The organism is Candidatus Binatia bacterium (assembly GCA_029248525.1).
GTDB lineage: Bacteria > Desulfobacterota > Binatia > UBA12015 > UBA12015 > UBA12015.
Map to the genome: position 1 here is coordinate 57672 of JAQWJE010000014.1, position 57671 is coordinate 115342.

47 protein-coding genes (2 of these 47 cut by a window edge) are annotated in these 57671 nt (G+C 60.1%); 32 read left to right on the forward strand and 15 right to left on the reverse strand.

Translation table 11 applies throughout. The annotated features are described in order from the left end of the window. On the reverse strand, nt 1–306 hold the start of the coding sequence (locus P8K07_03555; protein MDG1957596.1) for an FAD-binding oxidoreductase. Its footprint begins 867 nt before the window's first position; only the first 306 of its 1173 coding nucleotides appear in the window; the start codon lies at nt 304–306; the stop codon falls past the left edge of the window. A gap of 255 nt (nt 307–561) precedes the next feature. Here P8K07_03555 and P8K07_03560 point away from each other — a divergent pair, with 255 nt between their 5' ends. The 4 genes from P8K07_03560 (at nt 562) to rlmD (ending at nt 3605) form a co-directional block, all read left to right on the forward strand. Next, a complete protein-coding gene (locus tag P8K07_03560) occupies nt 562–1455 on the forward strand; it encodes a fructose bisphosphate aldolase (GenBank protein MDG1957597.1) in 894 nt (297 codons plus the stop codon). After that, entirely contained in the window at nt 1456–1593 is a 138-nt protein-coding gene (locus P8K07_03565) for a hypothetical protein (GenBank protein MDG1957598.1), read from the forward strand. It begins immediately after the preceding gene. A gap of 87 nt (nt 1594–1680) precedes the next feature. After that, nucleotides 1681–2475 carry a hypothetical protein gene (locus P8K07_03570; GenBank protein ID MDG1957599.1) on the forward strand — a complete coding sequence of 265 codons (795 nt, stop codon included), beginning with the start codon at nt 1681–1683 and terminating at the stop codon, nt 2473–2475. Beyond that, on the forward strand, nt 2448–3605 hold the full coding sequence (gene rlmD, locus P8K07_03575; protein ID MDG1957600.1) for a 23S rRNA (uracil(1939)-C(5))-methyltransferase RlmD: 1158 nt from the start codon (nt 2448–2450) through the stop codon (nt 3603–3605). The genes P8K07_03570 and rlmD overlap by 28 nt, the downstream gene beginning before the upstream one ends. Here the strand turns inward: rlmD and P8K07_03580 are convergent. Continuing rightward, on the reverse strand, nt 3602–5923 hold the full coding sequence (locus P8K07_03580) for a DNA topoisomerase IV subunit A (protein ID MDG1957601.1): 2322 nt from the start codon (nt 5921–5923) through the stop codon (nt 3602–3604). The two genes, rlmD and P8K07_03580, sit on opposite strands and share 4 nt — an antisense overlap. 185 nt (nt 5924–6108) lie before the next feature. Here P8K07_03580 and typA point away from each other — a divergent pair, with 185 nt between their 5' ends. Further along, entirely contained in the window at nt 6109–7962 is a 1854-nt protein-coding gene (gene typA / locus P8K07_03585; GenBank protein MDG1957602.1) for a translational GTPase TypA, read from the forward strand. Here the strand turns inward: typA and P8K07_03590 are convergent. Further along, entirely contained in the window at nt 7959–9404 is a 1446-nt protein-coding gene (locus P8K07_03590; GenBank protein ID MDG1957603.1) for a sigma 54-interacting transcriptional regulator, read from the reverse strand. The genes typA and P8K07_03590 overlap by 4 nt on opposite strands. 96 nt (nt 9405–9500) lie before the next feature. Here P8K07_03590 and P8K07_03595 point away from each other — a divergent pair, with 96 nt between their 5' ends. After that, nucleotides 9501–10106 (forward strand): peptidylprolyl isomerase, encoded by a 606-nt coding sequence (locus P8K07_03595; GenBank protein MDG1957604.1) that lies wholly within the window; start codon nt 9501–9503, stop codon nt 10104–10106. A 42-nt stretch (nt 10107–10148) separates the two neighbouring features. On the opposite strand, the gene P8K07_03600 is transcribed toward P8K07_03595, so the two are convergent. Then, entirely contained in the window at nt 10149–10676 is a 528-nt protein-coding gene (locus P8K07_03600; protein MDG1957605.1) for a gamma carbonic anhydrase family protein, read from the reverse strand. 191 nt (nt 10677–10867) lie between these two features. Between P8K07_03600 and guaB the strand changes: the two genes are divergently transcribed. The 5 genes from guaB to pgsA are packed head-to-tail and all read left to right on the forward strand — an operon-like array spanning nt 10868 to nt 19324. Then, a complete protein-coding gene (gene guaB, locus P8K07_03605; GenBank protein MDG1957606.1) occupies nt 10868–12325 on the forward strand; it encodes an IMP dehydrogenase in 1458 nt (485 codons plus the stop codon). 51 nt (nt 12326–12376) lie between these two features. After that, complete coding sequence (guaA, locus tag P8K07_03610; protein MDG1957607.1) at nt 12377–13966, forward strand: glutamine-hydrolyzing GMP synthase; 1590 nt, start codon at nt 12377–12379, stop codon at nt 13964–13966. Between the two features lie 12 nt (nt 13967–13978). Further along, a complete protein-coding gene (gene dnaE, locus P8K07_03615) occupies nt 13979–17443 on the forward strand; it encodes a DNA polymerase III subunit alpha (protein MDG1957608.1) in 3465 nt (1154 codons plus the stop codon). Nucleotides 17444–17450: 7 nt separating this feature from the next. Continuing rightward, complete coding sequence (gene hflX, locus P8K07_03620) at nt 17451–18782, forward strand: GTPase HflX (protein MDG1957609.1); 1332 nt, start codon at nt 17451–17453, stop codon at nt 18780–18782. Beyond that, a complete protein-coding gene (pgsA, locus tag P8K07_03625) occupies nt 18776–19324 on the forward strand; it encodes a CDP-diacylglycerol--glycerol-3-phosphate 3-phosphatidyltransferase (protein MDG1957610.1) in 549 nt (182 codons plus the stop codon). Before hflX ends, pgsA begins: the two co-directional genes overlap by 7 nt. On the opposite strand, the gene P8K07_03630 is transcribed toward pgsA, so the two are convergent. Next, nucleotides 19321–20067, reverse strand: a complete 747-nt coding sequence (locus P8K07_03630; GenBank protein MDG1957611.1) for an NRDE family protein — start codon at nt 20065–20067, stop codon at nt 19321–19323. The two genes, pgsA and P8K07_03630, sit on opposite strands and share 4 nt — an antisense overlap. A gap of 107 nt (nt 20068–20174) precedes the next feature. Here P8K07_03630 and P8K07_03635 point away from each other — a divergent pair, with 107 nt between their 5' ends. The 4 genes from P8K07_03635 to P8K07_03650 all read left to right on the forward strand — a co-directional run bounded on the left by P8K07_03635 (nt 20175) and on the right by P8K07_03650 (nt 23942). Then, on the forward strand, nt 20175–21149 hold the full coding sequence (locus tag P8K07_03635) for a MoxR family ATPase (protein ID MDG1957612.1): 975 nt from the start codon (nt 20175–20177) through the stop codon (nt 21147–21149). A gap of 6 nt (nt 21150–21155) precedes the next feature. Continuing rightward, complete coding sequence (locus P8K07_03640) at nt 21156–22574, forward strand: VWA domain-containing protein (GenBank protein MDG1957613.1); 1419 nt, start codon at nt 21156–21158, stop codon at nt 22572–22574. Nucleotides 22575–22659: 85 nt separating this feature from the next. Next, nucleotides 22660–23178: a bifunctional nuclease family protein gene (locus P8K07_03645; GenBank protein MDG1957614.1), complete on the forward strand. Its 519-nt coding sequence runs from the start codon at nt 22660–22662 to the stop codon at nt 23176–23178. Nucleotides 23179–23210: 32 nt separating this feature from the next. Continuing rightward, nucleotides 23211–23942, forward strand: coding sequence for a tetratricopeptide repeat protein (locus P8K07_03650; protein ID MDG1957615.1), 732 nt, complete (start codon nt 23211–23213; stop codon nt 23940–23942). 342 nt (nt 23943–24284) lie between these two features. Here the strand turns inward: P8K07_03650 and P8K07_03655 are convergent, their stop codons facing one another. Both P8K07_03655 and P8K07_03660 read right to left on the reverse strand, forming a co-directional pair. Next, nucleotides 24285–24902 (reverse strand): tetratricopeptide repeat protein, encoded by a 618-nt coding sequence (locus P8K07_03655; protein MDG1957616.1) that lies wholly within the window; start codon nt 24900–24902, stop codon nt 24285–24287. Continuing rightward, on the reverse strand, nt 24899–26050 hold the full coding sequence (locus tag P8K07_03660; GenBank protein MDG1957617.1) for a deoxyguanosinetriphosphate triphosphohydrolase: 1152 nt from the start codon (nt 26048–26050) through the stop codon (nt 24899–24901). The genes P8K07_03655 and P8K07_03660 overlap by 4 nt, the downstream gene beginning before the upstream one ends. Nucleotides 26051–26361: 311 nt before the next feature. Here P8K07_03660 and P8K07_03665 point away from each other — a divergent pair, with 311 nt between their 5' ends. The 3 genes from P8K07_03665 to P8K07_03675 all read left to right on the forward strand — a co-directional run bounded on the left by P8K07_03665 (nt 26362) and on the right by P8K07_03675 (nt 30262). Next, nucleotides 26362–27501, forward strand: coding sequence for an AI-2E family transporter (locus tag P8K07_03665; GenBank protein MDG1957618.1), 1140 nt, complete (start codon nt 26362–26364; stop codon nt 27499–27501). Nucleotides 27502–27711: 210 nt separating this feature from the next. Next, complete coding sequence (locus P8K07_03670; GenBank protein MDG1957619.1) at nt 27712–28992, forward strand: acyl-CoA dehydrogenase family protein; 1281 nt, start codon at nt 27712–27714, stop codon at nt 28990–28992. Between the two features lie 106 nt (nt 28993–29098). Further along, nucleotides 29099–30262, forward strand: coding sequence for an amidohydrolase family protein (locus P8K07_03675; protein ID MDG1957620.1), 1164 nt, complete (start codon nt 29099–29101; stop codon nt 30260–30262). 88 nt (nt 30263–30350) lie between these two features. Here P8K07_03675 and P8K07_03680 read toward each other — a convergent pair whose 3' ends face one another. The 3 genes from P8K07_03680 to P8K07_03690 form a co-directional block, all read right to left on the reverse strand. Next, nucleotides 30351–31181, reverse strand: coding sequence for an SDR family NAD(P)-dependent oxidoreductase (locus P8K07_03680; protein ID MDG1957621.1), 831 nt, complete (start codon nt 31179–31181; stop codon nt 30351–30353). An 86-nt stretch (nt 31182–31267) separates the two neighbouring features. After that, entirely contained in the window at nt 31268–32410 is a 1143-nt protein-coding gene (locus P8K07_03685) for a CaiB/BaiF CoA-transferase family protein (protein MDG1957622.1), read from the reverse strand. Between the two features lie 172 nt (nt 32411–32582). Next, nucleotides 32583–33035, reverse strand: a complete 453-nt coding sequence (locus tag P8K07_03690; protein MDG1957623.1) for a nuclear transport factor 2 family protein — start codon at nt 33033–33035, stop codon at nt 32583–32585. A gap of 149 nt (nt 33036–33184) precedes the next feature. Between P8K07_03690 and P8K07_03695 the strand changes: the two genes are divergently transcribed. From P8K07_03695 to P8K07_03740, 10 genes are all read left to right on the forward strand, one after another. Then, nucleotides 33185–35650: a tetratricopeptide repeat protein gene (locus P8K07_03695; protein ID MDG1957624.1), complete on the forward strand. Its 2466-nt coding sequence runs from the start codon at nt 33185–33187 to the stop codon at nt 35648–35650. Nucleotides 35651–35734: 84 nt separating this feature from the next. Further along, the gene (locus tag P8K07_03700; protein MDG1957625.1) at nt 35735–36862 is read left to right on the forward strand and encodes a right-handed parallel beta-helix repeat-containing protein; all 1128 of its coding nucleotides are present in this window, start codon (nt 35735–35737) and stop codon (nt 36860–36862) included. A 362-nt stretch (nt 36863–37224) separates the two neighbouring features. Further along, nucleotides 37225–38316 carry a serine hydrolase gene (locus P8K07_03705; protein ID MDG1957626.1) on the forward strand — a complete coding sequence of 364 codons (1092 nt, stop codon included), beginning with the start codon at nt 37225–37227 and terminating at the stop codon, nt 38314–38316. Between the two features lie 151 nt (nt 38317–38467). After that, complete coding sequence (gene nei, locus P8K07_03710) at nt 38468–39334, forward strand: endonuclease VIII (GenBank protein MDG1957627.1); 867 nt, start codon at nt 38468–38470, stop codon at nt 39332–39334. Continuing rightward, the gene (locus P8K07_03715; GenBank protein ID MDG1957628.1) at nt 39331–40863 is read left to right on the forward strand and encodes a cryptochrome/photolyase family protein; all 1533 of its coding nucleotides are present in this window, start codon (nt 39331–39333) and stop codon (nt 40861–40863) included. Before nei ends, P8K07_03715 begins: the two co-directional genes overlap by 4 nt. A gap of 232 nt (nt 40864–41095) precedes the next feature. Beyond that, nucleotides 41096–41989, forward strand: a complete 894-nt coding sequence (locus P8K07_03720) for a fasciclin domain-containing protein (GenBank protein MDG1957629.1) — start codon at nt 41096–41098, stop codon at nt 41987–41989. Nucleotides 41990–42176: 187 nt separating this feature from the next. Continuing rightward, nucleotides 42177–42485: a hypothetical protein gene (locus P8K07_03725; GenBank protein MDG1957630.1), complete on the forward strand. Its 309-nt coding sequence runs from the start codon at nt 42177–42179 to the stop codon at nt 42483–42485. A gap of 206 nt (nt 42486–42691) precedes the next feature. Further along, on the forward strand, nt 42692–43729 hold the full coding sequence (pyrC, locus tag P8K07_03730; GenBank protein ID MDG1957631.1) for a dihydroorotase: 1038 nt from the start codon (nt 42692–42694) through the stop codon (nt 43727–43729). A gap of 277 nt (nt 43730–44006) precedes the next feature. Beyond that, nucleotides 44007–44705: a GNAT family protein gene (locus tag P8K07_03735; protein ID MDG1957632.1), complete on the forward strand. Its 699-nt coding sequence runs from the start codon at nt 44007–44009 to the stop codon at nt 44703–44705. 68 nt (nt 44706–44773) lie between these two features. Then, nucleotides 44774–46429: a DUF3556 domain-containing protein gene (locus tag P8K07_03740; GenBank protein ID MDG1957633.1), complete on the forward strand. Its 1656-nt coding sequence runs from the start codon at nt 44774–44776 to the stop codon at nt 46427–46429. A gap of 34 nt (nt 46430–46463) precedes the next feature. On the opposite strand, the gene P8K07_03745 is transcribed toward P8K07_03740, so the two are convergent. Then, complete coding sequence (locus P8K07_03745) at nt 46464–47960, reverse strand: cellulase family glycosylhydrolase (protein MDG1957634.1); 1497 nt, start codon at nt 47958–47960, stop codon at nt 46464–46466. Between the two features lie 156 nt (nt 47961–48116). Further along, the gene (locus P8K07_03750; GenBank protein MDG1957635.1) at nt 48117–49400 is read right to left on the reverse strand and encodes a serine hydrolase; all 1284 of its coding nucleotides are present in this window, start codon (nt 49398–49400) and stop codon (nt 48117–48119) included. A 219-nt stretch (nt 49401–49619) separates the two neighbouring features. On the opposite strand from P8K07_03750, the gene P8K07_03755 reads away from it, so the two are divergent. Beyond that, on the forward strand, nt 49620–50420 hold the full coding sequence (locus P8K07_03755) for a ZIP family metal transporter (protein ID MDG1957636.1): 801 nt from the start codon (nt 49620–49622) through the stop codon (nt 50418–50420). A 40-nt stretch (nt 50421–50460) separates the two neighbouring features. On the opposite strand, the gene P8K07_03760 is transcribed toward P8K07_03755, so the two are convergent. Next, entirely contained in the window at nt 50461–51666 is a 1206-nt protein-coding gene (locus tag P8K07_03760; GenBank protein MDG1957637.1) for a CoA transferase, read from the reverse strand. A 248-nt stretch (nt 51667–51914) separates the two neighbouring features. Here P8K07_03760 and P8K07_03765 point away from each other — a divergent pair, with 248 nt between their 5' ends. Both P8K07_03765 and P8K07_03770 read left to right on the forward strand, forming a co-directional pair. Beyond that, entirely contained in the window at nt 51915–53141 is a 1227-nt protein-coding gene (locus P8K07_03765; GenBank protein ID MDG1957638.1) for an MFS transporter, read from the forward strand. A gap of 197 nt (nt 53142–53338) precedes the next feature. Further along, a complete protein-coding gene (locus tag P8K07_03770) occupies nt 53339–54787 on the forward strand; it encodes a hypothetical protein (protein MDG1957639.1) in 1449 nt (482 codons plus the stop codon). A gap of 102 nt (nt 54788–54889) precedes the next feature. Here the strand turns inward: P8K07_03770 and P8K07_03775 are convergent, their stop codons facing one another. Then, nucleotides 54890–56335 carry an amidase gene (locus P8K07_03775; GenBank protein ID MDG1957640.1) on the reverse strand — a complete coding sequence of 482 codons (1446 nt, stop codon included), beginning with the start codon at nt 56333–56335 and terminating at the stop codon, nt 54890–54892. A 94-nt stretch (nt 56336–56429) separates the two neighbouring features. Next, nucleotides 56430–56873 (reverse strand): YtoQ family protein, encoded by a 444-nt coding sequence (locus tag P8K07_03780; protein MDG1957641.1) that lies wholly within the window; start codon nt 56871–56873, stop codon nt 56430–56432. A 429-nt stretch (nt 56874–57302) separates the two neighbouring features. Between P8K07_03780 and P8K07_03785 the strand changes: the two genes are divergently transcribed. Then, nucleotides 57303–57671, forward strand: the 5' portion of a protein-coding gene (locus tag P8K07_03785; protein MDG1957642.1) for a hypothetical protein. Its footprint extends 399 nt past the window's final position; the window shows 369 of its 768 coding nt (coding positions 1–369); its start codon is at nt 57303–57305; its stop codon lies off the right edge, out of view.

Sequence of the window (57671 nt, forward strand, 5' to 3'; positions counted from 1 at the left end):
CTCGAACCCCGCGACGTCGAAAAGGGACAGAACACCTACGGACGTAAGCGGCGGGTGATCCGCGAAATCCTCGGGGGGCCGGCGCCAAAATCGCGAACCGAGGATTTTGAGGTCCAAAACGACATCATTCTCGTCATATTCACTGATGGAGGCCGCACTTCGACCGGTGGAATGGGCCGCCAACTGATTCTCGCGCTCGAGGATCAGAACCTTGCCGATACCCGCCTGCCCGAGAAAATAAGCCAGGGAGGCTCCAGCGATCCCTCCGCCGACGATGATCACGTCAAATTGTTGCCGTTTGGCCATAGCCAACTGTTACCATAAGGCGTTCGCCAGCTTCTGACCAGATTGCCATCTGAATTTCTCCCATCGAAGTAAATTCGATGATTGAGCCCGGGAGGGGAATGCTGCTAGCCTGCGCTTGGGCGTCGAAGAGCCTCCGACCCCCAAACGGATTCGGACCAAATCCGATCCCACTCGCGCCGGCTGATGATTTTAGCTTTAGTTGAAGCGAGTGCCTTCCGACCAAGAGGCCGAAAAACCAGGAAGTTCAGGCAGACTATGAGTATTCACGACGATCAGCTTAAGAAAGTTCAATCCGAGAACGGTTTCCTTGCAGCACTCGACCAGAGCGGTGGGAGTACGCCCAAGGCTCTCAAGCTCTACGGCGTCGAGGAGTCCGAGTACGCGAACGAAGGCGAAATGTTCGATCTCATTCACGCCATGCGCTCCCGGATCATGACAAGTCCATCCTTTGGGGGGGACCGCGTCCTTGGCGCCATTCTCTTCGAGATGACCATGGACCGCGAAGTGGAGGGGGTACCCTCGGCTCGTTATCTCTGGCAGGAAAAAAACGTGGTGCCGTTCCTCAAAGTCGACAAAGGACTTGCCGACGAGGCCGACGGCGTCCAAATCATGAAGCCGATGCCCGAGCTCGACGCCCTGTGCCAGCGAGCCGTCAAGCATGAGGTTTTCGGGACGAAGATGCGCTCGGTCATCAAGCTCGCGAACCCGAAAGGCATCGCGGAGATCGTAAAGCAGCAATTCGAGGTCGGTCGCCAGATTCTGGGGCATGGCCTCTGTCCGATCCTGGAGCCGGAAGTTGATATCAACAGCCCGGAGAAGGCGGGTGCAGAAGCGATCCTCAAAAAGGAGATGCTGGCCCACCTTGACGCGCTCCCCGAGGGGCAGTCGGTGATGGTAAAGCTCACTCTCCCGGAAGAAAGCGGCTTCTATGAGGATGTGATTCGGCACCCCAAAATGCTCAAAGTGGTCGCATTGTCCGGCGGCTACTCTCGCGACGAGGCGAATACACGCCTCACTGCGAATCACGGCATGATCGCTAGTTTCTCGCGGGCGCTGACGCAAGGCCTCTCCGCGCAGCAGAGTGACAGCGAATTCAACGGACTCCTCGATACAGCGATCGAATCGATCTATCAGGCATCCCGTACGTGAGTGATCGTCGGAGCGACCGCGGGTCGGACCGAACCGACTCGCGGCGCGACGACGGATCAGGCACGCCAAAAGGCAGAAGTGAAGGACCGGGAGCCGACAGAGGCTCTCCGGGTGGACCTGAACGCCGCGACAACGTGAGCAGCACAACCTCCGGTCGTCGATGGGAGAACCGCTCGGACGACCATCGTGGACCTCCGCGCGAGGCCCGAGGCGGGCCCGGAAGGAATGACCGACGCGGGCCACCTCGTGATGACCGACGCGGGCCCCCGCGCGATGACCGACGCGGGCCCCCGCGCGATGACCGACGCGGACCCGGCAGAGATGACAGGCGCGGCCCTCCCGGCGCGCGAGCCGACGGCCCCCCCAACCGGCGCTGGGAGAACCGCTCGGACGACCGACGTGGACCTCCGCGCGATGACCGACGCGGGCCCCCGCGCGATGACCGACGTGGACCCGGCAGAGATGACCGGCGCGGACCTCCCGCCGCGCGTGCCGACGGACCTCCCAACCGACGCTGGGAGAACCGCTCGGATGACCGCCGCGGGCCTCCTCGTGATGACCGACGCGGACCCCCGCGTGATGACCGACGCGGGCCTCCGCGTGATGACCGACGTGGACCCGGCAGAGATGACCGGCGCGGCCCTCCCGCCGCGCGTGCCGACGGACCTCCCAACCGACGCTGGGAGAACCGCTCGGACGACCGACGCGGGCCTCCTCGTGATGATGACCGACGCGGACCTCCGCGCGATGACCGACGCGGACCTCCGCGTGACGACCGACGTGGACCTCCGCGCGATGACCGACGCGGACCCGGTAGAGATGACAGGCGCGGCCCGCAAGGAAGTCGAACGGAGAGCGGCGCGGGCCGGACCGACTTCAAGCGTGACGGCGGCAGGGGGGACCAACGGACATCACGTCCCCCAAATCGTCGTGTTCCGAAGTCCGAGCAGGTGCAATGTCGTCACTTCCCGGCCTGTGTCAGCTGTCCCGGGATGGGTCGATCCTACACCAAGCAACTGACCGCGAAGCACGAGCGCGTTTTGGAGATGGTGCGCGAGGCAACCGAATTGGGCGAGGTCCAGTTCCTCAGCCCCGTTGGAAGCCCGCGCCAAACCGGCTACCGGAACCACGCCAAGCTCGTCTTCCGCCATCGGCGGAACCGCGAAACTCATGATCAGGAACTTATTCTCGGTGTCTACAAGCCGGGCACTCACAGCGTCATGCCCGCCGAGAGTTGCATCGTCCATCATAGACGCCTGCAGCCACTGCTGCGGAGCTTGCTCGAAGAAGTCGAGGCACTCGAGATTCCGATCTACGATGAGCGCACGGGTGAGGGAGCGCTTCGATACGCGCTGGCTCGAACCTCCGACCATACCTCCCTGACGCACCTCACTCTCGTTTCCGCTACAGACAAAATTGCCAAGCTCAATACCTTGATTCTGCGCATGCAGCACCGCCACCGCGAATTGGAATCGGTCTTTCTATGCGTGAACGCAGAGACCGGAAACAATCTCCTCACATCCGATATTCGGCAGATCAAAGGGCCACCCGCGCTGCGGGAAAAATTTGGTGACCTCGTGCTGGAATCTCGTGCGGGCGCATTCCTTCAGGCCAACACCGAAATTGCCTCACGGATCTATACGACAGCAGCTAAATGGTTGGATGTGTGGGCGGCAGATGGGGTCATTGACCTCTACTGCGGGGTAGGCGCCCTTGGACTGTCCTCGATCAATCACAATACGCGCCTGCTCGGCATCGAAGCCTCCGAGGCCGCGATCGAATGCGCTCAGGCGAATGCCCGGCGCCTCAAGCGCCATCGGGCAGAGTTCGTTGCGGCGCCAGCGGAGAATGTGCTCGAGATCGCAAAAGCGAAAGGATTTCAGAAACCCTCGGCGCTGATCGTCAATCCGCCACGAAAAGGGCTTAGCCAGGAAGCTGGCGAAGCAATCGTGGAACTCGCCCCGCGCAAGATTCTATATGTCAGCTGCGAGCCGGAAACATTGGTTCGAGATCTTCGAGGGTTTGCTCGGGAAGGCTGGGCGACGCGCCGAGTTCGTGTTTACGATATGCTCCCGCAGACCCCCCACGTCGAGGTCATGGCGCTCCTCGAGAAAACAACCGCTCCGATCGGACTCGATAGCGACGACTAACGCCGCCGAAGGCCGATAGCAGTTCCGCGCTTCACGACCTTGTTGCCCTTGCCACCGCGCTTGATCTTGGGAAAGTCGGCCGCCGCGGAAGGACGCGTCTTTCCGCCACCCATATCCAGCAGCAGCTTGGACGTGGAGCTCACGGTAATCGCCGCGAGAAGCTTTTCCTTCGGCTCAACCCGCATCAGGATCACCCCGCGGCCAACACCCGAGAGCTCCGCTACATCCTTGAGAGCGAAGCGAAGGCCCTTGCCACCGGAGGCAAGGCAAATGACCTCGCGGCCATCCACCTCTTCACACACAACCAACTCATCGCCCGAAGCGACTTTGGCAAATTTGCGTCCGGCCCGAGTCGTGATCGTCAGATCGGGCGCCGCACGGAAACCGTATCCGCGGGCCGATGCAACCAACATTGGACGGCTCTCCTGGCTCAGCTCAATCACTTCCCCGCGATCGAAGAGTTCAGCCTGCTTTTTCTTTTGCGCAGTCGTTGGCTTCGGCAAATCGCCCACCACCCCATCCCGGACCATGAGGGAGTGAAGGATCCGCTCTCCGTCCTTGAAGCGGAAGAGCGACTGGACCGGCTCCCCATACCCTGTTGTGGCGGGGACATCGGCCACGCTGACGACATAAAGAACGCCGAGCGTGCTGAAAAAGGCGATTCGATCCTTGGTCGAACCCACGTGAGTGACGGCCAACGAATCCCCCTCGCGAAGGCGAGGCTTGGCGCCTTCCTTCAACTCACGGACTCGCCGAATCCAGCCGTCCTGTGTGACCAGGACGGTCGCTTCCTCGTGCACCACGTACGCTTCCGGATCGTACGCAAGATCCTGCTTTCCGCTGACGGAAACTTCCGTCCGACGGCGATCCCCATGCGCCTTCTGGAGGTCCACAAGTTCGCCCCGAACCAGTTTCCAGCGTTGCTTTTCGCTGCGCAGCAAACGATCGACTTCCTTCAGGCGCTTGGTCTTGGCGTCATGCTCCTCACGAATCTTGCCGATCTCGAGTTTCGCCAACTGATAGAGTCGAATCTCGAGAATCGCATCCGCCTGAATCTCGTCGAGCTTGAAGGCCTTGCGGAGCTTCGCGTTCGCATCAGCCTTGCTTTCGGCAGAACGAATAATCCGAATCGCCTTGTCGAGGTCTTTGTAGATGGCCAGGAACGCATTCAGGATATGTAATCGTTCCTTGAGTTTGCGCTGCTCGAATTCAAGCCGACGGGTCACCACCTCGAGGCGGAAATCCAGAAAGGATCGACAAAGCTGGAGGAGGGAAACGCGCCCTGGCTGGCCTGCCTCCGACTCGCCGTCCGGCATCAGGCAAGTCAGATTCACATGAAAATTGACCTGGAGGTCGCAGTGCTTGAACAAATAAGCCATGGCGGCTTCCGGATCCGCTCCCGATTTCAGCTCGAGAACGATTCGAACATCTGTCGTCGACTCATCACGCACATCGGTGAGCAGGGTGAGTTTGCGGTCCATGATCAAGCCAGCGATCTGCTCGATCAAGGTAGCCTTGTTCACACTGTAGGGGATGTTCTGAATGACGATCTGCGTCTTCCCGCGAGGCGCTTTTTCGAGTTTATAGGTTCCACGGAGCTTCACCGGACCATGGCCGGATTCGTACACGGCCAGGAGCTCCTTGCGGCTCGAAAGTAGTTCGCCTCCGGTCGGGAAATCCGGCCCCTTGATCGACTTCAACAGGTCCTTCACCTGCGACGAAGGTTTGTCGATCAAGCCGACGAGTGCGTCACAGACCTCGGTGAGATTATGCGGCGGGATATTGGTGGCCATCCCCACAGCAATTCCGGTCGAGCCATTGACGAGGAGTTGCGGCAGGCGACTCGGCAATACCACGGGCTCTTCGTTGGTCGCATCGTAGTTCGTGCGCCAGTCAACCGTATCGGAGCCCAGATCCTCGAGGATTTCCTCCGCGATGCTGGTGAGCTTGGCTTCCGTGTATCGATAAGCCGCGGCCGAGTCCCCATCCAGCGAGCCAAAATTCCCCTGGCCGTTCACCAGAGGGTAACGAAGCGAGAAATCCTGGGCCATGCGCACCATGGCTTCGTAGGCCGCCGAATCGCCGTGCGGGTGATATTTGCCGATGACCTCGCCGACGATTTGGGCAGATTTTCGAGGCTTCGCCGTGGCCGACAATCTCAGATTGCGAAACATTGCGAAGAGAATTCGCCGCTGGACCGGCTTGAGACCGTCGCGCACATCGGGCAAGGCACGGGAGGTAATCACCGAAAGCGCGTAGCTGAGGTAGCGGTGCTCCGCCGCAGACTGCAGGTCCGCTTCGTTAGCCGATTCGCTCATCTATCCCCACCTCGCCGGTAAATCCCCACGGCATCCTTGTAGGACGAAGTGACGCTTTTCTCCAGTGCAGGAGGCGACAATTATCGGCGTCCGGCAAAAATCGGACGAGACGACCACCCTGATCGAGGGGCTGCAGGAAGGAGCCGGACTTGGCGGCTCCAGTCCCCGTCTGCTAACAGCTTTGGGTGACTGGAAGTGCTGAACAGGAATCTTCGTCGGAACGACGCGCGGATGTGCGCAACATAGCGATCATCGCACACGTCGACCACGGCAAGACCACTCTTGTGGATGCCATGCTGCATCAAGCTGGCACCTTCAGCCAGCATCAGGCGGTCGCCGAGAGGGTGATGGACTCCGGTGCCATCGAGCGTGAACGCGGCCTCACGATTCTAGCCAAGAATACCGCGGTCGAATACGATGATGTCCGCATCAATATCGTGGATACGCCCGGCCACGCCGATTTCGGCGGCGAGGTCGAGCGAACTCTCGCGATTGTGGATGGCGTCCTGCTTCTCGTGGATTCATCGGAAGGTCCGATGCCACAGACTCGCTTTGTCTTGCGCAAGGCGCTCGAGGCTGGCCTGCAACCCGTCGTCTGCATCAACAAGATCGATCGGCCCGATGCCCGCATATCCGAAGTCCTCGATGAAATTTACGGCCTCTTCATCGATCTCGATGCAACAGACGACCAACTCGAGTTCCCGATCGTCTACACGAACGCTCGATCAGGAACTGCAGCACGGGAACCCGATGAGCCGGCTTCCGACTTGTCTTCCTTGTTCCGTCTGATCGTGGAGGATCTACCTGGCCCCAAGGTCGAGGCAGGTCGGCCGACTCAATTTCAGGCAAACAACCTCGACTATGACGACTATATCGGTCGACTGGCTGTCGGGCGCGTCGAGTCGGGAGAGCTCCGCACCGGTGAAACCTATACCGTGCTCGGAGCCGACGGTGCCGAGCAGAATTTCCGCTTGACGAGCCTCTTTGGATGGCTGGGGCTCGAGCGACAACCTCTGAAGACCGCGTCTGCCGGAGATATAGTGGCCATCGCCGGCGTAGAAGATATCCAGATAGGCGATACCGTTGCTGATCGGGAGGAGCCGATTGCGCTACCGCGACTTCACATCGACGAGCCCACCATCACCATGGTATTCGGGGCGAACACTTCTCCATGGGCCGGGCGTGAGGGCGACTATGTGACTTCGCGCAAACTGCGTGAACGTCTGGAACTGGAATCGAAGCGTAATGTCAGTCTGCGCGTCGAAGACACGGACACTCCGGAGCGATTGCGGGTATCGGGACGAGGAGAGCTTCAACTCGCAATCCTCATCGAGACCATGCGCCGTGAGGGTTATGAGATCGAGGTCTCCAAACCCGATGTCGTGACCCGAGAGATTGACGGCAAGAAGCACGAACCGATGGAGACTGCGATTATCGATCTGCCCGAGGAGTTCATCGGTGTGGTTTCGCAACTTCTTTCGATGCGCAAAGGCGTCATGAACCATATGAGCCCGCCAGCCTCCGGTCGCGTGCGGCTGGAATTCGCCGTACCTTCTCGGGGACTGATCGGCTTTCGCTCGCCTTTTCTCACGGATACTCGTGGGACGGGAATTCTGCATGCCGTCTTCAACGGCTGGGCTCCCTGGGCGGGAGCGATCAACCGTCGTTCCAATGGCGCTCTGGTTTCGGACCGCGAAGGAAAAACCACCGCCTATGCCTTGGACCATATGCAGGAACGCGGAACACTTTTCGCGGCCGCTGGCACACCTGTCTACGAGGGCATGATCGTCGGGGAATACTCGAGGCAAGGCGATCTGGACGTCAATGTCACAAAGGAAAAGAAACTGACGAATGTTCGGGCAGCGGGGCGGGATGATGCTGTGCGGCTGACCCCGCCGCGCCAGATGGGCCTGGAAGACGCTCTCGACTGGATCGCGGACGATGAATTGATCGAAGTGACGCCGCAATCCATCCGAATTCGGAAACGCGTCCTCGACCATGTCCAGCGCCCCAAACGACGCAAGGACAAGCAGGACTAGCGGAGTCCGAAGTCCTTGAGCTTGCGGTGCAGCGCACCGCGAGACACGCCTAGCGCCCTGGCCGTTGCGGAGACGTTTCCGTTTTTCTTCTCCAATACGTCTTCGATATGCTGCCTTTCGAAACGGGACAGAGCGCCCCGCAAACTGGCATTATCACCGGAAGTGTCACTGTCGACATCCGTCAACGCCGTCCCGACCGCCCCCCCTCCGGGAACCTCCGAGTCTTGCGAGCCCGAAGCGGAATTGAGTGATTCAAGCGCATCCGATCCGGCCTCCGGGGCGAGAATTCGAGAGGAAAGGTCTGCTTCCTCAAGGATTTCCTTTTGGGGATTCATGGCAACCGCGCGCAAAAGCTCATTTTCCAGTTCCCGCACATTCCCGGGCCAGGAGTATGCGCTCAGCACGCGGAGGGCACCTGCAGACAAGCCAATCTCCGGGCGCTCGTGACGGCGACAAGCCCGAGCGAGGAGCCGGCCTGCCAGCAAGGGCACATCTTCAATTCGATCCCGCAGGGGAGGGAGAGAGATCATGATCGGGGTCAGCCGAAAGAACAGATCTTCCCGAAAACGACCCTCCCGCACCTCGTCAGCCAAACAGCGATGAGTCGCCCCGAGCACCCGGACGTCCACATTCCGGGGTTGATTCTCACCGATGCGATGGATCTCGCCCTCCTGCAGGAACCGCAGCAACTTCGGCTGCATGGCTGGTGGCATCTCGCCGATCTCGTCGAGCAGCACCGAGCCTCCGTGCGCCGCCTCCAGAAGGCCGATTCGATCCGTGCTGGCCCCCGTGAACGCGCCTTTTCGATGACCAAAAAGCTCCGACTCGAGCAGCCCTTCCGGGAGCGAAGCGCAATTGATTGCGACAAAGGGCGCATCGGCCCGTGGCCCGTCCGCGTGGATCGCTCGCGCGAGAAGCTCCTTCCCGGTTCCCGTTTCCCCCTCGATCATCACCGGGATCGGAGACTGGCTCGCTTGATGTGCAAGCTCCAAAGCCGCCATCATCAGAGGTGCTCTGGCAATCAGTGTCGGCTGAACCTCGCCTGCCTGCTGCCCCATCGTTGATGTCGCATCCAGAGTCTCCCGAACCGAGGCCCCCCGATGGCCTTCATGGACTCCACGCGGGGCGAGGAATCGCATTTCGACCGATCCCATCCGCAGATCGTCGCCGTTACGCAGCGGAACGGGCAGGGCGATCCGATCCCCATTGCGCCACGTACCATTGGCGCTTCCGAGGTCTGCGATCACAAACTGCGCACCGTCCTCCCAGCGCAGCAGGGCGTGCTGTCGAGATACCGAGGGATCCTCCAGAACCAGATCCATATCCTCCGCTCGGCCGACGCGCGTATCCCCATGGAGTTCGTGGAATTCTGTCTCCCCATCCGGGCGGCGGACCAGCAGGCGTCCTGTTTCATTGATTTCCGGCACTTTGGAGAACTCCAAACAACCAACTCTTCTGGTTCCCTTATCGCGCGAACCCTCGGGCCGCTAGCGTTGACGGCCTCTCTGCCTCCCGGTATGTCGTCTCCCATGAGAGAAATATTTCGCACCAGCCTCGCCCTGATCGCCGGATTCGGACTTCTTTTGAGCGCTCCCACCCAGGCACCAGCCGCCCACCACGAAGTGGCGGAGGCAAAATCGGCAAATCCGATCGTCCTCATCAAGACCTCCAAGGGGACGATCGAAGCTGAGCTATATCGAGACAAGGCACCCATTACGGTTGCCAATTTCCTCGAGTACGTGAATTCGGGATTCTATAACGGCACCATTTTCCATCGCGTGATACCGAGCTTCATGATTCAGGGCGGGGGGTTCGATACCGATCTCAAAAAGAAGCCCACCCAGGCTCCGATCAAGAATGAAGCCGCAAACGGCCTGAAAAACGACATCGGAACGCTCGCCATGGCTCGAACCGGGGTAGTCGACAGCGCGACGGCCCAGTTCTTCATCAACACCAAGGACAACGCCTTCCTGAACCACAAGGACACGACCCAGCGAGGCTATGGCTATGCCGTCTTCGGCAAGGTCATCGGCGGGATGAACGTCGTCAAGAGCATCGAGGACGTCAAAACCGCCCGCACGGGAGTGTCCGAAGGCCAACCCGTAGAAAACGTGATTATCGAATCGATCACGGTCAAGAAGTAGCGCCGGTAGCGGCTCGACCGGGCGTTGCTTTCGGTCGGGCCCTCAGGCGTTCTGATCCATTCCCTGCGAGCGATAGCTGCGCGCCAGGGAAGCATAGTTCTGTGCCGATCGGAGCAAGCCGGCAGCCTCATCGGGAGTAACGTCGCGGCGGACGCGGGCGGGTTGCCCGACAGCCAGAACTCCCGGTGGTATTTCCGAGCCAGGCGAGACCAAAGCACCCGCACCGATAATGGACCCGGGGCCGACCACTGCTCCATCCATGACAATCGCGCCGATCCCGATCAGGCTCCCATCGCCAACCGTGCAGGCGTGCACCACCGCAGCGTGCCCGATCGTGACGTCCTCCCCAACGTCGGTCGAGTAACCGTCGGAGCTGACATGAATCACGGCCTGATCCTGTACATTCGAGCCGCGCCCAAGGCGGATTGAATTCACGTCCCCGCGCAAGACAGCCCCGAAAAACACGCTCGCTGCAGGTTCGATGGTCACATCGCCGACCACCACAGCCCCCGGTAGAATGACCGCATCGGGGTCGATGCGCGGGGAGTGATCACGGATCGTTTCGATCATGGATGAGGTGCCCTTTTCTTCTGCGAAGAACCACAATATGTGGTATATCTCACCAGCGCGGGTTGCCACATCCGGTGTCGATTGATAGCCAAGTACATGGTTACTCCCTCGATTGCCAACTCTCTTTGCGGGACACTTCCGAGCTCGGGTCGATCCCCGAGCTTTTTGCGTTTCGGAGGCTGAAAATGGAACTGCATCGTTTGGGCGAAGGCCTCACCTTCGACGACGTTCTACTGGTCCCGGCCGGCACGGAGATCCTGCCGCGCGATGCGCGGGTAACTTCCCGATTGACCCGACGGATCGCCCTGTCGATCCCTCTGGTCAGCGCGGCGATGGACACCGTCACCGAGTCCAGGACGGCAATTGCCATGGCGCAGGAGGGCGGGTTGGGATTTATCCACAAGAACCTGCCAATCGAGGTGCAGGCCGCGCAAGTCGCTCGGGTGAAAAAGTTCGAGAGCGGCATGGTCTCCGATCCACTCACCGTAGGCCCCGACGAAACCCTGGCCGAGGCTCTGGCCGTCATGAAACAGGCACGCATCTCCGGATTGCCGGTCTCGGAGAACCAACGCCTGGTCGGCATCCTGACCAACCGCGATCTGCGATTCGAGGAGAACCTCGGCCGCAAGGTCCGCGAGGTCATGACCCACGACAAGCTGATCACCGCCGAACCCGGCGTTTCGCTCGAAGACGCGCGCCGGATCCTCCACGCCCATCGGATCGAAAAGCTGCTCGTCGTGGATGACAAGGGGCATCTGCATGGGCTGATTACGGTCAAGGACATCGAAAAAACCACGCTCTTCCCGGACGCCTGTCGAGACGACCGAGGACGGCTGCGCGTCGGTGCTGCTGTCGGTGTCGGCGCTGATTGGCAAGCCCGCGCCGAGGCTCTTGCTGAAGCTGGAGTCGACGTCATCTGCGTCGATACCGCGCACGGACATTCGCGCGGCGTGCTGGACACGGTCAGCCAGCTGAAGAAGGAATATCCGGATCTCGAGGTTGTCGGCGGAAACGTAGGCACGGCCGACGGAGCGAAAGCCCTGATCGATGCCGGGGTGGACTCGGTCAAGGTCGGCATGGGAGTGGGCTCCATCTGTACCACCCGGATCATCTCCGGGGTTGGAATGCCGCAAGTCACCGCTGTCGATGATGCCAGCAAAGCCTGCCAGAGCGCCGGAGTTCCACTCATTGCCGATGGTGGCATTCGGTATTCGGGCGACGTGGTGAAATGCCTCGCTTTCGGGGCTGACACCATCATGATCGGCAGCCTCTTCGCAGGCACCGAGGAGAGTCCGGGGGAAACGATTCTCTATCAGGGCCGGACCTACAAAATGTACCGCGGAATGGGCTCGCTGGGGGCCATGCAGGCAGGTTCCCGCGATCGCTACTTTCAGGACGGCGAAGAGGATGCCATCAAGCTGGTCCCTGAGGGAATCGAGGGGCGGGTTCCCTACAAGGGCACCCTCTCCTCCAACATCCACCAACTCGTCGGCGGAATTCGTGCCGGGATGGGTTATCTGGGCGTCCCTGATCTGGAGGCACTGCGTCGCGATGCCCGCTACCTCCGCATCTCGGAAGCCGGCCATCGCGAAAGCCATGTTCACGATGTCGTCGTCGCCAAGGAAGCGCCAAATTATCGGATGGATTAGGAGGACGGCTCGCCCGAGTCGTCGAGCAGGAGTTTGAACGGTAACCAGAGAATGCAGAGCGAACCCGCAGATATTCACGCCGAACGGCTGCTCATCATCGACTTTGGTTCCCAATACACCCAACTGATCGCACGCCGCGTGCGCGAATGCGGGGTATATTGCGAAATTTACCCCTTCGACGTGGATGCCAAGGTCATCCGCGAGTTCTCACCGAAAGGGATCATTCTCTCCGGCGGCCCCGAGAGCGTAACGGAGCAGGCAACGCCCACGATTCCCGGGGTCGTATTCGAACTCGGCGTGCCCGTGCTTGGAATCTGTTATGGCATGCAGGCTATGGCGCAGAGCTTCGGCGGTCGAGTCAGCCCCTCCGAGCAGCGCGAATTCGGCCACGCCAGCATTAGGGCCGATGTGAGCAGTCGGTTCCTGGGCCACCTGTTGAGCGAAGCCGAGAGCTGCGATGTCTGGATGAGCCACGGCGACAAAGTAACCGAGCTCCCGACCGGTTTTGTGCGAACCGCAAGCTCGGCGAATGCCCCGATTGCGGCAATGGAGGAGCCGGACAAGCAGATCTACGGGGTACAATTCCATCCGGAAGTCACTCATACCCATCGAGGAGCCGAGCTGCTCAGTGGGTTCGCCAGAGAGATCTGCGGCTGCACGGGCAGCTGGACAGCCGAGAATATTGTCGATGACGCCATTGCGCGCGTGCGGGAGCAAGTGGGAAGCGATCAGGTCGTGCTCGGACTCTCGGGAGGCGTCGACTCGTCGGTCGTGGCCGCACTGCTCGCGCGGGCCCTTGGCGACCAACTCACCTGCATTTTTGTGAACAATGGTCTGTTGCGAAAAGACGAAAAGGGCGAAGTCGAAGCTGCCTTTGCCAACGCCATGGACACCGGCGAACTGTTGCCGCTGAAGATCCTGACGATTGACGCGGAGGATGAATTCCTGACCAAGCTGGCCGGCGTCGAGGACCCCGAGGCCAAACGCAAGATCATCGGTGCCACCTTCATCGACGTTTTCGACCGGGAGGCCAACAAACTGCAAGGCGTCAAGTGGCTCGCGCAGGGTACGATCTATCCGGATGTGATCGAATCGGCCGCCTCGAAATACGGCAAGGCCCACGTGATCAAATCCCATCATAATGTCGGAGGCTTGCCCGACAGGATGTCGCTGAAACTAGTCGAGCCTCTTCGCGAACTCTTCAAGGATGAGGTTCGAAAAATCGGTCTTTACCTCGGACTGCCCAAGACTCTCATCCAGAGGCATCCCTTCCCGGGCCCCGGCCTGGGGGTACGCATTCTGGGCGCGATCGAGAAGCATTACGCGGACGTATTGCGCGAGGCTGACGCGATCTTCATTCAGGAACTACGTGACGCGAACCTCTATGACCAAGTTTCACAGGCCTTCGCTGTCTACCTGCCCGTGAAATCGGTAGGCGTCGTGGGTGATGCGCGTCGCTACGAGCATGTGATCGCACTCCGCGCCGTCGAGACTATCGACTTCATGACCGCTCGCTGGGCGCGGTTGCCTTACGAGTTTATCGAGCGAACCTCAAATCGAATCATCAATGAGATTTCCTCTGTGTCCCGAGTGGTCTACGATGTCTCCAGCAAGCCACCCGCAACAATCGAGTGGGAGTAAGAAAATACCTAAATGAGTTTCGTCCACCTCCACACACATACGCAATATTCGCTCCTCGACGGGGCGAACAAGATCAAGGATCTCGTTCCTCACGTCGCAAAGGCAGGAATGCCGGCATTGGCCATGACGGATCATGGAAACATGTTCGGGGCGGTGGACTTCTATCAGGCCTGTGAGGCGGGTGGGGTACAACCGATTATCGGCTGCGAGGTCTACGTGGCACCGCGGTCGCGCTTCGACAAGAGCCAGGCTCGCAGCGAGGATCCCGAGACAGGCGGCAACTATCATCTGGTCCTTTTGGCGAGGAACGAGAAGGGATACCGCAATCTCTGTCGTATGGTGACCCAGGCCTATACGGAGGGCTATTATTACAAGCCTCGTATCGACCGCGAGTTACTCAATGAATTCAACGAAGGCATCTTCTGCCTTTCGGGCTGCCTCGGCAGCGAGGTCAATCAGGCGATCCAGCGCGGCGACACCGGGCGGGCACGCGAGGTAGCCAAGGAATTCGCCCAGATTTTCGACAAGGATCGATATTATATCGAGGTGCAGGATAATCATATGGCCGAGCAGGAACTCTCGAACCGAGAGCTTTTCTCGCTGGCCCGTGACCTCGGCCTCCCGTTGATTGCGACCAACGACTGCCACTACCTCCAACCAGGCGACGCACATGCCCATGAAGCGCTCCTCTGCATCCAGACAGGACGGACACTAAGCGATCCCGACCGCTTCAAATTCCCGACCGATCAGCTCTTTGTCAAAACGCCGGAGGAGATGAAGGCCGCTTTCCCGGAATTCCCCGAGGCCATCTCCAATACAGTCGACCTCGCAAAACGATGCGACTTCAAGATGAGCTTCGGTCAATACGAATTCCCGGAATTCGAACTCGACGACAACGACACCCTCGAAGCCGCTCTCGAGCGCGAAGCCGCCGAGGGACTTGAGCGACGGCTCGAGAAGATTCGTAAAATCAGTAAAAACTGGGGTGAGGACATCCTCAAGGAGTATCAGGATCGCCTCCGTATCGAGTTGGACATCATCAAATCGATGGGGTTTTCCGGCTATTTTCTGATCGTCTCGGATTTCATTCTCTGGGCCAAGCGCCGCGGCATTCCAGTGGGGCCGGGGCGGGGGTCGGCGGCGGGCAGCCTGGTTGCCTATGCCATGGAAATCACCGACATCGATCCGATTCCCCTGGGCCTGCTTTTCGAGAGATTCCTCAATCCGGAACGCATCTCGATGCCGGATATCGACGTGGACTTCTGCTACGAGCGTCGCGACGAAGTGATTCAATACGTCCGCGAGAAGTACGGCGAGGATCGCGTGGCCCAAATCATCACGTTCGGAACCCTCAAGGGAAAGGCGGCACTCAAAGATGTGGGCCGCGTGCTGGAGTTTACCTACGGCGAGACGGACAAGCTGGCCAAGCTCTATCCCGCAGCTCGTCAGGGCAGGGACTTCAACCTCGAGCAGGCGCTGAGCATGGAGCCAAAGCTGCGCGAGATCGCCGAGACGGGCGATCGAGAGCGCCAACTCTTCGATTACGCCGGCAAGCTCGAAGGTCTGATGCGACATTCCTCCAAACACGCGGCCGGTGTCGTGATTGGGTCGCGCCCGTTGGTGGAATCCCTTCCGCTTTGCGTGGACAAGGGAAACCTCATCACCCAGTTTAGTGGCGGTGACGTCGAAGCCGTTGGCTTGATCAAATTCGATTTTCTGGGCCTGAAAAATCTCACGCTGATCGCCGACATCGTCCGCCGCATCAAGCAAACCCGCGGCATCGAAATCGATGTTTCCGCGCTCCCGCTGGACGACGCCAAAAGCTACAAGGTCTTCTCCGAAGGGAAGACTGTCGGTATTTTCCAGATGGAGTCCAGTGGAATGAGTGAACTCGTTCAGCGACTCAAGCCCACAACCTTCGAGGAAATTACCGCAATCAATGCTCTCTACCGACCGGGCCCGCTCGACTCGGGGATGACCGACAACTTCGTCGATCGAAAGCACGGACGAGAGGCTGTTGCCTACCCCCACCCGAAGTTGGAGCCCATTCTGAAAGAGACCTACGGAATCATGGTCTATCAGGAGCAGGTGATGCAGGCGGCCCAGATCCTTGCGGGCTATTCGTTGGGAGATGCCGACAACCTGCGCCGAGCCATGGGCAAGAAGAAAGTCGAGGTCATGGCCAAGGAGCGGGAACGCTTCCTTCAGGGCTGCGAAAAGAACGGTCTCGAGGCGCAGAATGCCGGCGAGATCTTCGACCAAATGGAAACCTTCGCCGGTTACGGCTTCAACAAGAGTCATGCGGCCGCCTATGCGCTGATCTCCTTCCAGACAGCCTATCTCAAGGCGCATTATCCGGAAGAATTCATTGCCGGCCTGCTGACTCTCGAAATGGGCGACAGCGACAAGACGCACAAGAATATTGCCGAAGCGCGCTCTCGGAAAATCCCCATCCTTCCGCCGGACATCAACGAGAGCCGCGAAGATTTCACGGTTGTCACAGATGGCAAGATTCGCTTCGGCCTCGGTGCCGTCAAGGGATTGGGGAGCAAGGCGATCGACGCCATCCTCAAACATCGCGACGAGGATGGCAATTTCAACGGACTCGATGAACTCGTCGTCCGGGTACAATCCGCGCCGGTGAACCGAAAGGCCCTGGACAGCCTGATCAAATGCGGGGCGTTCGATTTCTCGGGAATCGAACGCGCTTCGATGGCAGGCTCATTGGAGAACCTTCTGCGCTGGGCACAGGTCGCCGCCAGCCACGTGAATCAGCATAACCTCTTCAGTGCAGCCAGCGGTGGCGAGCCGGAGAAGTTCCGGTTCGATCGCGATGCCGAGTGGCCCGAGGCCGAAAAGTTACGGCAGGAAAAGGAAACGCTCGGATTCTTCATCACCGGACACCCACTGGACCGCTACAAACGACAGCTTACGAAATTGGTGACGGCACGGACTCTGGACCTTCGCCAGATGCCCAACCAACAGAAGGTCACTCTCGCCGGAGTCGTGCAGGGCCTGAAGCCAAAAAACACTCGAAAAGGGGACCGATACGCAAGTTTCTACTTCGAAGACCTGCACGGTCACGTCGAGGTCATTGCCTGGCCCGATACCTATCGCAAGCATGAAGAACTCCTTTTCGTGGAAGAACCGCTCTGCCTCAATGGAAGACTCGACGTCACCGAGGAGCGATGTCAGGTCATCGCCGAATCGCTCGTCCGACTCGACGACGCTCGCTCGCGCGCTGTTCGAGAAGTTCAGATCCGAGTCCGCGAATCCGAGATCACCGCAGCCGAGATTCAGGGACTCAAGCGCACTCTCGAGATGCATTCGGGAGACATTCCCAGCTACCTGCATGTGATCCGAGAACGGTTCGAGACCCGAATTGCGCTGGAGTCCTTCCCGGTGACAACGAACGACAAGCTGCTTGCCGCTCTGGGCGAACGGTTCCGCAAGGCCGAAGTGAAATTCGTTTCCTGAGCAACTGATGGCAAAATCACGCACCTCACACTCGATCGTCCCCAAGCAGGAGACCGCCTACCTGGTCGGCTTCGACAACGGACGCATCGACGCGGACAACCTGCCTCTCCATGAGTCCCTAGACGAACTGGAACGACTCTGCGAAAGCGCGGGCGCTCGAGTGATCGGGCGCAATTCACAAAAACGACCGCAGGCCGATATTCGGACCTACGTAGGTGCGGGCAAGGTACAGGAGATTCGCGACGAGGTTTACGAACACTGCGCAGATCTGGTGGTCTTCGACGATCCTCTCACGGTCGCTCAATTGCGCAATCTCGAACGCGAACTCGGTCTCGGGCCCGGCGGAGAGCCCTGTGTCCGTGTCATCGATCGCAGCCAGCTGATTCTCGATATTTTCGCAGGCCGAGCCCAAAGCCTTGAGGGAAAACTGCAGGTCGAGTTGGCACAGCTCGAATACCTTGTTCCACGACTCACCCGCCACTGGACCCACCTCTCGCGGCAACGAGGGGGAGGGGTGGGGACCCGCGGGCCTGGCGAGACCCAGCTCGAGGTCGACCGCCGTAGCGTGCGGGACCGGATGGCCATGCTCCGCCGACGCCTGAAGGAGGTCGCCCGGACCCGCGACCTGCACCGACGAGAGCGGGCCGAAGTCCCGTTCCCCACCGTGGCCCTTGTCGGCTACACCAATGCCGGCAAATCCACACTGATGCGGGCCTTGACGGGGGCGGATGTCCTGATCGACGATCTGCTTTTTGCCACGCTCGATCCCACGGTGCGAAAGTTGAACCTCGAGCGGTCGGGGCGAGTGCTTTTAAGCGATACGGTTGGGTTCGTTCACAAATTGCCGCACGAACTCGTCGAGGCCTTCAAGAGCACACTCGAGGAGGTGCGCCAGGCAGATTTGCTGATCCACCTCATCGACAGCTCGAGTGCCGCGCAGGAGATTCACCGCAGTGTCGTGCGTCAGGTGCTCGCGGAGATCGACGCCAGCGATATTCCGATACTCGAAGTCTGGAACAAAACCGATCGCGTACCACAGGAAGCGCAGATGGAGATACAGGCGATAGCGCGACGCGAAGGCGGTGTCGCCATCTCGGCCGCAGCAGAGATCGGCCTCGAGGATCTGCAAAGAGAGCTGGATCGGCGAATTTCCAGAAATTTGATCCGAGAACAGTTTTTCATACCGATCGAGCGAGGCGATCTCCTCGCCCGACTGCACCGTGAAGGCTCGGTCCTGAAAGCCACGAGCGATGATCGCGGGACTCAGGTAGAAGCTTTGGTGAACGAGAAGCTTGACGGTCAGATTCGGCGAGCTCTCCAGAGACCCGAACCATGCTGAATATCCCGAACAGCCTGACGCTTTTGCGAATTGCCGCGATCCCGGGAATCGTCATCGCGCTGGACTACAGCCACTTCGGGCTCGCTTTTGCACTCTTCATTGCCGCCGGAGTCACCGACAGCCTCGACGGCGCCATCGCGCGCATGATGAAAACGCGCACGGAACTCGGGGCCTATCTCGACCCGCTCGCCGACAAGGGCCTGGTCCTGACACTCCTGATATCGTTGGCTTCCCTGGGCAAAGTACCGGAGTGGGTCGTCACCATCATCGTGACCCGAGACGTGGTCTGTCTGGGCGGGTATTCCTTGCTCTTTTTCCTGACCGGGGAGCAGATGGAGGTTCGACCGAGCTGGACAGGCAAGCTGGCCACATTTCTCCAGATTACCGGGATCGGCGGGGCGCTGCTCCTCCTATGGCAACCACAGCTCGACCTTGCAGTGATCGATCAAATCCTTCTGCAATCCGCCGCGATCGTAACTGCATTCGCAGGATCCGAGTACGTGCTCCGCGGCCTTCAGTGGTACCAGACCCGCCCCGACTAACGACAGGCCAGAGGCTTGTAATCGTGACGACAGGGCGGTCCGGCGGCATGATGAAACTCTGCCACTCCCGCATCGTCAAGCATGACCATGGTGGAGGATCGGGTGCCATACCCCTCGGTATGAATACAGATTTGGTCCGTCGGCTGTCGATCATCAACAGCCGTGAGGTGATCCGACAACACCTCCCGCAAATCGGAGCGAAGTCGAGCGCGGTCGTTGTGCTCGAGAAAGCTGTCACCAGCACGAGAAAAGAATTTCCATGAATGCGAGATGCGTGAACACTCGTGATCGTTCACGTCGAGGTTGGTGAGCACGTGAAGCCCGGGCGCCAGTTCGAGGACTTCGGTTGATGCAGCTCGGTTCTGAGCGACGTAGGCATTCCGCCCGTCGGCTACCAGGATATTGAAGGGATTATGCTGTTCAGGCGATACGCCTCGCAGGAACTCGGCGGCCACCGATGCATCCGCCAGCTTGGCGAGATCGAGACACAACTGGCCCCGAGACTCTCGCGCTTCGTCCGAGGGATGCTCGACCCGCCGATTGAGCACTCCAACCACCAGCCCCGACTCCGAGAGAGTCAGCCACGACCCGCCGGCAACCTGGTCCTGGCCGCCAAAGACCCTCGGCGACTCGGCCAGAATATGCGGATCCAGTGTCGGGCGAGCCAGAAACTCATCACGGTTCGCCGCGACCACGACCGGAAGGTCACGGAAAAGGCGGTGGTAGATCGCCAAAGTGCACATCGCGGCTCATCCTAGCGAAGCCGGGACTCCGGATCGAGTCAGCAGAGTTCTCGGCAGAACTTCCGTTGCGCCGTTCCAGATGCCACACTGTGGGCAGGAGTCACATCATGTTTGCATCGATCGAAGAGGTTATGGAGCGGTTCGCCGCCCAGCAATATATCTGCAACCGGGCTATCGCGACGGTCGTTTTCCTGGCCGCCAAAATGCGAAAGCCCATCCTCGTCGAAGGCCCGGCAGGCGTCGGCAAGACCGAACTGGCCAAGGTCGTCGCACTCGCGACTGGCCAGCCCTTGATTCGGCTGCAGTGCTACGAGGGTCTGGACGAAGCAAAGGCCCTCTATGAGTGGGAATACGGCAAGCAGCTTCTATACACCCAGCTGCTCAAGGACAAGATCAGCGATATCTTGACCGGAACGACGACCTTGGACGAAGCCGTGCAACGAATCGGCGATCAGGATGGCGTATTCTTCTCGGAACGGTTCATTCTGCCTCGGCCACTTCTCGCTGCAATCAAGTCCGAGGAACCGACGGTACTGCTGATCGACGAGATCGATAAGGCCGACGCCGAATTCGAGGCCTTCCTGCTCGAGGTCCTGAGTGACTTCCAGGTCAGCGTCCCCGAACTCGGGACCATCGAAGCTCGCTCGCGTCCTCTCGCCATCCTGACCAGCAACAATAGTCGAGAAGTCTCTGACGCGCTGAAACGTCGCTGTCTCCATCTATTCATCGACTTCCCGAACCGAGAACAAGAAGAAAAAATTGTTCGGCTCAAGGTGCCCGAGCTCGAGTCCGCTCTGGCGGAACAAGTGGTCGCCTTGGTGCAAAAGGTCCGCCGACTCGATCTGAAAAAATCACCCAGCATCAGCGAGACCCTCGACTGGGCCAAGTCCCTGGCCATCCTCAACGTCGACTCGCTTGGCGAAGAAGCCGTGCGCGATACGCTGAGCACGATTTTCAAATACGAAACCGATATCCGAAAAGCCGAAAAGGAATTGCGAGATTTCGTCGCGCGAAAGAAGGCCGCTGCTGATGCCGCAGAAAAAGCGTCCGCAGATACGACCAAAGACGATATTCTCCACTAGATTAAAGTGCAGTCACGACTCCTCGAATTTGCGGAGCTTCTCCGCCACCACGGACTGAGAATCAGTCCGGCCGAAAGCCTTGATGCTCTGGCAAGCCTCGAGATTGCGGGGCTGAGCGATCGCGAAATCATGCGCGGGGCCCTCCGCGCCACGATGATCAAACGCGCCGTGGACGTACCGGTATTCGACGACCTCTTCGACGTCTACTTCTCGGCTCTCGGGGATAGCGTCCGTGAGGCCTCCGCCAATGCCGAAGGTGCACTCGAGCAATCGCTTGAGGAGATGCGGGAACTTCTCGCCAAACTGGAGGAGATCCTTCAGGGACAGGATATGGAGCTGTCAGATATCGCGAAGGCGCTCCTGGAACAGGATGAGGGCGCTCTCGAACAACGCCTGCGAGAGGCGATGGAAGAGGCTCAGGGACAAGCGCAGGGGGAGGGCAACCTCCGATTTCGACCCGGACAGTTCGCGAACGCCCTTGGAGAAGCCTTTGGCCTTCCTACCCTGGGAGGCGAGCTCGACGGGGCTGCTGATGCGGCCGAAGAAGGTCTCGGCGATGAAGACGCCGCCAAGCTACGCGAAATGATCCGTCAGCGAATGGCCGAGATGCGCGAGATGATGAAGCGCGCGGCGAACGTCGAGAAAAGCCAGCAGCAAGGCCAGCCAAGGGACGATGCCGGTCTCGGTGAAATAGGCGAAAAGAGTTTCTACTATCTGACCGAGGATGAAATTCGTCGGATGAAGGAAGCTGTCGCCAAGCTGGCGCGCCGACTGCGCAACGTGATCGCGGTCAAACGGAACCGTGCAAAACGTGGCAACTTCGATCTCCAGCGCACGCTGCGCCACAATATCGGGTACGGCGGCATTCCGTTCGACGTGCGCTTCCAGCGAAAAAAGAAGCACAAACCACAGATCGTCGTGCTCTGCGACGTCTCTGATAGCGTGCGAAATGTTTCTCGCTTCATGCTTCAGTTTGTCTACGCCCTGCAGGACCTTTACTCGCGTGTGCGCAGCTTTGTCTTCGTGGCCGAGATCGGCGAAGTTACCGAGCTATTCGAGGAACACGAAGCGGGCAAGGCACTTGAATTGGCGCTCCGCGGGGACATCATCAACATCTTCGCGCACTCCGACTTCGGCCGTGCCTTCAAGGACTTCCACGCCGACCATTTACAAGCCATCGATCGGCGCACCACGGTGATCATTCTCGGGGATGCCCGAAACAACTATAATCTCCCCCAGGGCTGGGTGCTGCGCGATATCCAACAAAAAGCGCGTCAGGTCATCTGGCTGAACCCCGAGGGACGCACGACTTGGGGGTTCGGAGACAGTGAGATGGACCAGTACAGCCCATATTGCGACGTCGTGCAGGAGTGTCGGAATCTCAACCAGCTGTACCGGGTGATCGACGAGTTGTTGGTCGTCTGAACCCCTCGAGAAATCACAGCAAGAATGTCAGCCCCGGTTTGCTCTCAGGTTTGACCCCGACCCGGACCGTCGCTACGACTAAGGCATGGAAACGTCGGAAGCGATCCGCATGAAGGTCGGAGAATTGACCGTGGACCCGACCTCCAAAACCCCGATCGTCGTTCTGCGCGACGCCGAGAACCGCTTGAGCCTGCCGATCTGGATCGGAGGCCTCGAAGCGAACGCTGTCGCCAGTGAGCTTGAGGGGTTCAAGGTCTCACGACCACAGACACACGATCTCCTGACGAATATTTTGCAGGAGGCCTCGATCGAGGTCCTGAGCGTAGCGATCTGCGATATCCGCGAGAACACCTACCACGCCGAAATTACCCTTCGCTCCGGCGAGAACACCTGGAGCACGGATGCTCGGCCGAGCGACGCAATCGCATTGGCCCTGAGAGCCAAATGCGAGATCTGGGTGGCCAAGCATGTTCTCGAACAATCCAGTATGGTTGCCGACGAAGACGCCGGAGCTGACAATACAAACCTGTCTTCCGTAGAGCCCGAAAAGTGGTCGGAGATCCTGCAGGATATGGGGCCCGACGATTTCAAATACAAAATGTAGTCAGAAATGACTCTCCCGACTGAAAGCATCTGATGAGCAAAAGCCAATCGAAGAAAAACTTCCGCAAAGAGATCAAGCAACCGGATGAGTTCGTCGTCCAGAGCAACCGGGCCATTCTCTGGGCGCAGGACAACCCCGACAAGCTCAAGGTCGGATTGGGAATCTTCGCGGTTGCCCTGGTCATCATCGCCGTTGTCGGAACTTGGCAGGAATCGCGAAATCAGGAGGCGGTTTCCGACTTCTACGCTGCCAGCGAAATTTACCGTGGTGAAAAATGGGAACCCGCCTTGGCCGATTTCGAGACTCTCGCGGCAAACTATGACGGCACCACCTATGGCAAGCTTGCCAATCTCTACGCCGGCAGCAGCGCCTTGCACCTGGAAAAATACGCCGATTCCATCAAATATTATGAGGCCTATCTGGCAGACAGCATCAACAGCGATGCGATCAATCAAATAGCGCGCCTCAATCTCGCGGCCGCCATGACCGGCGCCGGAGACGCCGCGGCCGCCCGCGGCCAGCTCGAGAAGGCTGCCGCTGCCTCAGGACCCGCAAACCCCGAAGTCCAGCTGGCCCTCGCCAGAAACTACGAGGATGCGGGCGACGCCGACGACGCCGTTGAGGCGTACAAAGCCTATCTCGAGGCCGCACCGCAGGGCGCTGCCGTTTCGGCCGTTCAGGCAGCCGTCGTCAATCTCGGAGGTACGCTGCCGGCACCCGCAGCGCCAAGCTTCCCCGGCAACATTCAGGTCAGTCAGCAGTAGGCTGCGCGGCGGAACGACTTCAGGCCCTCAGTCGTTCGCGGGCAAGCCCTGAGGCCCCCGGTGCGCTTGTCCGCGCGGAATCGCGAGCATTTGAAGCCCCCGGACGGGAAAAATCCCCGGAGCGAAGCCATCACAGGATCCGGGCACTGCCGACCCAATCGCCCCCGGCTTTGCGACGTCGCAATGTCTGATAAGATCCATTATGACAAATAGCAAGAATCGGACACGGCGCTCCTGACGGGCTGCTCCCCGGCCCCTTGACCTAAGGGATCCGCGTCTCCGCCGGACCGAACCCCGTGCCGACTTCAAGCGCCGAGCTCAACAGCTGGCGTCGAGTCTCGCTCAGTCCTCCGCTGGCGAATCAGGTGGATCGGGAACGTCGGCCATTCGCTCGCGTGCGGACTGAGCGTCAGCTGGCTGGATACGCGCCAAGGCGCTGCGCGTGCGAACGCTGTCCGGCTCGAGGCGCTGCAACTGCTCCAGATAACCCCGGGCCGCGAGTCGTCGATCCTCGTGCAAGGCAATCTCGGCGAGCAGCGACAGTACGGTACCATCCGCTGGATCCGCCTCACGCGCCCGAACGAGCAACTGGCGCGCGGCATCGGCTTGGCGGTTGCGATAATACAGCCGGCCCAAGGCTTTCAGCGCATCCGGATTCCAGGGAGAAAGCTTCAATGCCTCCTCATAGTGCCCCAGCGCGCTGCGTGGGCGCCCTTTCCGGACGGCTTCGCGGCCCATCCGCAGCAGATTGCGACTTTCGGCCGTAAACTCACGGACCTCGGCTGCCACGTGAAGCTCATCGTCCTCGAGAGCTGCCGACTTTAGCTTACCCTGTGGCCCGAGATAGGCTCTCACCAAGGCCAGAGACTCCTCCCGGTCCGAAACACCCAGGAAAACCCTTCCGAGAGAATCGACTGTATGATCCTCGCGGTGAATCCTGAGAAAGAGCTCCCGTCTCATACCTTCTCGAGCGGATCGAAGAGCTTGCGATATTCCACCAGCGCAAAGCGGTCGGTCATACCGGCAATATAATCAGCAATCACCCGTGGCTTGTCGCGCCCCTGGCTGATCTGGGCCACAATATGAGGCGGCATCTGCCGTGGCTCATCGAAATAGGCCTCGAAGATGCCCGTCATCACGGTCTTTGCCTTCACACCCATCCGTGTGACGCGGACATGGAGATAAAGCTGCTCCATCAGAAAATCCTTGAGCTCACGAATCTTGATGGCCATATCCTCGCTGTAGCGAGCCACGTTGGGGGTCGCCTGGCGCAGATCTGCGTTTGACGAAACTCCGCGGCGAGCGATCTCCTCTTCGACGTTCTGAATCAGATTGGAAACCATAGCGTCAAGAATACGTCGCACCGTCTGATAGCGCAGGATCGAAAACGGAGCGTCCGGCCAACGCTCCGAAGTGACCGCGAAATGCTCTCGCCACAAGGCGACATCCCCCATACGTTCGCGCTCCAGCATTCCCGACTGAAGTCCGTCATCGATATCATGACAGTTGTATGCGATCTCGTCGGCATGATCGGCGATCTGAGCCTCGAGGCTCGGCGCCAACCCCGGATCGAAGGCGCGCACCTGAGGACGATCGAACTCCGAGGAATGCTTTACGATTCCCTCGCGAACCTCCCAGCTCAAGTTCAACCCCGGGAATTCCGGATAGCGCTGTTCGAGTTTTTCCACGATCCGCAAACTCTGCGCGTTGTGTTCAAAACCACCAAATTCAGCCATCAATCCATCGAGAACACGCTCACCCGCATGCCCAAAAGGCGTATGACCCAGATCATGCGCAAGAACGACCGCTTCCGCGAGATCCTCATTGAGCCGCAGCGCACGCGCAATCGTGCGGCTGATCTGGGCGCCCTCCATCGTGTGCGTCAGCCGCGTCCGGTAGTAATCGCCCTCGTGGTTCACAAATACCTGAGTCTTGTACTCGAGCCGTCGGAACGCGGTCGAATGCACGATCCGATCGCGATCGCGCTGAAACGCCGTCCGCAGCGGATGCTCGGGCTCCGGATGGGCGCGCCCCCGGGAATCCGACGCCATCGAAGCCCATGGTGCCAGCGTATCCCGTTCTCGTTCTTCGTAATCCTCGCGTCGCATCCTTACCGACTCCTCGGCTCTGAGGATATCGCCTCCGCGGCGGCCTCTTTCTCAGCATGGCGTGCGGCGCGACTTGCGTCCACTCGCGCACCCAGCCGCCCCGAAAGGATCAGCCAGAGCGTCGAAATCACGAATGCCGCCAGCCCAACCCAGATCAGTCTCCGTACCCACTCCATCAATCTCAATCCTAACCGCCCCAACCCCCTTTCGGCAATCGCTCGGGCCCCAACCCGACGATTCATGTTGATGTTACCGGCAACACGCCGTAGAGGTCTCCACCACCCAAGGACCGTGACCCGGGAGACAAGACGATGAACGAGCCAAACTTACCGATCGAGCGCTTTCGCCGTACCTTTCTTCTGGCGCTGGTGGGCCTGATCACCGCGGCATTCCTATGGATGATTCGGCCCTTCCTGACGCCGCTTCTCCTTGCCGCGATCCTGACGGGCCTGAGCTACCCACTACAGCAGCGAATCTCCCGCTTCACCGGTGGTCGAACAGCGCTGGCAGCAGCTCTGACCATCCTGCTTCTCCTTTTGGTCGTGGTCGGTCCCCTGCTCGCCTTTCTCGGCGTCGTTGCAAATCAGGCAGGAGACGTCACCGCCTCGATCACACCCTGGTTGCAAGAGCAGTTGGCGGCGTCCAAGGAAGGGAATCTCAGCGCAAGATTTCCCCTCCCGGAATTTCTCGCTCCCTATCAGGCCCAAATCTACTCCAAGCTGGGTGAGCTGACCTCCCTCGTCGGGCAATTCCTTTTCGCTACCGTCACCGCAGCCACGCGCGGGACGGCCAGCTTCCTCTTTGCGCTCTTCATCATGCTCTACTCCATGTTTTTCTTCCTTCGCGACGGCGAGAGCCTCCTCAAGCAAGTGCTCTACTACATTCCGCTGCGCACACAGGACGAGCTTCGCATGGTCGAGAAGTTCGTCTCCATCACACGAGCAACTCTCAAGGGTTCTCTCGTGATCGGTGTTCTTCAGGGCGCCTTGGCAGGAAGTGCCTTTGCCGTCTCGGGCGTTCCGGCCGCAGCTTTCTGGGGGACCGTGATGGCCGTGCTGTCAACGATCCCCGGCCTCGGGGCGGCACTGGTCTGGGTGCCGGCCGCTGGATGGCTCTATGTGAGCGGTCACACAGGTGCGGCCGCGGGCCTGACGGTCTGGTGCCTCACGGTCGTCAGCATGGTCGACAACGTGGTGAGGCCTCGCGTCGTGGGTCGCGATACGCAGATGTCGGATCTTATGATCATGCTCTCGACGCTCGGCGGCCTCCTCTTGTTCGGAGCAACGGGCCTCCTGGTCGGCCCGATCCTTGCGGGACTCTTTGTCACCGTCTGGGAAATCTATGGCGAGGCATTTGCGAGCTACCTGCCGGAAGTTCACCTCACGCGAGACAACGTTCCCAAATCGGCGGACGGCTCTGCCCCTGACGCGGCCGATCCCCCGAGATCCTGAACCTAAGCGCCCACGAGGACAACGCCCGGTAGGGTCGCCACGACCACTCCTGTCCTAGGTTCCAAGCCCTAATTTCGGTTGCCAATGAGGGGTGCGTTGGATAACCTTCGCTTTGTGCGAGGGGTGCCCAACTGCCGACTTCTTGAGCAGGAGCAACCGCCGAAACCGGGCAGCAGTCGCCCTGCCCCCAGGAAAGAATAGGACGAATCAATGGCTTGGGACTTTTCTACGGATCCGGAATTTCAGGAGAAACTCGACTGGGTTGCAAAATTTTGCCGGGAGGAAATCGAACCTCTCGACCTGATTTTCCCATACGCCGTCCGCTCGAAAGATCCCAAGATCAAAGCACTCGTCAAGCCGTTACAGGATCAGGTCAAGGCTCAAGGCCTCTGGGCACTCTTTCTGGATGAGGACCTCGGCGGACCGGGATTCGGGCAGCTCAAACTCGGTCTGATCAACGAAATTCTCGGTCGCTACGGCTCAGCCCCGCAGATCTTCGGCGCCGCGGCACCCGACACCGGCAACATGGAAATGCTGGCGGCCTACGGCACCGAGGAACAGAAGGAACGTTGGCTCACGCCGATGCTGAACCAGGAACTCTGGTCCGCCTATTCCATGACCGAACCCCAGGGCGGCTCGGACCCTCGGCTCTTCAAAACCTTCGCGGAACGTGACGGCGACGAATGGGTCATCAACGGCGAGAAGTGGTTCACAAGCGCCGGGCGCGTAGCCGATATCCTCTTTGTGATGTGCACCAACGGCATGTTTGTCGTCCCCCGCAAAAGTCCGGGCGTCGAAATCATGCCCGAGCCGCGCTCCCACAACCACATCAAGTACACCGACGTTCGGGTTCCGGCGGATCACCTGCTCGGCCCGGAAGACGGTGCACGCGTCCTCGCGCAGCGCCGACTTGGAGGCGGTCGAATCCACCATGCGATGCGTACGATCGCGCAGTGCAAGCTGGCGTTCGACATGATGTGCGAGCGAGCACTCAGCCGAGAGTCACACGGCAAGGTCATCGGCGAGCATCAAATGGTTCAGGAGAAGATCGCCGAGTCCTACGCATCGATTCAAATGCTGCGACTATTCGTTCTCGAGACAGCCTGGAAGATCGACAACTCGAGCACCCAAGAGACTCGGACCGATATCGCCGCGGTAAAATATACAATGGCCAAAGTGCTGCGCGAGGTATCTTTCAACGCGCTTCATATTCTCGGATCATTGGGGACCACCAACCTCACCCCGATCCAGGCGATGTATGCTGCGGCCCCCACCATGGGTATCGCTGACGGTGTCGACGAGGTTCATAAGGCCACAGTCGCTCGCAATGTCCTGAAATCCTACACACCCCATGAGGGCTTTTTCCCAACAGAGTATTTCCCTGCCAAAAGAGAAGCCGCGTGGGAGAAGTACGAGCCCAAATTCGTCGCAGACCCCCAGCTCCGCGAAATGGCCGAGGGTTACGCAAAATATATCGCCTCGCGGACCTGATTTTTCAACGCGGAAAATTTGGCGTCCCGGCAGGTCACAACATGCCCTGCCGGGACGCCTGAATCGTTCGACAGCGATCGCGAACGACGACGGGAGGCCGCTCCAAATGAGTTATGCCGAACACCGAAGAATCATTGATGTCGACAGCCATGTCATCGAACTCGATGACTTTCTGAGCAACGCCGCCACCCCCGAGGATCTCGCGCTGCTGCCAGCCATGTCCGACCAGCAAGACCTGGCAATGTCCGACGAGGGCCTCTCCCGTGGCAAGGAGCTTTTCGCAAAGCGACAGGCAGACCCCCGCGTCATGGCCAAATTCGAGGCGAGCCTAATGCAGGCACGCGGCAATGGTTGGAGTCGCCTCGGCGCCTTCGATCCGCACGAAAGATCGCATGCCCTCGACCTGATGGGCTTCGAGCGCCAATTTATCCTGCCGACATTTTCCTTCCACCAGATCGGCCACTTGCAGGACAACGCCGCGTTGACCGCGGGTGCCCGGGCTCTGAATCGAGCCATGGGCGCCTTTTGCGCCCACGACGAACGACTGTCCGCAATCGGTTACCTGCCCCTTCGGCTGGGCCCTGAGGTCGCCGGCTCGCTTCTGCAGGAAGGCCTCGCCGCCGGCTGCTTTACGTTCATGGTCGATACCAACGAGCCTGATGACGACGCTCGCTCGTTCACGCACCCCGACTTCGATCCGGTCTGGGCCGCATTCGAAGCGGCCGGCCGGCCGTTTGTCGTTCATGTGGCCGTCAATGGCGAGTACGAGGCTGTCTCCAAAAGTTTCCAAAACAACGGCCGCGAACAACTCCAAGTCGCAGGCGATGCACCCTCGTCGCTGATCGGCTTTGTGGCCATCAAGAACAGCGCCGAACTTTTCCTCTCGGCCATGGTGCTCGACGGCGTCTTCGAGCGACATCCGGGGCTCCGAGGCATCTCCATGGAACATGGTGCCTTCTGGGTGCCGTCGTGGCTGCAGGCACTCGACTTCACGGCCAACTCGATGAAGCGCTTTGCACCGATGCCGGAGATGCCTTCCGAGACCGTGAGGCGTCATCTCAAATTCGCTCCCTTCGCCGGCGAGCCGCTGGGGTGGATCATCAAGAATATCGGGCCAGAGATGCTTGTCTTCGCATCAGACTACACACATCCCGAAGGCACCTCGGATCCGATCGGTAAATTCGAGGCCACCATGGGAGATTGCGACCAGGCCGTTTTCGACGCGTTCTATCACGGGAACATGGTCGAGATGCTCGGCCTCGACGAGTAGCCCGCCCGAGAACGCAGTCCTTTCCCGCACTCGATCCCTCGCGGACCGGGGAGCGCACAGAAAAAGAGATCCAGGCTTTGCCGGGGCGCTAAGATTTCCCGGTCAACCAACGCGCGGGTTGCTCTTCGTCGGAGAAGAGCTGCGCTTGCCATCGCTGCATCCCCGACAACCAGCGATCCACGTCAGCCCCCTTGCGCTTCACGTACTCCCCGACATCCGTGTGCGGAAGCACGTGAAATCGTTCTTCGGCAAGCGCCTCCATCACGCTATCGGCCACAGCCTCCGGCTGAAGGACGCCATCGCCGGCAGCCACATCCTTGCTGCCGGCAGCCAACTTGTCGGCGTCCGGACTGTTGAGCTCGATATTGGTCGCAACCGCCTGCGGACAAAGCACCGAGACACGAATCCCCTGATGCCCGTGCGTGATCGCGATCCACTCGGCAAGCCCGACCGCCGCGTGTTTGGTCACCGCATAATGCATGGAGCCAAATTGAGACAGAAGGCCGGCTGCTGATGCCGTGTTCAGTAGATAGCCCTCACCGCGTTTCGCCATCGACGGAATCACCGCGCGCGCCGCATAGAGATGCGCCAGGACGTGGACCTCCCACATCCGCTGCAGATCCTCGACAGGTGCCTCCAATCCGCCGATCGTCACATAGCCTGCGTTGGAGACAAATAGATCGATCGGTCCCTGATCGCGTTCGGTTGCCTCAACCAAGCCCACAATGGCCTGCTCGTCGGTCACATCCACCCCCACGCCAGTCCCGCCAATGCCGGCCGCAACCTCTTGCGCTCCGGATTCGTCAAGGTCCGCGACCACCACATGACGCGCACCTTCGCGATGGAACCTCTCAGCCAGGCTGCGCCCAATCCCGCTGGCGCCACCCGTCACAACCACAACTTTGCCTTCGACTTTCATATTCGCTCTCCCCGATTCGGTTCTCGGCCGCACCCCGAGCCTCGGCGAACCGAGTCGTCGCGGTGATCCGAGTCATCGCGGAACGATCAGGCGATCGCTCCATCCTTGCGCAGTGCGCTGATCTCAACGGGGCTGAACCCGCTTTCCTCCAGAACGGGATCCGTATCGGCCCCGGTCCAGGCCGGTGACGGTCCAGGCTCGCCAGGGGTCCGGTCCAGTCGAGGTGTCGGCACCATCTCGGGCATGGCGGCACCTTCCACGAAGGTGCCGCGCGCCACATGGTGCGGGTGCTCGCGTGCTTCGCTGAAGTTCAGGACCGGCGCAAAACACGCATCGGTCCCCTCCAGCAGTTCGCACCAATGGTCGCGCGTCTGGGTGGCGAAAATACTCGCCATCTTCTCGCGAAGTGCGGCCCATTGCTTCGGGTCGTCGCGGTCGGGCAGCTCGGCTGGGTCCAGGCCGAGCTTTTCCAGCAAGAGCGCGTAGAAATGTCCTTCGATCGGCGCCACGCTGACGTATTTTCCGTCGCTGGTCTCGTAGACATTATAATAAGGCGCGCCGCCGTCGAAAAGATTCGAGCCCATGGCGTCGGTGTGCATGCCGGACTCATGCATCGCGTAAAAAGGTGCAGCCAGAGACATCACCCCGTCGATCATGGCTGCATCCACGACCTGCCCCTTGCCGGAGCCCCGCGCTTCCAGCAATGCACAGACCACCCCGTAGGCCAGAGACATCCCGCCGCCCGCAAAGTCACCCACCACCGTCAGCGGCGGCACCGGAGGACCGCCGCGGGGCCCAATCGCCCGCACGACGCCGGTCAGTGATTCGTAGTTCAGAGAATGTCCGGCGGATTGCGCAAGCGGACCCTCCTGCCCCCAGCCCGTCAACCGGCCGTAGACCAACGCCCGGTTGCGCTGCAAAAGCACATCGGGCCCCAGACCGAGCCGCTCGACCACACCGGGACGAAAGGATTCCAGAAAGATTTCAGCTCCTTCGACAAGACGACAAACCACCTCGACACCCTGCGCACTCTTGAGGTCGACGGCAATCGACCGACGACCGCGGTCCCAGAAGTTATGAGGGCGAGCCACGGGGTCTGCCGGCACATCCGAGATCCGATCCACCCGAATCACCTCGGCGCCCATATCGCCCAGTTTCAATGTGGCAAACGGCAGAGCCCCCATCCCGGCCAACTCGATGATCTTTACTCCCTGCAGCGGTCCACCCATGAGACACTCCTTTTATTTCCCGCGGGACAGCTCCAAAAGCCCCGACCCTTCCCTTAGAGCAAATCTGGAGAAAACGACCAACCCCGCATCCATCGCAAATCCGCGAACGAACACCCGGCAAAACACGCCATCGAGCCATTTGTGCCCGGCGCGCGCACCGCACCGGTATCCTTCAGGAAGTCGGAGCCCGTCGAACAACGCCATCCGTTTCCACGTGGACCCGGTCCAGACGCAAGGATGCGATCTGCCAATGCCCCGTCTGATCGGCGCGATAGCGTTCCCGGTACCAGCCGAATCCGTGAATACAGGCACCGCCCTGGTCCTCGGGAAACCACAACCGGTCCTCCATGGCCCAGACGCCCGATGCGCGATCCGGTTCGGTAATATCGATCTCATGGGTATGCCCGTGATGAACGGTGCGCACGCCGGCGAGAATCGGCGCCAGAAAGGCGCAGAAGGCAGCGCCGCCTTCGAGCAAGGGCGCCCCGTCCGCAGTCGTGTCGATCGATGCGTCGAGGGTGAATAGTTGCTCCATCATAGGCCAATCCTGCCCATCAAGCGCCCTGAAATACCGGGCCTTGAGATGCCGGATAGCCTCGATCGCCACAAGATCGTCCAACGTCATTTCGTTCACCCCTTCGCCGCTGCAGGGGATCATTTTGGCGGCCTCCGCGCAAAGGACCATGAATCGGCCCGCCCTTGGAGTCGGGGTGCTCCATTGACGGTCCCCCAGCCTTCCGGCAACAATAGACCGTGAGCCGAGCCAACCCAGCGATGCGAAGTATGATTTTGGGAGCGACCATCGCACTTACCCTGTGCGGCGGCATCTCGTCCGGCGCTGCCGAGGTGGCCGAGGTGGCCGGCGGAACCGCGGTCCGCAATCCCCACGGGGCAAACCTTGCAGCCGCTGCAGCCGGTGCGATCGCGAAGTCCGAGTCCCTCTTTCCGCTCGAGTCTGCGGGCGTGCCAATCGAGCCGGGCGTGCAGCTTCTCTACCCGGCTGATCAGACTCTTTTTCCACCCGATATCGTCTCCCCGACGTTCCTGTGGCGCCCTGGATTTCCGACAAAAGGCCCCTGGGAGGTCACGGTGATCGACGATTCCGGGCGCCCCTTCGTGCGCGAGCGTACCGAGCATCCGAAGTGGCTTCCTGAAAGAGATCTCTGGAATGAGATCAAGCGGGTCAGCACCGGACAGAACGTCGAAGTGCGCGTCCGTAATCTCGGATCCGGCAGCGGCGAGGATTCCGCAACGGAGACTGCGGCCACATCGTCGACGATCAGAATCAGCACATCGACCGACCCCGTCGGGGATTCGCTTTTCTACCGCGAAGTCCCTCTGCCCTTCTTGAAGGCAGTTCAGGATCCGTCCAAAATCCGTTGGCGCTACGGCACAATCGACATGGAAGATGGCCCGCCGATCGTTCTGGAAAATCTGCCGGTTTGCGGCAATTGCCATTCCTTCGCCGACAATGGCTCGGTGCTGGGACTCGACGTCGACTATGGCAACGACAAGGGCGGTTACGGCTTGCTGCCGGTGTCCTCCCATATGGTGATGGACGACGAAAGCATCATCTCCTGGTCGGACTACAAACGCGACGATGGTGAGCTGACTTTCGGATTGCTCTCGCGCGTTTCGCCCACCGGGCGCTATGTGATCAGTACGGTGAAAGACCGCTCGGTCTTCGTCGCTCGCGACGAGCTCATGATCTCCCAGCTCTTTTTCCCCATCAAGGGCATTCTTGTCGTGCACGACCGCGAGACGGGCAAGTTTTTTGCCCTGCCGGGCGCCGATGACCCGCGCTACGTGCAGACCAATCCGGTCTGGAGTCCTGACGGGAAAGAGATCCTCTTCGCCCGTACCGAGGCCCATCCTGACGACAAACTCGATCGCCCCAAGGCAGCTCTGCTGGATTTCAGCGATGTGCGCGAGTTCACCCGGGACGGCGAACCCTTCCGATACGACCTCTACCGAATCCCCTTCAACGCAGGAGAAGGCGGCACGCCCCTCCCGGTCGAAGGCGCGTCCGCCAACGGGATGAGCAACTACTTCCCGAAGTACTCACCGGACGGGAAATGGATCGTCTTCACCCAGTCCCGGGACTATATGCTGCTGCGGCCGGACAGCGAACTTTTCATCATACCGGCAGCCGGAGGACCGGCACGACGGTTGCGGTACAACACGGACCGCATGAACTCGTGGCATAGCTGGTCGTCGAACAGTCGTTGGCTGGTATTTTCGTCCAAACAAAACGGGCCCTACACCCAGATGTGGCTCACGCATATTGACGCCGAAGGCAACGATACGCCGCCGGTGGTGCTGGACCGCTTCACGGACAGCGATCGAGCCGCCAACATTCCCGAGTTCGTCAATCTTCCCGGCGATGCGATCGCGGAGATTCGCGAAGAGTTCCTCGACCCGTACTCCTTTCTTCGTGCGGGTACGGCAAACGAGCGCACCGGCGACTACGTCGGCGCCGAACGAGCCTTTCGACGCGGGCTCGGGATCGCCCCCGAAGACCCCGACCTGCGCAACTCGCTGGGTTGGACCCTTTTCCAGACCGAGCGAACGCCAGAGGCGCTTATCGAGTACCGACGAGCCCTCAAGGCGGATCCCGACCACTCTCGCGCCCACAATAACCTGGCGCTCGCGCTTTTGGAGTTGGGGAACTTCACGGAGGCACTACGGCACCTGCAGCAATCGGCTCAGCTGGAGCCCCGCTGCGAGGTTTTCGCTGACCTCGGGCTGCTTCAGGACCAGCTCGGGCGAGAGGATCTGGCCCGGGAAAGCTACGAGAAGGCTTTTGCTCTCGGCGACATCTGTCCGCAACCCCGCATGAATCTAGCCTCGATGCTCATGGAGGACGGCGCGTACGAAGAGGCGGTGGTCCACTACCGAAAGGCTGTTGCCATCAAGCCCGGGGCTCAGGCCTATACCGGCTTGGGATTTGCTCTCGACCAACTTGGGCAGTCCGACGAAGCAACAGCCGCTCATGAGAGCGCGGTCGCACTCGACCCCCAACTCGAGCAGGCACATCGGAATCTTGCACTGAACCATGCGCGAAAAAATCAGCTGGAGAAGGCCGTCGTTTCCTACCAGCGAGCCATCGCCTTGAACCCGCGGGTCTCGACCTATTATTCGCTCGCGGGAGTCCTGCGCGCACTCGGACGCGAAAAAGAGGCCGAGATCGAGTACGACAACGCCCGAGCCCTCTCGAAACGACAACCACAAGCCTCTTAGAGTCCAATCAAAAGCCCCGAATAATCGAGCACCCCCAAGCAAATCGCAGTTGCTTTCGGCACCCGATGATGTCACATTTTGAGAATGATGATGCGGATGTTGGCGCTTGTGACGGTTCTCCTTTTTTCCAGTAGCTGCGGTGACAGCGACGGTGGTGGTAATACCATCACCGTGAACCCGGGCGAGTCCCTGCAGGAAGCTGTCGATGCCGCGCCTGCAGGCAGTCGGATTCTGGTGAATCCGGGTACCTACGTAGCGTCGCACAACGGCCAGGCTGCGGTTCTGATCGAGAAATCCCTGCACCTGATCGCCAATGTGGTCGACGGCGAGACGGCGATTATCGTCCCCGGCCCCGGCAACACCGAAGGCATTCTGGTTCAGGGCACCGAAGACGCATTCGTCGAAGATGTCGTCATCCGCAATTTCAGCATTCAGGGTTTTGAGGAGAACGGAATCTGGACCCGTTACGTGGATGGATTCGAGATCACGGACAACGATGTTGGCGACAGCGACCATGTCGGAATTTACCCGACGCTCTCGGCTAACGGTCTCGTGCGTGACAATATCGCGTACGGCGGCACCGACAGTGCACTCTGGGTGACAGGGGCCGAAGATATTCGCGTCATCAACAACACCGTGCATACCTCGCCCACGGGCCTCGAAGTCACTGTTTCGGAACGCATCGAGATGGTCGAGAACGTCGCCTACAACAACGTCGTCGGGATCGGTCTCTACCACGATAACGACGCAGGCATTAACCCCGAGGACGGATTGGGGTACCAGGGATTGACCGGTCTGGTCGCCCGCAACAACGTCTACAACAACAATCTGCAGAACCCGGCGACCGGCGGCGTCGTTGCCGACCTGCCCACCGGCCTCGGCATTCTGGTTCTTGGAAATGATGGGGCCGATATTCAGGACAATACCGTAACCGACAACGGGTTTGCCGGGCTGGTTCTGATCGACTGGTGTCTGGCCACCGAGCGCGAAGATGACGACTGCAAACCCGACGACGTTCGGATCGTCGGAAATACGGTGACGGGCAACGGCACCAATCCGCCCGAGCACCCCTTCGCCGGGCTCGCCAGTGACGTCATCGTGCTCAGTGCCGGCGAGCGCAATTGCATGGCCGACAATACCTATGGGACGACGCTCACCCCGGCCGAGGTTGATGCGATCACCGAACCAAGCTGCCCGCCGGTGGGTGGGTAACCAGCGCAAAACCAAGGCCCTGCGATTCAAGGAATTGCACCGCAGGCACCACTGAGGTCCGGGAACAAAGGCAAGCTGGTTCGATCGCGTTGGGCGAATGCGCAGCGCCGTCGTCGCGAGGCGACGGGGGAAGACTAGCAAGCGCCATGAGGCGGGGCTGAAAAAACCGACTCCCCCGAGACCTCTCGCCGGTAAGTGGTGCGATCCGCGGTCGCGGCCTGGGCCAAGCCCGATCCGATGAGCCACGGTATAGGCGGGTCGACAACCCGAGTGGACCGGAGACGTGCGCCGGATTGTACACCCGAGTTGCTTCAGTCTAAGCTCGGCGGATGGTCCGATTACCGCCTGCAGGGTTCGCCATATTGCTCACATTACTTGCCGCTTGCGGTGACTCAGGCCAGAGCCGCCCGCCTGTCTATGATTTCACACCGGCGGATGAGGTCATCGAGAACTTCCTCGAGGAAACGCCGAGGCTCGAGGGGGCCAATCTCATTATCGTGCATCGTGACCACGGTATCCTTCATCACAGTAGTTATGGCGGGTTCGATCGAGACCGGATCTCGCTGGTTGCGTCGTCTTCCAAAAGCGTGACGGCCGCGGTCCTGATGGCCCTCGAGGACCAGGGCCTCCTCGATACGAACGAACCCATTCAAGACTATTTGGGGTGGGAAGGCATCTACCCGGACGTATCCGTAGTCCAGCTCCTCTCCAACAGCTCCGGACTCGTCGGACTGGGTCCGAACGTCGCCTATGCCCCCTACCTGTGCCAATTCCTGTGGTGGCTGGATCTGGCTTCGTGCGGCGAACAGATCTTCACCTCACCCGAATCAGCACCTGATGTCCTGCCCCCGGACACCGTCTATCGCTACGGTGGCGGCCAGTGGCAAGTTGCCGGCGCAGTGGCCGAAACTGTCAGCGGGCAAAGCTGGGCTGAGCTGTTCGAGGAAATTTTGATCGATCCCTGCGGGCTCGAAAATTCCGGCTACAACAATCACTATGTGCAGTTCTCCGGCGACGATTCGGTTGCTTACCCTCGTGATTTCCTGGCAAATCCGGACAACCTGTCGCCGACCGAAAATCCCAACATGGAAGGTGGGCTGTGGACGACCACTCGTGACTACGGGGAGTTGCTATTGATGCAATTACGTGGCGGGACCTGTGGCGAGAATCGCGTCCTGTCGCAGGAGTCTGTCAACAAGATGCTCTCCAACAGAATCTACGATGCCTACGGAGGCAACACAGGCGGAAGTGGGGGCTACGGATTGGGCTGGTGGACCTGGCCCCAACCCAGCGACGTCCGCTCGGACCCGGGTGCCTATGGATCCTATCCATGGATCGATCGAGAAAGGGGCTACGCGGCATTTTTGATTATCGAGGATCGTGCCAACACGGGCGCTCAGATCGCAGAAGGCCTGATCCCGGCAGTACAGTTCGCCATCGAAAACCCGGAGTAAAGCGGGTAGCGCACGCAATCCCCGTCAATACCGGCAACCTGCCATAAACCGATCAGCTTTCGGAGACTAAAACTGGCTCAGCTTCCAAGGTACGCCGAAAACATGGCTTGCCGGCACTTGCGATGCTGGCCGACTCCGCGATGATTGAAAGGTGCCCGAGGGACCTGAAACCAGACGTGCAGCCGACAGATTGGCGCGGGTCCTTGTTACAGATCAAACCGTGGAGCTCAACTTCCCTCACCCGAATCTAACGCCGTGGCGCGACGAGCTGGCCCAGAGCCGGATCCTCGAGGTGACCAGCCGGGGCAAAGCCCTCCTGATTCGCTTCGAGAACGGGCTGACTTTTTACAGCCACAGCCAGCTATACGGCCGTTGGACCGTGCAGCGCCGCGACAGGGTATTCAAAACCGGGCGAAGCCTCCGAGCCGAGTTCCTGACCCCCACCCACACGGCACGTCTCTGGTCGGCTACCGAAGTTCGTGTCCTCTCCCCGGGAGAGGAAGCTACCGACCCTTTCCTCAGCAAATTGGGCCCCGACGTTCTCGATACGTCCAGCACGCCCCGGCGCTTACTCGCGCAGCTCGATAAACACGCCCGAAAGTCAGGCGCGCATATGATGCTGGATCAAAGTGTTTTCGCGGGATTGGGTAACTACCTGCGTTCCGAGATCCTGTTTGAAGCCGGCGTGTATCCAGACGACCGACCCATCGACCTCGAGCCCGAACAAAGACTAAAATGGGCGCAGGCGATCCGCCGTGTCACTCGCCGGGCCTACCGAGAGGCAGGCGTCACCGTGCCAGCCGCAGTCGCGAAGCAAGGGAAATCAGCTGGCGAACCCCGGCGCACCTGGAGGCATTGGGTATTTTGCCGCAACGACAAAGCTTGCCGGGTATGCAACACAACGATCGAGAGGCGGCGTTATGGGGGCCGGCGCCTCGACTTCTGTCCGACCTGCCAACCCGCCCGGCGATTAGCCGACAAAAAAACCAAATCCGGAAAACCGCGGAGGGCGAATTGAGAACACTCGCCCTGATCCTCGGTGATCAGCTCGACCCTCGCTACCTTGAGGCACTCGAATTGAAGCGAGACCGAGACTGTCTCCTCATGGTCGAAAGCCGACCTTCCTCGGAGCAACCTGCGAGCCATATCCAACGGTCCGCCCTATTCCTCTCGGCCATGCGTCATTATGCTCGCGACCGCATCAAGGAGGGCTGGAGCGTGATCTACCGCGACCTGAGGCATCCGGCGGCCCACGGTTCGATCACAGCCGCCATTCCGGATGCAATATCCGAAAGCGGAGCCAACGCTGTCGCCAGTATCCAGCCGGGATCCTGGGCGACCTTGCGTTCCCTCGAGGCAGCGTGCGGCAAGGCTGGCATACCCCTCCGAATCGAGGATGACTCCCATTTCCTCTCTACCCCCGAAGAGTTCGAGAGCTGGGCCGAGGGAAGAAAAACTTTGGTCATGGAGTATTTCTATCGAGAGCAACGCCGGCGGCATGACGTCCTTGTCGATGAAAACGGAAAACCCGAAGGAGGGAGCTGGAATTTCGACAAGGAAAATCGCAAAAATTTTCGCTCGGCCCCCGAGGTTGCTCCGCGCCTGCGTTTTCGACCCGACAAGATCACCAAGGAGGTCCTCGGCGACCTGGGCGAGTTGTTGCCCGAGCTGCCGGGCTCTGCAGCAAACTTCTGCTGGCCGGTCACGAGGCGTCAGTCACTGCGCCTTCTGGACGATTTTGTGAACCATCACCTGGCTTCTTTTGGCGATTATCAGGACGCCATGTGGAGCGGTGAGGATACCCTGCACCACTCGCTGCTTGCCGCGGCCCTCAATCTCAAATTGCTCGACCCGCGTGAGGTGATCGCCGCCGCCATCGAGGCCTGGAAGATCGGTTCAGCACCCCTGAATGCGGTTGAGGGATTCGTGCGACAAATACTCGGATGGCGCGAATTCATTCGTGGAATCTACTTTTTTGCCGGCGAGGATTACTCCCAACTGAATGCAATGCAGGAGACCGGAGCGCTGCCTGAATTTTACTGGGACGCGAATACGGATATGGCTTGCCTTGCCGATGCGCTGCGTAGCGTTCACGACAATGCCTACGGCCACCACATCGAACGGCTGATGGTCACAGGCAATTTTGCGATGATGGCCGGGGTCGAGCCGCAACAAGTTCTCGACTGGTATCTCGGCATGTACGCCGATGCTGTGGAGTGGGTCACCACGCCCAACACCATCGGTATGGCCCTTCATGCAGACGGAGGACTGGTCGGCAGCAAGCCCTACGCGGCCAGTGGCCGCTATATCCACCGAATGAGCAATCATTGCAGCGGTTGCCGTTACGACCCCAAGGCACGTCAGGGCGAGGACGCCTGCCCATTCACCGTGTTCTTTTGGGACTTTCTCGCCAGACATGAAGGCAACTTCCGCAAAAACCCCCGCATGTCGATGATGCTTCGGAACCTCGACCGGATCGAACCGGCAGAAATCGAGGGAATACGTACCCAGGCCCGCACGCTGAGAACACGCTTCGGGGTCGCATAGCTGGCCGTTTTGGTGCTCCGAACCAGCTGTACTCCCCAGAGCCCCAAGCGAACTCCTTGTTACTTGAGAGCACCCGATAGATTTTTTTTCCCTGCTTTTTCAATTGGTTATGTGATTCCCTGCTGATTTAATCGGTTAAGCGGGCACTTCGCGCTTGACGAATGCCTCGGGAGCACTAGGGTTGTCCGTGAACGTTTTGGACGTTTTGGGGACTAACTAGAGGGAGAATGAAATGATAAAGTTTTGGAAACACTCGTTGTTGGCGGTGGCTTTGGTCGTCGGTACTGTCGCTTGCGGAGACTCGACAAAGCCGGCGCCCGAGCCGAATATCGTCGAGGTCGCACGCGCAGCAGGCGACTTTACAGTTCTGGTCGGCGCCCTCGAGGCAACTGGTCTGGACGAGACTCTCTCCGGAGACGGCCCCTTCACCGTATTCGCGCCTACAGATAATGCGTTTGCACTTCTTCCCGAAGGCTTGGTTGGCTCCCTGTCCACATCGGAACTGTCCGGCCTTCTAGCCTACCACGTCGTGGCAGGTGCGGTTGATGCCGCGACCGTTGTGACGCTGACGGAAGCAACCTCCGTGGAAGGTAGCCCGATCTTTATTCAGGTAGAAAATGGTACCGTCGTTCTCGATGGCCGAGTTCAAGTGATCGTCACGGATATTCAAGCCTCCAACGGAATCATTCATGTCGTCGATGCCGTCATGGTGCCCGGGAATGCATTTCCCAGCACGATCGTTGGCACCCTGGCTGCCTCGCCTCGTTTCGCGGCCCTCGTGGACGCAGTAGTGGTGGGAGAACTCGCCGAAGCGCTGAGCAGCGACAATGGCGGGCTCGGATTCACCCTGTTCGCACCTACGAATGATGCTTTCGAGGCATTGGGACCCGTCGACCTCACGCTTGAGCAGCTTCAGGCAGTTCTACTCTATCATGCAGCAAGCGGAGAGGTTCCGGCGGAAGTCATCGTCACCCTCTCGTCGGTCGAGACCCTCGAAGGTAGCGACGTGAGCATTGAAGTCGAAGGCAATGCTGTGATCCTGAACGGTTCCGCCCGAGTCGAGTGGGTCAATCTTCAGACCACCAACGGCATCGTCCACGTGATCAGTGAAGTCCTGATTCCGTAAACACCTCGGCCTTGCCCCGCGGATGCCCGGATCGACGCCTGCGTCGAGTCCGGGCATCTCGTGGCCGGCGATTTCCGCAGACTCAAGCTAACCTCACCTGCCGAGGTCCCGATCAGTCGAGACGATGGCGGATCCAATACCCGGACTGTCGATTCCGTAATCCGGCAAACAACTCCGCCAGGACGATATGCTGCGGCGAAGACTCCCCGGCGGAACCGATTGCGCCACGGAATCGCGCGCCGCATCCAAGATCACTCGAGCAGCGGTCAAGCTCGAGGCCAAGATCCAAAGCAGGTGCAAAGACGCGGACGTTTCGGCCGCGTCCTTTGCTGCCGCCTGCGCCACTGCCGCGACCGTCGAGCAGCTGGTTGCGTGCACTCGCGAGGCTCACAGCAATGCCGTGATCGCGATGCTCCCGGACGTCGGCGATTTAAACCTCGTGGGCCAGAACGATGCCCAAAAGTGCCGCAAGACCGCCCGGGTCCGCTGGAATTGAGGCCGGGCGCCCGGCAAACGGAAGTGCTAACTGTCTACCAGTGCCGCCCACGAACAGACTTACGGGCAGGATCGGAAACGGAGAAAGGTCGTGAGCGAATCTGACAACGAGAGGACGTTCTCCTCTTTTGTGCACGGATACACGAAGCTCCCGGTGCGCGTGAAGCGACGCCGAGGCATCACCAACGGACCGACCTGATTTACGCTATGACCACGCTGACCCTGACTCGCCCGGACGATTGGCACCTTCATTTTCGGGATGGCGATGCGCTCGCCGCGTTGGTGCCGGCGACGGCGCGCTGGGCCACTCGCGCGATCGTGATGCCGAACCTGAGCCCGCCGGTCACGACCACGCAACAGGCAATCGCGTACCGCGAGCGCATTCTCGGCCACCGCCCGGCGGGCAGCGGGTTCGAGCCCCTCATGATCCTGTACTTGACCGATACGACTCACCCCGAGGAGATCGACGCGGCGAAGGCCAGTGGTGTCGTGTTCGGAGTGAAGCTCTACCCGGCGGGCGCGACCACGAACTCCGATTCGGGAGTGACCGACCTGCGCCGATGCGACGACGTTCTTGCGCGCATGGCCGAGGTTGGCCTGCCGTTGCTCGTCCATGGAGAGGTCACGCGGAGCGATGTCGACATCTTTGATCGCGAGCAAGTCTTCCTGGAGGAGACGCTCGGGCCGCTCGTGGAGCGGTTTCCGAACCTGCGCATTGTCCTCGAGCATATCACGACGAAGGAGGCTGCCGCGTTCGTGCGGAGTGCGCCGGCGCGCGTGGGTGCGACCATCACGCCCCAGCATCTTCTGGTCAACCGCAACGCGATGCTGGTGGGAGGCATCCGTCCGCACTATTATTGCCTGCCGATCCTGAAGCGGGAGGAGGACCGCGTGGCGCTCGTCGAGGCGGCCACCAGCGGATCCCCGAAGTTCTTTCTCGGGACCGATAGCGCGCCCCACGCCCGGCTGACCAAGGAGACGGATTGCGGCTGCGCCGGCTGTTACTCGGCACCCTACGCTCTGGAACTCTACGCTCAGGCCTTCGATGATGCGGGGGCCCTCGACAAGCTCGAAGGTTTTGCGAGTCACCACGGCGCGGACTTCTACGGGTTGCCGCGGAATGAAGACGAGGTGCGCCTGGTCCGTCGTGAGCAGCGGATCGAAGAAGCTTTTGAGATGGGTGACGAGGTGGTCGTACCGCTATGGGCTGGGCAGGTGCTTCGCTTCTCGCTTGAGGTGGACTGACCACCCGGGTGTCGGGCTCGGGTCGTAAGGGACAGCGAAGTCATCGACGCCTGCAAAAATTGCGGTGGCGCGAGACACACCACTCCATCGGCGACCGGCAATACCGGGAAGGCCTTTTTCGCAAACACCGAACGTCTGCACTCCATTCCGCAATCATGGGTCATTTCGGCTCCCGAGGCGAATATTCCGGGGACTCGAAAGACCACGGGCGCCGAAATTTGTATTCTGCCGGCCGTTGCGCAAAGACGACAGGAAATGGCTGAGCGCGAGGTGTAACATGAGGGAGACGAAGCAGCCTGTTGGTGCCACAATCGAATGGAAGCCGGTAGAATCACCCGGCCGCCATCCGATTCCGGGACGGTATGTCACTTTGGAGCCAATCGAAGCAGGGCAGCACGAAGCGAGCTTATGGAAAGCCAAAGGAGAGGATTCTACTCTCTGGACTTACCTGTCGGACGACCCCTGCGGCAGCTTCGAGGAATTTCAGCGCTGGCTGGCAAGATCCGGTCGACCCGATGACCCACTCTGCTTCGCGATCGTCGACAATGCCGATGGAGAGGCGAAAGGTATGGCCAGCTATATGCGTATCCAGCCCGCCCACGGAGTCATTGAAATCGGATCGATCTGGTTCGGGCCCGGAATCCAGCGTCGGCGCGAATCGACCGAGGCGATCTATCTTCTTGCCCGCCAGGTTTTCGAAGAACTGGGCTACCGCCGGCTGGAGTGGAAATGCGATTCATTGAACGCGGCTTCGCGCCGCGCCGCCAAGCGTTTCGGCTTCAGCTATGAAGGGCTCTTCCGGCAGGCCATCGTATACAAGAATCGCAACCGCGATACCGCCTGGTATGGAATGATCGATACCGAATGGCCTGAAACCCGCGGCGCTTTCGACCGCTGGCTCGATCCTGACAATTTCACTCCAGAGGGAGACCAGAAATCACCGCTCACGGCCCGACGAGATTTTGGCCCTAATTAGGGTCGACGCTCCGGCATGCGGTGGTCCGATGTTGAATTCTGCCGGCCATTGCGCAAAGAGGGAACCACATGGCTGAGAGCAATGTCGACCCAAGGTTCGAGCCGGAGGCTTGGGCAACCCTGGGATTTTCGGAAAAGGTTCGGATCAGCTGCGAGGGGTATGTGCAAGAAGGAATCGCGCTCCCCTGGGTCGGGTACGCCTACCATGCGCTGAAACTCGCCTTGCTGGTAGCGGGCTGGTTCTATTTCGTGAGCTTCACGCCCGGCATGGGAGGCCTTCAGGACTTTTCGGCGTGGTGGGCCGAAGGGATCGCTTTCCAGAAGGCGTTTTTGTGGGCGAGTCTGTTTGAGGTCATGGGTTTTGGCTGCATGAGCGGACCACTCGGCGGACGCATGCTGCCGCCCCATACTTCGTTTATCCATTACCTATGGCCGGGCAGCGTGAAACTCGCGCCCTTTCCGAACCTGCCGCTCTTCGGCGGGCACCGAAGGTCGTGGCTCGATGTCGTGCTCTACGCGGCCCTGCTCTTCTCGCTGGCCCGCACTTTGGTTCTGCCGGAACTCTACACCGAGGACTTCTTGCCGATCATCATCCTGCTGCCACTATGTGCGCTGGGCGACAAGACCATTCCGCTGGCGGCCCGCGTGGAGCACCACTTTGCCATGCTGATCTGCTTCCTGCTGTCGGATAACTGGATCGCCGGGGCCAAGTGGGTGCAGCTGGCCATCTGGTTCTGGGCCGGCGTCAGCAAGCTCACGGTTGCGTTTGCCTACGTCGTTCCGATCATGACGGCCAATAATCCGCTGCTGAAGAACGAGGCGCTGCGCAAACGCCTCTTTGTATCCTACCCCGACGATCTGCACCCATCGCTATTGGCCAAGGGCATGGCGCATGCCGGAACGTTTTTGGAGTTTGCCGCCCCGCTTACCCTGATTTTCGTGACCGGACCCGGTCCGCTTCAGGTCGTGGGCATCGTCTGGGTGTTGTTGTTGCATGGATTCATCCTGAGCAACCTGCCTATCGCCGCCGTGTTCGAATGGAACGTGCTGAGTCTCTATGCCGCCTTTTTCCTTTTTGTCGGCCATCCCGAGATCAGCCTGCTTGCCGTCGGTTCTCTACCACTGGCGGGCTACTTGCTGGCAGCGCTGCTCGTCGTGCCGATCCTGGGCAATCTCTTCCCGTCGGCCATCTCGTTTCTGCTCTCGATGCGCTACTACGCGGGAAACTGGGCTTGGAACGCCTGGTTATTCCACGGTGACAGCTACAAGAAGCTCGAGCGGATCAAACGGGTGGCACCTCTGCAATTCGAGCAACTCGAAAAGCTACTGCCTCCGGCCGATGCGGTGCGGACAAGTGCGGGCTATCTCGCCTTCCGGACCATGCACCTGCAAGGCCGCGTTCTGGGCCTTGTGTTGCCGCAGGCCACGGCTGGAAATCCCTTTCAGGAATATACCTATGTCGACGGTGAGATGGTCTCGGCCATGGCGCTGGGATGGAATTTCGGCGAAGGCCACCTCGGGAACGAACGCCTGCTCGAGGTACTCCAAAAAGAATGCGGATTCGAAGAAGGCGAGGTCCGCACGATCATGGTCGAGGCACAACCACTCGTGGGCAATAGCCTGCATTGGCGCGTCGCCGATGCCAAAACGGGCCAGATCAATGAGGGCTATGCGACGCTGGACGAGCTGGCCGCCCGAAAGCCGTGGGACCTGGGCCCGCTTTGAAACCAACACCAGATTCTCGCCAGTGTCCTGGCTCTCACTCGAACCCGGGCTCTGCCAGCAAGCCCCATGCGCCACCGTCAGCGCGAGCGCGCAGCAGAAGCTCGCCGCCCGCACCTTCGACCAATGAGACCTCGCCAAGGCCCACGACCGAAACCTCCGGGGCGCCATGTAACGATACCGGATAAAAAACCTCGAGAACCTGACCGCGCCGGGCGTCGACACCAAGGACTTCGAAGCGCCCCGAATCCGGACCGTAGTCCATAGCAGTCACCTGCCCGGGCGAAAAACGAGCATAGGCTCGGGTCAGGTCCGCAAAAAGGATCGACCTTTCCCCGAGAATCTCATTGGTGCGGCAATCCACCTCAAATTCGCCCCACGGGATCGGAACCCCGGTATCCCGCACCTTATGCGGGTCGCCGCAGGACTCACGCCACGTCCACAAAGTCGCGGAGAATCCGAATTCGTCTTGCAGAGCCTGATGGTTGCGAAAATAGCCATCGGCATTGGGCCCGGCACGGTCGGGGTTGGCGCCCCATTCACCCACCAGAACGGGCGCGCCGCCAAATAGCGCCGCGTCCGCCAAAGCTCGATCGAAGGAGCCCCGGGTAATCGCCCCGTTATCAAAGCCGCCCTCGTAGAGATGAGGTGCATATCCGATATTTTCATCCCGCGCGAAATCTGGCGGGGCCGAAAGCCACGCGATCGACGGCTCGAAAAACGCGATATGAGATGGCGCACCTGCCCGACGTTCTCCAGCTCGAATCTCGACGATCGCGTCGGCGTACATCGCGACGAGGCCCTCGAGGTCGGAGTCCGTATAGGCACCCGGTTCGTTCATCAGGTCATACCCGACGACTGCGCGAGACCCCGAGAGGCGTTCCGCCACATGGCCCCACATCTCCGCATAACGAGTCCGAATCCCGACCCCTCCCGGCCCTTCCTGATTTGTAAAGAACGCTGTCCAGGAGGCCGTTACCGCCGCCGTCAGATCGCGAAAACCACCCGGTACGCAACGCGCCCTACCCTGATCGAACGTGGCCCAGTCCGGGGCGCCATCCCACCCGATCGCGGGTGGGAAAATATCCGGGCATTCCTCATCAGGGCGCGCGGCGAGATTCGCGGTCCAGGCATCTTGATGCATGTCAAGCAAGGAGTAGATACCTCGCGCCTCGAGGAGAGCCACCGCCTCGGCGATCTCATCGAGGTAAGCCTCATCATAAACGCCTGGCGCGGGCTCCACCCGGGACCACGACATCAGCAGTCGCACCACATTCCAGCCAACAGAGGCCATTCGGTCGGCGTCTGCCTCGGTAAAGGGAAAGGTTGTGGGGAAGTCGTTCCCGCTCCAATAGTCGACAAAGGAGTTCATATTCACTCCGCGCAGGATCACCTCGCGGCCGTCACCATCGACGATCCGACCGCCTTCGATCGGATCGGGTTGCGCCCGCAAAAGAGGCATCCTGGAGTCGGGAGCAGAACTGCCACCGCAGGCCGAAACCAGCAGGACAAGAAGAGGCAGAATGAGCTTCATTCGATTCATATCCCTGTTCTGCGCCAGATCCGTCCCAATCGCAAGATCCGGAACTGCTCAGCGACAGCCCCGCTCGACTCTCTCAGAGGCGGGAATGCCGTCGAAGCACGCCATATGCGGGTCCACTGCTGGCCCCCACGACTGAGAGCTCCCGAATCACTTCCCGATACAGCGCAGAACCTCGGCCTGATAAGCCTCCCCGCGCTCGTTGAAAAGGTCGAGAACATGGAGTGCTGTCGGCACAAAGGCAAAGCCGATTTCCTGTTCGGGGTTCCATTGAAAAACCGAACCACCGAATCCCATCCAACCGTAGAAACCGACGCGACCATTATTAAACGCCTGATCAATTTCCGAGGCCTCGGGGCCCTGATGCGTAAACAAGTTGACCCCGCCCTGGGTAAAGTTGCTGCCGCCAAACCCCATGCTCGCCCGCTGGGGGTGGTCGTGCAACGCACTCCATCCTTCCCGACTGATATACTCGCGCCCCTCGAATGTTCCACCCGCGGCCATCATCGCGGCCACCTTCGCCAGACCGCGCGCGGACGCGTTCGCGGCCGCCGAAGGTGTCTCTCCCATAGCGACTGCCGCCTCGTTGAAGAACTCCACTCGTTTCATGCCCCGAAACGGCGGCGGCGCCTTGCGCGTCGTCGAGTGGCGCATTGCGGGTAGCAACTTCGCCAGACGGCCAAATAGCTGCCAGGCACCATGCATCGTTTTCCGGCCCAGAAAAGCCGGCTTGAACGTCTCGCGCAGCAGCAGGCCAGACGGAAGCAGCTTCACGGCGGACACCCGGCCCAGCTCTGCTTCAGAAACCCCCATGATCACATCCGCGCCAAGAGGACCGCGAAGATCGTCGCGCAAAAACTCACCGATCGTCCGACTCGCCGGGTCTACCCTTCGGAAAATCTCGTTCAGGATCCAACCGCGTGTCACCGCGTGATACTCCCTTTTCCGTCCATCTTCCTCCGGGAAGCGCAACGACAGGCCCTCGATCAACTCGCCGACCTTGTTCTGCTTGATGCTCTCGGTGCGCAGATCCTGCGGGTCCAGAGCCTTCGGGAAAGCGGCCATACCTCCCTCATGGCGCAGAACATCAGCTACCGTCAGATCATCCTTGCCGCCGCCGACAAATTCCGGCCAATAGGCAGAGACGCGGGCGTCGTAGGCCAACAGCCCCTTGCCCACCAGCCAGGCCATGGCGATGGAAGCAAGGCTCTTGCCGCTGCTGAAAATATTGACAACCGAGTCGGCAGTGAAGTGCTCGTCGCCCGAAGCACTGGCCCAGAGGTCGACGACTCGCTCACCGCGGTGATAGACGCAAAGCTGTGTATTTTGCTCGGCCGAGCGCTGCATCTGGTCGACGTAGAGCGCCTTTACGGACTCGAAGCCGGGTGCGACCGAGCCCTCGATACGAATCGGGCCTCTTTTGTAATCACTCAACGTTTTCTCCTTTGGCCAACCGGTCGTCCGTAACGATGTCTAACGGAATTCCCGGGCCCTGCTCTCGGGCTATAGCGCGCAGGGGACGGACGGTAAAACCCCACTCTCTCGAGTCGACACCCTTCCTCCCAGACACTCCACCGGCAGACCGCAATCTGTCGCGAGCTTCCGCTCGGACCTTGGAGGGCGGACTTGTCGAATCGATGTTAGGAATCGCGGATGCCGAACGCATTCAGCTGGTTCTCCATTGTCATCATCAGCCTGGCGACTCTATCCGGCGGGTTACCGCCGCTTCGGGCCAGCAAGCCAGAGCCCGACCGCTACCCCTTGGGGGAAGCGTTCGCGTCGGGGGTCTTTCTTGCACTAGCGCTCACCATGATGCTTCCGGCGTCGTTCCAGCTATTCGGAAAGGCTCTACCCGGAGTCAATCAACCTATCGCCTCCTTGATCGCGATTGCCGCCATGCTCGCGCTGCTCGGAATCTCGCACGCGATTCGCCATCTCGACGAGGATATCCAGGACCAACATGCAGACCAGAGCGCTCCCCCGAGGCCTTTGATTCCCATCCTCATGACCGTCATGATCGCCATTCCGTCTTTTTTCATGGGCGCGGCACTCGGCGTGAGCGAAACCCAGCAGGCCGTGCTCCTTCTGATCGCCATCCTCCTGCATAAATCCTCAGCTGCATTCGCGCTGGCACTCAAGCTTTCGGACAGCTCGCTATCGAAAGGAGGCGTCCGACTCGTCTTCGGCCTTTTTGTTCTTGCGACGCCCGCCGGAATTTTCTTCGGCAGCCTTCTCGGGGGACGAATGGGGGCGGAATCCCTTTTGATCGCCCGGGCCTCGGTCCTCGCGATGGCGGCGGGCACCTTCCTTTTCATGGGAATGCTCAATGAGCTGCAAAGCACGCCAATGATCAAGCGATGCCGGCACTGGCGCGGCTTTGCCGCCATGCTCGCCGGGCTCGGCGTGACCATCTGTGCGAGGTTTCTGATCGGCGAAGCCCACTCGATGGGCTAGGCCGGATGCGTCTGCAGGGCAATCCAATTCGGCTGCCCGGCTAGCTGACCGATCCCGTCGACCGCAGCGCGGCGATTTCCTCTTCTGAATATCCGAATTCGCGCAGCACAGCATCGGTATGCTCTCCAAGCTTGGGCGGATGCGCACGGAGAGAAACCGGAGTCTCGGAGAACCTGGCCGGGCTCTTCACGAGACGCAGAGCTCCCGCATCCGGATGATCGACGTCCATGAACAAGCCGGCATGGACGACTTGGGGATCCTTGATTACCTCGCCGAAGGAGTTAGCGGGAGCGACGGGAGCATCGAATTCCCGGCACCTTGCCACGAACTCGGCCGTATCCCATTTCCGCATCTCGTCTTCCATCTCCACAAAGAGCGTATCCGCATTCATGAAGCGATCGATCAGCGTGGCGCAACGGGGATCGTCGATCAAATCGGCCCGGTTAAGCGCTCGGCAGATCCCCTGGAATTGCCGGTCTTCCACAATCATCATCACAACATGACCGTCCCTGGTTTCCCAGGTTCTGTGAATGGAAGGCGCCGGGCCGGGCTCTGGTGCGTCACGCCATGTCCGGTCCTGAATGACATCCGGCAGAATGAATGCGACCCAGCTATCGAGCATCGGAATCTCGATATGCTGTCCGGTACCGCCATTTTTTTCCCGCGCATAGAGCGCGGCAAGCAGTGACCAGGTCGCCGTCATCCCACTGGCCTTGTCGGCTGCGATCGAGGAGATGAGCTTGGGTTCCCCGCCGCCCCCCTGGGTGTGCATGAAACCACCGATTCCCTGAATCACCGAGTCGTAGGCTGGCAGGTCCCGGTAAGGCCCGTCGGAACCAAACCCGTTGATCGAGACATAGATCAGACCCGGATTGTCCCCGACGAGACGGGGGTAATCGATTCCCAACCGCTCGGCCACGCCCGGCCGGTAGTTTTCGATTACAATGTCGACTTCTTTCGCAATCCGGCACAGGGCCGCGCGGCCGCCGTCGGTCTTCAGATCGAAGGAGACGCCGCGTTTGTTCCGGTTGAACTGAAGGTACCAACCCGTAAATCCCGACGCATCGGGCAAGCCCATTTTCCTTGTCGCGTCCCCCGTGGGAGCCTCGACCTTGATTACGTCGGCGCCAAGGTCGCCCAGCACCTGCGCGCAAAGCGGTCCGGAGACCACAGTGGAAAGATCCAGGACACGGACACCGTCTAGCGGCCCTTTTGGCGCCGCTTCATTTCCAAGAACAATTTTCATGAGTTTTCTCCGAAGAAGAGTTGTCGCAAGCCCGGGCCCAGAATTCCTCGACCAACCGCGATCAGCAAAATAGTCCCTTTTGGCGCACCAAGCCTGTGTTCGTCAACTCGATACAGTCCGCGTTCCCAAACAATCTCTGTAGAGATGACGCCGAAAACCCTGTAAGGACCACCCTGAGATCGTTTGGATTTCCGGGGATGATCCAGGCACCGCGTTGGGTCGCAGGGAAACAGGATGGGGTGCTTGGAATGAACGCCGAAAGATCGGAGAGAGGCCCGAGAGGGTTCAGGGTCTGGTGGCCCTGGTGCGTCGCGGTGCTCTTTCTTCTCTGGCAGGTCGATTTTCAATTCGCCTACAGTTTTTTTGCCGACTCGATCCAACGAGAGTTCCAGCTCACAGCGTTCGAGACCGCCTCGATCTCGCTTGCCTACTTGCTCGCCTACGGTCTGATGCAATTGCCGGCGGGGATTCTTCTCGATCGATTCGGGGCCCGTCGCCTTCTTCCGATTGCCGCCGGCTTTTCGGCGCTATCGGTCTTCTTGTTTTCCGAAGCCCAGGGCTTTTGGACCCTCCTCGCCTCGCGAATTCTGGCCGGGGCCTTCATGGCTTTTGTGTTTCCGGGGACCGGAAAGATCGCACGTGATCGGCTCCCCGCGCGTCGCTTTGCCCTGGCGATGGCACTTGCGGATATGTGCTTCGGGATCGGCGCCATTTCCGCGGTCTTTATCCCAACCCTTTTCGCCGATACTCCATGGCGACTCCTCATGCAGGGCCAGGCGCTTCTGGGCCTGGCCCTGGCCGCGGCGCTCTGGACCACCCTCTTTTTTACGGACTCCGACCACGGGCCGCCTCAGGCGGAGGGCAGCAGTGAAGGTCGTATCAGACGAAGGATCATAGACGCGCTCAGGCTACCGCTCGTGCGCTACGGGATCGGCCTCTATGCTTGGGGTGCCGGACTCACGTTCGGCTTTGGTGGCTACTGGAACATCAAGCTCCAGGAGGCGTGCGGCTGCACGGCTGCCGAGATCTCAAAATTGGAGATGGGGCTCTTCTCAGGGCTTGCCGCAGGCATGCTCATCGCCGGAATCCTCGGCAGCCGCGTCGAGCGCCTCCGCGGGATCTTCCGAATCTCGACGACCTTGACGCTGCTCCTGATGGCGGTGACTCTGATGGTTTCGTCATCCGCCTCCACCGACCAGCTTCTGGCTCTGATGGTGGGCCTCGGCCTGCTTTTTGGAACCTGCTCGCTGAGTTTTGCGGTCGCCGGCTACGGACTTCCGGCAAATCAGTCGGCCACCGTTGTGGCCATCGTCAACGCAGCCGGCTGTTTGAGCGGGGCTCTTCTGCAGGCGCTTCCGATCTGGCTTGGCGCCGGCAGCGCCAGCGACTCGACCGTCAGTATCACCTATCTCGGAATCGCATTATTCGGGGTCTGGGTCGCCTGGCGATTGCCGAGCCTGAAGGATCCTGACTGAGCACAAAACTGCACAGAGAAAAATCAGTGCCTCCGGCCACGGCAACGGCGCCGCTTCTTTGAGGGATTCGTCAGCCAGCGGGAGTCCTGATCCGGACCCCGCGAGAGTTCTCGCTTCTGTCGCAACAGCCGAGTCGCTGCGGGAGGTTTAACGAAGAGCCTCTTGAGTGTAACCCTCAAACGATTATAGATCACGGCATGGCCATCAAATACTCCAAATCCCTCTCCCGCGCCCTCCTGGGCTGTCTCCTGGCCAGCCTCGCGGTGCAATGCGGCGGTGGTTCCCTCCCTCCCGGGCCATTTCAGGGCAATTGCCCGGAGCTGAATGGCCGTCCAACCTCTGACGACTACTACTGTGAACTCCGGAAGATGGTTGGTTTCGGACCTCGCCTGACGGGTTCGCCGGGCCATAAGGATTTCCTCGATCATATTCAGACGACTCTGCAAGAGTCCGGTTTTACGGTCAGCAATGATGTCATGAACTTCCCCCGATGGAAGACAGAACGCACCTCCCTGGTCCTCCATACCGCAAAAGGCGACGAGGAGGTGACCGTCGCTTACCCGTTCGTCCGCTCGAAATTCACGGGGGACGAGGGACTGAGGCTCCCTCTTGCGTATGCCGACAACCCCAACCTCTCCAATCAAGAGAGGATCGTACTCGGCTACGCACAATTTACGACAGACGAGGGCTTCGCAGGGTGCCAGCTTCGATTCCAGGATATGGCCGCCGCCCCTGCCAGCAAGCCGGTCGTGTTCGCCGATGTCGACGCAAACGTCAAGGGCCTCATCTGCTGCGTGGACCAGCCGCTCGACCGCATCCAGGATGACTATCAGGACTTCGAAAGCACCATGGTCGGCCGCGACACCAAGGACAACTGGGAAAACTCGATTCCGACACTGATTCTTGACCAGAATTCGTGCACGGCCGTCGCCGCAGCGATCGACGACGAAGAAGATGCGACACTGACGCTGACGGGCACCTACAACGAGGACACCACTCGACACATCTGGGGAACTTTACCTGGCCGAGAACCCGACAAGTACATTCTGCTCGGCACCCACACCGATGGTCAGAATGCCGTCGAGGAAAACGGCATCGCCTCCAAGCTCGTGATGGCAAAGTATTTCGGAGATCTCGCCGACGCCGGTGTCGAGTTCCAATATTCGCTTCTTTTCGTCGGCGTCACCGGACATATGTCGGCTTATGATGTCCCCTACGCCGGCACTTGGGGATTCTGCAACTCCCATCTCGAGTTGATGTCGAAGGTCGAGGCCGCCATAAACTTCGAGCATCTCGGCGTTCCCGAAAAAGATTCCAGTGGCGCCTACGGCTACTACACCACAAGGGAGAGTGGCGCCGAACTCTACGAGGGAACCGCCATCATGGAATCCTCGGACCATCTTCCCGTCACAATCAGCCACGGACTGACCCCACCAATGGCCGGTTCCGCCGTCGGGTTCCGCCCCCCTTATTGCGGAGAGAGGCAGATCGGAAAAGACATCAACACATTCGCAGGCGTAATCTACCCCTGGTACTACCTCAATCTTGAGTACGGTGGCATCGACAAGATCGACAAGCGCTACCTCTACCAGCAATCCGACACCATCCTGTCCATCACGGAAAAACTGCTGGACGGACAAGGTTGACGCCAAACCGAGAGCAGCAAATGCCTGCATCGGCATGGCTCCAAAAAAACTCGGTTTCTGCTGTCACCGGGCCGGAAAAAACGCCGGCCCGCAGCTCGAGCGTCAGTAAGCAGGAGGCGACACGAAGCCCCCAAACTCGTTTGCCATCAGACGAGCAAACTCGATGCACGTGCGATCCTGATACTCGCCGCCGACCGCCTGCAGGCCGATCGGCAGACCTGCTTCCGACAGGCCCGTCGGAAAGACCGTGCTGGGCAGATAGGCGACCGTGATCAGACCGGCCCAAAAAACCTGTTGGAAATAGGGCTGGGCTATACCGTCCACGTCGAGGGTACGCGCGCCTTGCGGCGCATGATCATGGGGGAAGGCCACCGTCGGCGACTGCGGGCAGAGCAGAATATCCCATTCCTGATAGAAATTCTTCCAGGCCATCCGCAGGGCCGCACGCTGGTTATTCTGCCGAATCCAATCACGGTGGGTCTGCACTACGGCTCGCAGCATCTGTGCATTGGCAGACGGATCACCGGGGTCCATGGCGGCTGCATGCCCCTGCAAGCCGGAAAATTCCGCATCCGGAATCCCGGCGCTCATCGCTCCCTGCAACATGGATTGATAGACATCGTGACTGAGCGAGGGATCAAACGCGGGTCGCGCATGATCCGAAACCGTTGCACCAAGCCTCGCGAGCCGATCCCCCACCGCCTGCACCCGCGCGGAGATCTCGGCACTCACAGGCGCCCGCTCATCGTCGGCCCACAGGGCCACCCGGAAGTCTGCGAGCGTTTTCTGTCGCGGTGCTGGCAGGTCGAGTTTCCAGCCGGCTTCCACGAGTTCCTCGGGGCCGCTTACCAACTCCAGCGCCAGCGCCAGATCCTCGGCGCTGCGCGCCAGAGGGCCGACGACCGCAATATCAGGGGAGGCCAACATGCCGGGTAATGCGTGCCCTCGCTGCGGCACGATATTCCAGGTCGGTTTATGACCATATACTCCGCAGAAATGAGCCGGGTTCCGGATCGATCCGCCAATATCCGAGCCCGCTTCCAGCGCCGTCAGACCGGCCGCCAAAGCCGCGGCTGACCCGCCCGACGAGCCCCCGGGGATGCGCTCGAGGTTCCAGGGATTATTGGTGGTTCCATAGATCTCGTTATAGCTCTGAAAATCAGCAAGCTGGATCGGCACGTTCGTCTTGCCCAGAAAGTGCGCACCGGCTGCCTTGAACCGCCGTACGCTCTCGGCATCCGTGGATGCGATATTCCGGGCAAAGGCCGGGATCCCCCAGGTCGTGGGTAGCCCTTCGATGTCATAGGCTTCCTTGATGGTCATGGGCACGCCGTGCAAAGGGCCGAGCACCTCACCCCGTGCCAGTGCAGCATCCGCGGCATCAGCCCTGTGCCGGGCACCCTCGAAGTCCCGGACAACAACGGCATTGATCTGGCCGTCGTACGCATCGATCCTCTCAATGTAGAGATCCGTCAGTTCGCGTGAACTGATTTCTTTCTCACGAATCTTTGCAGCAAGGGTTGCAGCGGTAGCAAACGCCAATTCCATCAATCACTCCCAAAGTTCAGCGTTCTCTAATCTTGCGGATGATCTTCCAATCATTGCTTCATCCATCCCTCACCGATCCCGGTCTCGCTCGAATCTATTTCTGATCGATCACGTAGGCGAGCATTTCGACCACCTGATCCGTAGTCTGCGCCCACGCCATGGCAGCGCCATCGACCTCCTTCAGCGGATGAATGATCGCCTCATCATGCAATGTGATATACGGCTTGCCCAGCGCCGCGCAGCAACCGGCATCGAAAGCGGCATTCCACTGCTTGTACTTCTCACCGAACCGCACCACCGCCAGATCGCATTTCTCGATCAGGGTTCGCGTCCGCATCGAATTTACTTTGGCGGACTTATGGTCCCGCCAGAACGGATTCCCCTCGGCACCCAAAAGGTCGCCGGCGGCATCACTGGCGTCATGGTCGGTCACCGCCGAGGTGAACTCCACAGGCAGCTTGCGTAACCCCGCACCCTTGAGGATCTGCTCGCGCCAGTCGGTATGGATCTCTCCCGACAAATATACATTCCAGGTCATTTCTATTCTCGCTTTGCAAAGAAGTAAATTTTCGATTCCCGAGCCCGCCGACCACCGATTCCAGCGTATCCACAAGATCCCTCCCGAGGGCCCCTCGCCACCCGCTGCTCCGGCCTCGGCAACACGGCCAACAACCTCCATGACTATCGGTTCGGGCTTGCTGTCGCGATCGGTGGGCTGATGACACGGTCTTTCTGACGGAAGAACCGGGCACTCGTCAAACTCGACCCCGAGCGAGCACCATTAGGGTTCAACCGATCTGGCGTGCTACCAAGCCGCATGGACCAGATGCGATTGACTCGGATTACATGCCCCAAGGGAAGCCCGAGAAATCTATCGCGGCCGCATTCAGGGGCAGGTGCCTTGTGGTGCATCTTTCTGGCCTTGTTCACCCTTGCTGCCTGCGGCGGTTCCGGGGAGAGCAAGCCCGTGCTTGGAAGTGATGGCGAAAGCTTCGAGCCCTGTACCTTTGCGCCCGGCTACGGCGCCGATGAATCCAGCTCCTGCACCCCTGCCGATTCGAGTCGGACCGACCCCGCCGCGGGCTGCGCAGCGGACCAGGCGCTGCTCTGTCCCGACCCATGGAATTCGACACCAGCCGATTGGGGTTGTCAGATCGGCGCACCAACGCCCGGCTACGTGGGATTGGGGCCACTATGCGGACCAAATGCGGGAGCATCCCGAGACACCCCATGGCTCTGGGACAAGAGCCAGAATTCGTGTGTCCTGCGCGGCGGCGATTATCCCTTGCTCACCTATACCGGCTGCGGCCCGTCGAAATATACGGCGGACCTTGAT

Coding starts and splice junctions, on each gene's coding strand:
- P8K07_03775 (MDG1957640.1), bottom strand. CDS start 56,335: ATGGAATTGGCGTTTGCTACCGCTGCAACCCTTGCTGCAAAGATTCGT.
- rlmD (MDG1957600.1), top strand. CDS start 2,448: ATGGGTCGATCCTACACCAAGCAACTGACCGCGAAGCACGAGCGCGTT.
- P8K07_03725 (MDG1957630.1), top strand. CDS start 42,177: ATGCTGCGGCGAAGACTCCCCGGCGGAACCGATTGCGCCACGGAATCG.
- P8K07_03645 (MDG1957614.1), top strand. CDS start 22,660: ATGGAAACGTCGGAAGCGATCCGCATGAAGGTCGGAGAATTGACCGTG.
- P8K07_03560 (MDG1957597.1), top strand. CDS start 562: ATGAGTATTCACGACGATCAGCTTAAGAAAGTTCAATCCGAGAACGGT.
- P8K07_03780 (MDG1957641.1), bottom strand. CDS start 56,873: ATGACCTGGAATGTATATTTGTCGGGAGAGATCCATACCGACTGGCGC.
- P8K07_03770 (MDG1957639.1), top strand. CDS start 53,339: ATGGCCATCAAATACTCCAAATCCCTCTCCCGCGCCCTCCTGGGCTGT.
- P8K07_03665 (MDG1957618.1), top strand. CDS start 26,362: ATGAACGAGCCAAACTTACCGATCGAGCGCTTTCGCCGTACCTTTCTT.
- dnaE (MDG1957608.1), top strand. CDS start 13,979: ATGAGTTTCGTCCACCTCCACACACATACGCAATATTCGCTCCTCGAC.
- P8K07_03755 (MDG1957636.1), top strand. CDS start 49,620: ATGCCGAACGCATTCAGCTGGTTCTCCATTGTCATCATCAGCCTGGCG.
- hflX (MDG1957609.1), top strand. CDS start 17,451: ATGGCAAAATCACGCACCTCACACTCGATCGTCCCCAAGCAGGAGACC.
- P8K07_03660 (MDG1957617.1), bottom strand. CDS start 26,050: ATGCGACGCGAGGATTACGAAGAACGAGAACGGGATACGCTGGCACCA.
- P8K07_03685 (MDG1957622.1), bottom strand. CDS start 32,410: ATGGGTGGACCGCTGCAGGGAGTAAAGATCATCGAGTTGGCCGGGATG.
- P8K07_03580 (MDG1957601.1), bottom strand. CDS start 5,923: ATGAGCGAATCGGCTAACGAAGCGGACCTGCAGTCTGCGGCGGAGCAC.
- P8K07_03720 (MDG1957629.1), top strand. CDS start 41,096: ATGATAAAGTTTTGGAAACACTCGTTGTTGGCGGTGGCTTTGGTCGTC.
- pyrC (MDG1957631.1), top strand. CDS start 42,692: ATGACCACGCTGACCCTGACTCGCCCGGACGATTGGCACCTTCATTTT.
- P8K07_03740 (MDG1957633.1), top strand. CDS start 44,774: ATGGCTGAGAGCAATGTCGACCCAAGGTTCGAGCCGGAGGCTTGGGCA.
- P8K07_03700 (MDG1957625.1), top strand. CDS start 35,735: ATGATGATGCGGATGTTGGCGCTTGTGACGGTTCTCCTTTTTTCCAGT.
- P8K07_03695 (MDG1957624.1), top strand. CDS start 33,185: ATGCGAAGTATGATTTTGGGAGCGACCATCGCACTTACCCTGTGCGGC.
- P8K07_03760 (MDG1957637.1), bottom strand. CDS start 51,666: ATGAAAATTGTTCTTGGAAATGAAGCGGCGCCAAAAGGGCCGCTAGAC.
- P8K07_03670 (MDG1957619.1), top strand. CDS start 27,712: ATGGCTTGGGACTTTTCTACGGATCCGGAATTTCAGGAGAAACTCGAC.
- P8K07_03745 (MDG1957634.1), bottom strand. CDS start 47,960: ATGAAGCTCATTCTGCCTCTTCTTGTCCTGCTGGTTTCGGCCTGCGGT.
- P8K07_03630 (MDG1957611.1), bottom strand. CDS start 20,067: ATGTGCACTTTGGCGATCTACCACCGCCTTTTCCGTGACCTTCCGGTC.
- P8K07_03675 (MDG1957620.1), top strand. CDS start 29,099: ATGAGTTATGCCGAACACCGAAGAATCATTGATGTCGACAGCCATGTC.
- P8K07_03765 (MDG1957638.1), top strand. CDS start 51,915: ATGAACGCCGAAAGATCGGAGAGAGGCCCGAGAGGGTTCAGGGTCTGG.
- P8K07_03600 (MDG1957605.1), bottom strand. CDS start 10,676: ATGATCGAAACGATCCGTGATCACTCCCCGCGCATCGACCCCGATGCG.
- P8K07_03650 (MDG1957615.1), top strand. CDS start 23,211: ATGAGCAAAAGCCAATCGAAGAAAAACTTCCGCAAAGAGATCAAGCAA.
- guaA (MDG1957607.1), top strand. CDS start 12,377: ATGCAGAGCGAACCCGCAGATATTCACGCCGAACGGCTGCTCATCATC.
- P8K07_03735 (MDG1957632.1), top strand. CDS start 44,007: ATGAGGGAGACGAAGCAGCCTGTTGGTGCCACAATCGAATGGAAGCCG.
- P8K07_03690 (MDG1957623.1), bottom strand. CDS start 33,035: ATGACGTTGGACGATCTTGTGGCGATCGAGGCTATCCGGCATCTCAAG.
- P8K07_03635 (MDG1957612.1), top strand. CDS start 20,175: ATGTTTGCATCGATCGAAGAGGTTATGGAGCGGTTCGCCGCCCAGCAA.
- P8K07_03570 (MDG1957599.1), top strand. CDS start 1,681: ATGACCGACGCGGGCCACCTCGTGATGACCGACGCGGGCCCCCGCGCG.
- P8K07_03655 (MDG1957616.1), bottom strand. CDS start 24,902: ATGAGACGGGAGCTCTTTCTCAGGATTCACCGCGAGGATCATACAGTC.
- pgsA (MDG1957610.1), top strand. CDS start 18,776: ATGCTGAATATCCCGAACAGCCTGACGCTTTTGCGAATTGCCGCGATC.
- P8K07_03680 (MDG1957621.1), bottom strand. CDS start 31,181: ATGAAAGTCGAAGGCAAAGTTGTGGTTGTGACGGGTGGCGCCAGCGGG.